This is a genomic window from Pseudoalteromonas sp. G5_S1_14_S5, assembly GCF_054968605.1.
Genome location: NZ_JBQKUM010000044.1, coordinates 1 through 42934 on the forward strand (window position 1 = coordinate 1; position 42934 = coordinate 42934).

At 45.4% G+C, this 42934-nt stretch carries 41 protein-coding genes and 1 other RNA gene; 31 read left to right on the forward strand and 11 right to left on the reverse strand.

From position 1 onward, the window contains the following. Positions 1 to 19: 19 nt before the first annotated feature. The 5 genes from serA to zapA form a co-directional block, all read right to left on the reverse strand. Positions 20 to 1249, reverse strand: coding sequence for a phosphoglycerate dehydrogenase (serA, locus tag ACTRWI_RS13910; RefSeq protein ID WP_499132197.1), 1230 nt, complete (start codon positions 1247 to 1249; stop codon positions 20 to 22). 260 nt (positions 1250 to 1509) lie between these two features. Then, complete coding sequence (gene rpiA, locus ACTRWI_RS13915; RefSeq protein WP_499132199.1) at positions 1510 to 2166, reverse strand: ribose-5-phosphate isomerase RpiA; 657 nt, start codon at positions 2164 to 2166, stop codon at positions 1510 to 1512. Positions 2167 to 2267: 101 nt separating this feature from the next. After that, a complete protein-coding gene (locus ACTRWI_RS13920; RefSeq protein WP_499132201.1) occupies positions 2268 to 2867 on the reverse strand; it encodes a 5-formyltetrahydrofolate cyclo-ligase in 600 nt (199 codons plus the stop codon). A gap of 6 nt (positions 2868 to 2873) precedes the next feature. Next, positions 2874 to 3057: non-coding RNA, 6S RNA (gene ssrS, locus ACTRWI_RS13925), on the reverse strand. 11 nt (positions 3058 to 3068) lie between these two features. Beyond that, positions 3069 to 3377: a cell division protein ZapA gene (zapA, locus tag ACTRWI_RS13930; RefSeq protein ID WP_004739010.1), complete on the reverse strand. Its 309-nt coding sequence runs from the start codon at positions 3375 to 3377 to the stop codon at positions 3069 to 3071. Between the two features lie 307 nt (positions 3378 to 3684). Between zapA and ACTRWI_RS13935 the strand changes: the two genes are divergently transcribed. Genes ACTRWI_RS13935 through ACTRWI_RS13945 form a run of 3 tightly spaced genes read left to right on the forward strand, consistent with a single transcriptional unit; the run spans position 3685 to position 6698 of the window. Beyond that, positions 3685 to 4260 (forward strand): YecA/YgfB family protein, encoded by a 576-nt coding sequence (locus tag ACTRWI_RS13935; RefSeq protein WP_499132203.1) that lies wholly within the window; start codon positions 3685 to 3687, stop codon positions 4258 to 4260. Positions 4261 to 4280: 20 nt separating this feature from the next. Continuing rightward, positions 4281 to 5462 carry a 2-octaprenyl-6-methoxyphenyl hydroxylase gene (gene ubiH / locus ACTRWI_RS13940; RefSeq protein WP_499132204.1) on the forward strand — a complete coding sequence of 394 codons (1182 nt, stop codon included), beginning with the start codon at positions 4281 to 4283 and terminating at the stop codon, positions 5460 to 5462. 12 nt (positions 5463 to 5474) lie between these two features. Beyond that, positions 5475 to 6698 (forward strand): FAD-dependent 2-octaprenylphenol hydroxylase, encoded by a 1224-nt coding sequence (locus ACTRWI_RS13945; protein ID WP_499132205.1) that lies wholly within the window; start codon positions 5475 to 5477, stop codon positions 6696 to 6698. A 108-nt stretch (positions 6699 to 6806) separates the two neighbouring features. Here ACTRWI_RS13945 and ACTRWI_RS13950 read toward each other — a convergent pair whose 3' ends face one another. From ACTRWI_RS13950 to ygfZ, 3 genes are all read right to left on the reverse strand, one after another. Continuing rightward, positions 6807 to 7013, reverse strand: a complete 207-nt coding sequence (locus tag ACTRWI_RS13950) for a DUF1107 domain-containing protein (protein ID WP_004739018.1) — start codon at positions 7011 to 7013, stop codon at positions 6807 to 6809. Between the two features lie 541 nt (positions 7014 to 7554). Next, on the reverse strand, positions 7555 to 8055 hold the full coding sequence (locus ACTRWI_RS13955) for an aminoacyl-tRNA deacylase (protein ID WP_499132207.1): 501 nt from the start codon (positions 8053 to 8055) through the stop codon (positions 7555 to 7557). After that, entirely contained in the window at positions 8042 to 9013 is a 972-nt protein-coding gene (gene ygfZ / locus ACTRWI_RS13960) for a tRNA-modifying protein YgfZ (RefSeq protein ID WP_499132209.1), read from the reverse strand. The genes ACTRWI_RS13955 and ygfZ overlap by 14 nt, the downstream gene beginning before the upstream one ends. Before the next feature lie 167 nt (positions 9014 to 9180). On the opposite strand from ygfZ, the gene ACTRWI_RS13965 reads away from it, so the two are divergent. Next, positions 9181 to 9441: an FAD assembly factor SdhE gene (locus ACTRWI_RS13965; RefSeq protein ID WP_004735374.1), complete on the forward strand. Its 261-nt coding sequence runs from the start codon at positions 9181 to 9183 to the stop codon at positions 9439 to 9441. Beyond that, positions 9374 to 9817, forward strand: coding sequence for a protein YgfX (locus tag ACTRWI_RS13970; protein ID WP_499132212.1), 444 nt, complete (start codon positions 9374 to 9376; stop codon positions 9815 to 9817). The genes ACTRWI_RS13965 and ACTRWI_RS13970 overlap by 68 nt, the downstream gene beginning before the upstream one ends. A gap of 88 nt (positions 9818 to 9905) precedes the next feature. Here the strand turns inward: ACTRWI_RS13970 and nadB are convergent, their stop codons facing one another. Continuing rightward, positions 9906 to 11522 carry an L-aspartate oxidase gene (gene nadB / locus ACTRWI_RS13975; RefSeq protein WP_499132213.1) on the reverse strand — a complete coding sequence of 539 codons (1617 nt, stop codon included), beginning with the start codon at positions 11520 to 11522 and terminating at the stop codon, positions 9906 to 9908. Positions 11523 to 11910: 388 nt separating this feature from the next. Here nadB and rpoE point away from each other — a divergent pair, with 388 nt between their 5' ends. The 11 genes from rpoE (at position 11911) to acpS (ending at position 21158) form a co-directional block, all read left to right on the forward strand. Next, positions 11911 to 12489, forward strand: a complete 579-nt coding sequence (gene rpoE / locus ACTRWI_RS13980; protein ID WP_004739025.1) for an RNA polymerase sigma factor RpoE — start codon at positions 11911 to 11913, stop codon at positions 12487 to 12489. 26 nt (positions 12490 to 12515) lie between these two features. After that, entirely contained in the window at positions 12516 to 13139 is a 624-nt protein-coding gene (locus ACTRWI_RS13985) for an RseA family anti-sigma factor (protein WP_004739026.1), read from the forward strand. Further along, positions 13136 to 14098, forward strand: coding sequence for a sigma-E factor regulatory protein RseB (rseB, locus tag ACTRWI_RS13990; protein WP_499132215.1), 963 nt, complete (start codon positions 13136 to 13138; stop codon positions 14096 to 14098). Before ACTRWI_RS13985 ends, rseB begins: the two co-directional genes overlap by 4 nt. Next, positions 14095 to 14565, forward strand: a complete 471-nt coding sequence (locus tag ACTRWI_RS13995; RefSeq protein WP_499132217.1) for a SoxR reducing system RseC family protein — start codon at positions 14095 to 14097, stop codon at positions 14563 to 14565. Before rseB ends, ACTRWI_RS13995 begins: the two co-directional genes overlap by 4 nt. 132 nt (positions 14566 to 14697) lie before the next feature. Beyond that, on the forward strand, positions 14698 to 16491 hold the full coding sequence (gene lepA, locus ACTRWI_RS14000; protein WP_004739031.1) for a translation elongation factor 4: 1794 nt from the start codon (positions 14698 to 14700) through the stop codon (positions 16489 to 16491). Positions 16492 to 16588: 97 nt separating this feature from the next. Next, positions 16589 to 17485 (forward strand): signal peptidase I, encoded by an 897-nt coding sequence (gene lepB, locus ACTRWI_RS14005; protein WP_499132219.1) that lies wholly within the window; start codon positions 16589 to 16591, stop codon positions 17483 to 17485. 26 nt (positions 17486 to 17511) lie between these two features. Then, positions 17512 to 18189 carry a ribonuclease III gene (rnc, locus tag ACTRWI_RS14010; protein ID WP_004739034.1) on the forward strand — a complete coding sequence of 226 codons (678 nt, stop codon included), beginning with the start codon at positions 17512 to 17514 and terminating at the stop codon, positions 18187 to 18189. After that, entirely contained in the window at positions 18182 to 19153 is a 972-nt protein-coding gene (era, locus tag ACTRWI_RS14015; RefSeq protein ID WP_499132221.1) for a GTPase Era, read from the forward strand. Before rnc ends, era begins: the two co-directional genes overlap by 8 nt. 104 nt (positions 19154 to 19257) lie before the next feature. After that, the gene (recO, locus tag ACTRWI_RS14020; protein WP_032498827.1) at positions 19258 to 19986 is read left to right on the forward strand and encodes a DNA repair protein RecO; all 729 of its coding nucleotides are present in this window, start codon (positions 19258 to 19260) and stop codon (positions 19984 to 19986) included. Beyond that, positions 19983 to 20720, forward strand: a complete 738-nt coding sequence (gene pdxJ, locus ACTRWI_RS14025; protein ID WP_004739038.1) for a pyridoxine 5'-phosphate synthase — start codon at positions 19983 to 19985, stop codon at positions 20718 to 20720. Before recO ends, pdxJ begins: the two co-directional genes overlap by 4 nt. 57 nt (positions 20721 to 20777) lie before the next feature. After that, entirely contained in the window at positions 20778 to 21158 is a 381-nt protein-coding gene (acpS, locus tag ACTRWI_RS14030) for a holo-ACP synthase (protein WP_499132223.1), read from the forward strand. A 110-nt stretch (positions 21159 to 21268) separates the two neighbouring features. On the opposite strand, the gene barA is transcribed toward acpS, so the two are convergent. Next, positions 21269 to 24082, reverse strand: coding sequence for a two-component sensor histidine kinase BarA (gene barA, locus ACTRWI_RS14035; RefSeq protein WP_499132224.1), 2814 nt, complete (start codon positions 24080 to 24082; stop codon positions 21269 to 21271). Between the two features lie 165 nt (positions 24083 to 24247). On the opposite strand from barA, the gene rlmD reads away from it, so the two are divergent. The 13 genes from rlmD to rpoS all read left to right on the forward strand — a co-directional run bounded on the left by rlmD (position 24248) and on the right by rpoS (position 38420). Then, on the forward strand, positions 24248 to 25567 hold the full coding sequence (gene rlmD / locus ACTRWI_RS14040; protein ID WP_499132226.1) for a 23S rRNA (uracil(1939)-C(5))-methyltransferase RlmD: 1320 nt from the start codon (positions 24248 to 24250) through the stop codon (positions 25565 to 25567). 135 nt (positions 25568 to 25702) lie between these two features. Continuing rightward, a complete protein-coding gene (gene relA, locus ACTRWI_RS14045) occupies positions 25703 to 27925 on the forward strand; it encodes a GTP diphosphokinase (protein ID WP_499132227.1) in 2223 nt (740 codons plus the stop codon). Positions 27926 to 28130: 205 nt separating this feature from the next. Beyond that, positions 28131 to 28931 (forward strand): nucleoside triphosphate pyrophosphohydrolase, encoded by an 801-nt coding sequence (mazG, locus tag ACTRWI_RS14050; RefSeq protein ID WP_499132228.1) that lies wholly within the window; start codon positions 28131 to 28133, stop codon positions 28929 to 28931. Between the two features lie 150 nt (positions 28932 to 29081). After that, positions 29082 to 30722 (forward strand): CTP synthase, encoded by a 1641-nt coding sequence (gene pyrG / locus ACTRWI_RS14055; RefSeq protein WP_063524391.1) that lies wholly within the window; start codon positions 29082 to 29084, stop codon positions 30720 to 30722. An 80-nt stretch (positions 30723 to 30802) separates the two neighbouring features. Continuing rightward, positions 30803 to 32101 (forward strand): phosphopyruvate hydratase, encoded by a 1299-nt coding sequence (gene eno / locus ACTRWI_RS14060; RefSeq protein WP_499132230.1) that lies wholly within the window; start codon positions 30803 to 30805, stop codon positions 32099 to 32101. A gap of 310 nt (positions 32102 to 32411) precedes the next feature. Continuing rightward, complete coding sequence (ftsB, locus tag ACTRWI_RS14065; protein ID WP_499132232.1) at positions 32412 to 32693, forward strand: cell division protein FtsB; 282 nt, start codon at positions 32412 to 32414, stop codon at positions 32691 to 32693. Then, the gene (ispD, locus tag ACTRWI_RS14070) at positions 32693 to 33394 is read left to right on the forward strand and encodes a 2-C-methyl-D-erythritol 4-phosphate cytidylyltransferase (protein ID WP_499132234.1); all 702 of its coding nucleotides are present in this window, start codon (positions 32693 to 32695) and stop codon (positions 33392 to 33394) included. The genes ftsB and ispD overlap by 1 nt, the downstream gene beginning before the upstream one ends. Next, positions 33394 to 33876, forward strand: a complete 483-nt coding sequence (ispF, locus tag ACTRWI_RS14075) for a 2-C-methyl-D-erythritol 2,4-cyclodiphosphate synthase (protein ID WP_499132236.1) — start codon at positions 33394 to 33396, stop codon at positions 33874 to 33876. Before ispD ends, ispF begins: the two co-directional genes overlap by 1 nt. A gap of 22 nt (positions 33877 to 33898) precedes the next feature. Next, complete coding sequence (gene truD, locus ACTRWI_RS14080) at positions 33899 to 34945, forward strand: tRNA pseudouridine(13) synthase TruD (protein WP_499132238.1); 1047 nt, start codon at positions 33899 to 33901, stop codon at positions 34943 to 34945. Positions 34946 to 35022: 77 nt separating this feature from the next. Continuing rightward, positions 35023 to 35766 carry a 5'/3'-nucleotidase SurE gene (gene surE / locus ACTRWI_RS14085; protein ID WP_499132240.1) on the forward strand — a complete coding sequence of 248 codons (744 nt, stop codon included), beginning with the start codon at positions 35023 to 35025 and terminating at the stop codon, positions 35764 to 35766. Beyond that, entirely contained in the window at positions 35767 to 36393 is a 627-nt protein-coding gene (locus ACTRWI_RS14090) for a protein-L-isoaspartate(D-aspartate) O-methyltransferase (protein WP_499132242.1), read from the forward strand. A gap of 33 nt (positions 36394 to 36426) precedes the next feature. Beyond that, on the forward strand, positions 36427 to 37341 hold the full coding sequence (nlpD, locus tag ACTRWI_RS14095; RefSeq protein WP_499132244.1) for a murein hydrolase activator NlpD: 915 nt from the start codon (positions 36427 to 36429) through the stop codon (positions 37339 to 37341). Between the two features lie 98 nt (positions 37342 to 37439). Then, positions 37440 to 38420, forward strand: coding sequence for an RNA polymerase sigma factor RpoS (gene rpoS / locus ACTRWI_RS14100; RefSeq protein ID WP_434566244.1), 981 nt, complete (start codon positions 37440 to 37442; stop codon positions 38418 to 38420). A gap of 83 nt (positions 38421 to 38503) precedes the next feature. On the opposite strand, the gene mutS is transcribed toward rpoS, so the two are convergent. Beyond that, positions 38504 to 41038 carry a DNA mismatch repair protein MutS gene (mutS, locus tag ACTRWI_RS14105; RefSeq protein WP_499132247.1) on the reverse strand — a complete coding sequence of 845 codons (2535 nt, stop codon included), beginning with the start codon at positions 41036 to 41038 and terminating at the stop codon, positions 38504 to 38506. Between the two features lie 157 nt (positions 41039 to 41195). Here mutS and pncC point away from each other — a divergent pair, with 157 nt between their 5' ends. Both pncC and recA read left to right on the forward strand, forming a co-directional pair. Further along, positions 41196 to 41684 (forward strand): nicotinamide-nucleotide amidase, encoded by a 489-nt coding sequence (pncC, locus tag ACTRWI_RS14110; protein WP_499132245.1) that lies wholly within the window; start codon positions 41196 to 41198, stop codon positions 41682 to 41684. Positions 41685 to 41819: 135 nt separating this feature from the next. Next, a complete protein-coding gene (gene recA, locus ACTRWI_RS14115; RefSeq protein WP_499132248.1) occupies positions 41820 to 42866 on the forward strand; it encodes a recombinase RecA in 1047 nt (348 codons plus the stop codon). The last annotated feature ends 68 nt before the right edge of the window (positions 42867 to 42934 follow it).

Genomic DNA, 42934 nt, shown 5'->3' on the forward strand with positions numbered 1-42934 from the left:
CTAATATCAAATTCGGTGATCAGTGAAGTAGACGAGCACGGATAGTGCCTTCGATCTCTTTCAGTTTCGATAAGGCTTCTTCAGAGCGGTCTGCCTCAACATCGATCACTACGTAACCCATATCAGCGGCAGTCTGTAGGTACTGACCTGCGATGTTGATGCCTTCTTCAGCGAATATGGTGTTGATCTGAGTTAGGATGCCTGGACGATTCTTGTGAATGTGCAATAGGCGAGATGTGCCTGTATGCAATGGTAGTGATACCTCTGGGAAGTTAACACTCGATAGCGTTGAACCGTTATCAGAGTATTTCGCCAGTTTACCTGCCACTTCTACACCGATGTTCTCTTGAGCTTCTTGAGTAGAACCACCTACGTGCGGAGTTAGAATCACGTTATCGAACTGCATCAATGGTGACTCAAATGGGTCAGCATTGGTTTTTGGTTCAGTTGGGAATACGTCAATCGCCGCACCACCTAAGTGACCTGAATCAAGCGCACCGCACAGTGCAGGGATATCTACCACAGTACCACGCGCAGCGTTGATAAAGATTGCGCCCGGCTTCATACGATCGAACTCTTCTTTACCCATCATGTTCTTGGTTTCGTTTGTCTCTGGAACATGCAGTGAGATCACGTCACACTTGTTCAATAGTTCAGTCATGGTGTGAACTTGCGTTGCGTTACCCAGTGAAAGCTTGTTTTCAATATCGTAAAAGTAAACACGCATACCTAGGTTTTCAGCAATAATACCCAGCTGAGTACCAATGTGACCGTAACCGATAATACCTAAACGTTTACCACGAGCTTCGTAAGAGTTGTCTGCACTCTTTTTCCAGATGCCACGGTGAGCAAGAGCGTTCTTTTCTGGGATGCCACGTAGCAGCAATAGAACCTGACCAAGTACCAGCTCAGCAACGCTTCGCGTGTTTGAGAATGGTGCGTTGAAGACAGGTACACCACGTTTTGCAGCCGCTTCGAGGTTTACTTGGTTAGTACCGATACAGAAACAGCCGATAGCAACCAATTTTTCAGCAGTATCTATCACTTCTTGGGAAAGGTTTGTGCGAGAACGAATTCCGATGAAGTGAGCATCTTTAACTGCTTCAAGTAGTTCATCTTCAGGTAATGAGCCTTTATGATACTCAATATTTGTGTAACCAGCGGCTTGAAGTACTTCTATTGAAGAAGGGTGAAGACCTTCTAGAAGTAGAATTTTTATTTTTTCTTTTTCCAGTGAAACTTTGGCCATTGTTCTCGTCCTTAAAATGGAAAGGTTGGGCAAATGCGGCGCACGTGCTACAAAATGGCTGAAAGGGGAGCAAATTCACCACTTTGTTAGGAGACAAACGTTTTCCCTGTGCGTCTTCTGAACAATAAAGTAACAAAAAAAAAATGTTTTGGGTAAGAAAATTACGGAATAAGACATAATTTTACAGGTACAAAGCAAAAAAACGGCGCCCTTGGGCACCGTATGTAATGAAGTAACAGAAAAACTCAATCTTCTATTATTTATTCTTCGATTTTTGCACCTTCAGGTGTACCTGTAATAACCACATCTGCGCCACGGTGTGCGAATAGGCCAACCGTTACCACACCAGCGATACCATTGATGATATCTTCTAGTTGTTTCGGAATTTCAATCGACATGCCGTAAACATCTAGGATCACGTTACCGTTATCCGTTGTACAACCTTCACGGTAAACCGGGTCACCACCAAGCTTAACGAGCTCACGCGCAACGTATGAACGTGCCATTGGGATAACTTCTACCGGGAGAGGGAATTTACCGAGTACATCAACAGCTTTCGTGCCATCAACAATACATACAAATTTATCAGAGATAGCCGCTACGATTTTTTCACGAGTTAGAGCTGCACCGCCGCCCTTGATCATATCGCGAGTTGGGTTGATCTCGTCTGCGCCATCAACATAGATGTCTAACTTAGCAACATCATTACACTCATACACTTTGATCTCTAGCTCTTCTAGGCGTTGCGTTGAAGCAACAGAGCTTGAAACTGCACCTTTGATTTTGTCTTTCATTGTGCCCAGTGCGTCGATGAAGTGATTTACTGTAGAGCCAGTACCAACACCTACAATGCTGCCTTCTTCAACATATTCAAGTGCTGCCCAACCAGCTGCTTTTTTCATTTCATCTTGAGTCATGCCATTCTCCTGAATAAGATCTTGCGCTTTGAATTAGTCTTTCGCGTATTAAGTTAACGTTTGAGTATCGAGGTTAACGTTTGCGGCGCGATTATAGCGCTTTAACGGTTGTTTTCCCATTGCCAAGTTTTACTTGGAGTCACGATTTTAGGTAAAGGAACATCCCACTCTTCAATTGGTAGAGTATCGACTTGTTGGCAATCGTGAGCCAGACCAATTGGGGTCGCTCCTTGTCCTGTCTCGAACCATTTCGCCAGAGTACGATCGTAATAGCCACCGCCCATACCTAACCGATGACCATGAGAGTCAAAACCAACCAGCGGGGTAAGAATCAGGTCGAGTTGATGACAAGGCTTTACCAAAATTTGATTAAGCTTTGGTTCAACGATACCGTATTTATTTAATACCGTTGGGGTCGTCGGAGAGTAGTGCAAAAACAGTAGGTGCCCGTCAGAAAAAGGGTGCAATACAGGTAAATAGGTCTGCTTACCTTGTGCCCACAACCACTCGATTAAAGGTTGGGTATCAAGTTCACCGTCGATAGAGATATAAAGTGCGATATGTTGGGCTGATTGAATGTCATCAAGTTGAGCGCACTGCTTAACTAGGTCTATGCCGGATTGAGTTTGTTGTCCACTAGATAGGGAGTTGCGTTTGATGCGGATCTGTTTGCGAAATTCGCTGCGTGTTAGCGTCTTCATAAGAAGGGATACCCCAAAGTGCCGTTGAGAATAGATGGCCCTTGAACCAGCGAGTTCAAGGCGGATCAGCAATGATTACCGTAGGCTTCTCGGTCGGGCCGAGCATGCTCAATAGCACTCAAGTACTAATCCTTAGGGATTGCTTATCGGCTCGGGGACGTGAATCCTCTGACAAACACTCCAGGGTAAATTTTGTGTACGCTATTGCTGTCCGTGTTTAACCTTACTGAGAACATCTGAAAGCGATGTTGTGAGCTGTTCCATTCGCTCGGTCAGTGCGTTTTGTTCGTCATTTGCTTCAAACTTCTTAGTTTGTAATTCATAGCAAATGTTCAGAGCTGCGATAGTTAGCAGCTTCACTTCATTGGTTACCTTAGTACGTTCAGCCATCTCTTTCAATCGATTATCAAGATCGGCCGCCGCTGCAATCAATGACTCCTCTTGCCCTGCTGGACAATTTACTCGAGTCAGCTTTCCTAATATTTCAACGTCTACCGCTTGATTACTCATGATGGATGAACTCTTTAACGCGCTATTTTAAGGCTGTTGCTCTTTGTTATTTTCTCTAAACAAAAAGTGCAAGTACCGATGAGGAAGCAATCTCCTCTGAGGGAGAAACTATAGGTAAACCGCTATTAAGATTCAAGCTTTTCAGAGTGACTGTTTGTAAATGAGAGCTTGAGCACACAGTAATTCAGCAAATTGAACAATTGGTAGTCAGTCACCCTTCAATTGCTTGGGATCGATGCTTACCAGAATTGAGGTGAAGTGGTACGATTATACTATCGATATAAAGAATAACTGAGCGAGCTATCTGATGAGCGAAACAACTTTACCTGACTACCTAGCGGTTGCGACTGAACTTCAATCGGCAAGCCTAGCCGTAACCCCTGCTGAGATGCATGGCTTATTAACGGGTATGTTAAGCGGAGGCTTAAGCCTAGCAGATAAGAGCTGGCAACCTCTTATCTTCGATTACACCAACGAAGGTATGGGTTGGCCGGATCGCGCATTAACGTTAGCGGAAGCGACATTGAAAGTAACCACTAGTGAGATCACTGGTTCAGGTATGGAATTGTCTATGCTACTGCCTGATGAAGACGCAAGTGCGAGCCTATTTGATTTAGCTGACGGTGTGTCTGATTGGATCAACCACTTTATCTCTGGTTTAGGACTCGTTGGCGCTCAGTTAAATAAGGCGTCGGAAGGCACTAAAGAAGCGCTGGCTGATCTTGAAGAGATGGCAAAGTTAGGCATTGATGAAGATGATGATCTGGAAGAGCAAGCGCAACTTCTAGAGCACGTTATTGAGCACGTAAAAGCTTGTGCATTAACCATTCATGCTGAATTTGGTGCACGCCCATCTGAAGATGTAGCTCCAACTATTCACTAATCGTTTGCCAGTTTGAGGTTATGATGGCTCAGTATGATGTTGTAATTGCTGGTGGTGCGATGGCAGGGGCGACTTTGGCGCTTGCCTTGAATCACCTAAGCCAAAGTTCGCTATCTATTGCGGTAGTGGAACCTTATCAGGTTGATCATCAAGCTCATCCTGGGTTTGATTCTCGTTCTATTGCTTTGTCTTATGGCACAGTGCAGATCCTTGATTCATTGCAGTTATGGCAATTGATCGCTCCAGTAGCAACCCCGATTAAAGATATTCATGTCTCGGATCGTGGGCATACAGGAATGACTGATATCTACAGCGAAGATCTTGCGGTTGATGCGCTGGGTTATGTGGTCGAGTTGGCGGATGTCGGTCGAATCTATCAGCAAAAGCTGGAGTCTGAATCGAGCATCACGATGTTGTGCCCTGACTCAGTAGCGAAAATTGAGCGTAGTGATTTACTGACGACCATTGACCTTAATAGCGGGCAAACCATTACGACTAAGTTATTGGTTGCTGCTGACGGAGCGATTTCTACCTGCTGCCAACAACTGAATATTTCGTTGAGCGAGCATGACTTTGAGCAAGTGGCTGTTATTGCCAACATTGTTGCGATCGAGCCGCATCAAGGTCGTGCCTTTGAGCGTTTTACCCATCATGGGCCAGTTGCTTTATTGCCGATGACGGGCAACCGCCTATCGTTGGTGTGGTGCTTGCCGCCAGAGCAAGCTGATAAAGTGATGGCTTTAAACGACAACCAGTTCCTTGAACAGCTGCAGAATGATTTTGGTTGGCGACTAGGTCGTTTAGAGAAGGTGGGTAAGCGTGCGAGCTACCCTCTGATTCTTCGTCATCGTCAACAAAATATTTCTCATCGATTTGCGATTGTCGGTAACGCCGCTCAAACACTTCATCCGATCGCGGGTCAAGGCTTTAACCTTGGTATTCGTGATGTGGCTTCTTTAGCCGAAGAGTTGTGTACTCAGTTGGATGATGTTGGTCGATACACTGGTCTTGTTAACTTTAAAAAACGTAGAGAACAGGACAGAAGGGCGACGATTACACTGACATCGAGCCTTGTACATCTATTCTCAAATGACTTTTTAACTGCTCGTATCGGGCGCAACCTTGGGTTAGCTGTTATGGATAACCTTCCACCACTTAAAGGTCCACTTTTGCGTCATACGCTTGGCCTAGTAGAAAGATAAGGTAGATAAATAATGATGCAAAGTGTTGATATCGCAATTGTTGGTGGAGGCATGGTTGGCTTAGTCCTTGCCGCGGCTTTGAAAGACAGTGATATGAGAGTAGCTGTAATTGAAAGCAAGGTACCAAGCGAAGGGCTTAATGAACTGCCTGACGAGCGTGTTTCTGCATTGAGCCGTTCCAGTGAAGTGATTTTGCGTAATCTAGGTGCGTGGCAGGGAATTGAGCAAAGACGTGCTGCCCCTTATCAAGCGATGGAAGTGTGGGAACAAGATAGCTTCGCTCGTATTGAATTTGACTCAACGCGTTTAGCGCAGCCTAATTTAGGCCATATAGTTGAGAACCGTGTGATTCAATTGGCGTTGCTTGAGCAGGTTAAAAAGCAAGAAAACGTCAGTCTATACATGCCAGCAACGTGCAAAACAATGGCAATTGGTGAAAGTGAAGCATGGCTGACTTTAGACAATGGTCAAGCGCTAACGGCTAAGCTTGTCGTTGGCGCAGATGGTGCTAATTCTTGGGTTCGCAAGCAGCAAGATATCCCTCTAACACATTGGGACTACGGACATAGTGCAATTGTTGCGAACGTTAAAACGGCAGAACCGCACCATAGTGTGGCTCGTCAAATATTTACGCCACAGGGGCCGTTGGCATTCTTACCAATGCAGCCGAGCAATATGAGTTCTATCGTCTGGTCTACTGAGCCAAATCGTGCTGAGAAGCTCGTATCTATGTCGAATACGGAGTTTAATAAACAGCTAACGGCTGAGTTCGACTCTAAACTAGGCTTGTGTGAAGTGGTTGGCGAGCGTTTTGCATTCCCGCTGCGCATGCGATATGCGAGAGACTTCGCAGTAGAGCGTGTGGTTTTGGTAGGGGATGCCGCGCATACCATTCACCCTCTTGCAGGGCAGGGCGTTAACCTTGGCTTGTTAGATGGTGCCAGCCTAGCACAAGAGCTGTTAAAGCTCTGGGCTGCGGGTGAGGACATCGGCACCAAACGTAACTTACGTGGTTATGAGCGCTGGAGAAAAGCAGAAGCCGCGAAGATGATTGCATCGATGCAGGGCTTTAAAGATCTGTTTGAAGGCGATAACCCAGCGAAGAAGCTGATTCGTGGCATCGGTATGAAACTCGCAGGCTATATACCTGGTGCGAAAGATGAAATCATGAAACGAGCTTTAGGTCTTGCGGGTAACCTTCCTGATTTAGCGAAGCCCCCTGTGATTCAGCGATAGTGACTTTGTTTTTAATGTTTCGTACCAGTGTTTCGTTCGAATCATTGGTACGAAAAAAGGGCTGGCGTTAGCCAACCCTTTTTGTTTTGAATTCTCTAGATAATTTGATTATGCGTAAGCACAGCGTAGCTTCATAATTTCACTATTTATTTCTTTTACTGTTTCAAAGTGGCGTTTCTCGGCTCGGTCTGGCAGCACTAACTTGCCGTTATCGAACTCAAATTTCCCTACGCCGTAAATGTAGATTCGTCCTTTGAAAAGTCGACTTACATGTTTAGCAATCATACTCGGTGTATAGCGCTTAAACAGTCTCATTTTAAATTATCCTTATATTTACCTAGCCTGCATATTATAGAAAAACTCCGAGATAATAATTGTGATAAGCATGGAGTAATATGCAGTAGAGTTGACGTTAATTAGATATTTGTGCTGTTCTAAGCACTTTCTACAGTAAATATCTATTTTTACGTGAGCTCCTCCCCAAAATAATACTGAGTAAAGAACTGCCGTGAACTTTCCTGTTCGGTATTAAGCAGCTTAAATGTGACAAATATAAGAATAGGCGGAATTTTTTTGTTTGTGTAATCAAATTGTAAAATTAAGACAAAAAAAAGCCCGTCTAAAACGGGCGAATAGTCACAGATGCATTACACAAAAGTGGATACTGATGTTACTCAGTGGATTCACTTGTACTGATTTGCCTGAGGGCTAGTCAGTAAATTCACAATAACGCAGATTTTTACCCTTGACTACTTATGCTTTAATTTTGATTAAATATTTAACTTTAATCTAGTTATCTTATGACGAGCTTCACACTAAATATGTATCCGGTGAAAACTAGAAAAAGAGTTTGCGATCAATCACTGTGTTGATCCGAGCATCGACTGATCTCAGCGATGATCGGCGCACATAGCGTCATGAGATCATTGGGATCCAGAGCGATACCTGCCATTCGATCTCCAGAGCTGATGGTCACCGTTGAATTGTTCTGGATCGAAGGATCAAAGATGATCGGCATGTGCCTCTTTAATGCAAGCGGGCCAACACAACCGGCCTTAAAGCCAGTAATAGACTCTACATCGCTTAACGAGACACAGGTCATGCGGCGGCAATTTAGAATTGAACGCACTTTCTTCGGATCGACTGAGCGATCACCCGCCGTGCAGGCTAGCGCGTATTGATTGCCCATGTCTTTGAGCAGAATACATTTCACCATTTGAGATGGGGCGATGCCTCGTTCTTGCGCGGTTTCTTCGATGCTGGTAGTTGGCTTGCTTTGCAGCAGCAGGCGATAGTTTACCTGCTGCTGATCGAGCCATTGTGTAATTACTGTTTCCACGTAATTACTCGTCGTCAAGGCTGTAAGGAAGTGGCAGGATATTCCAGATTTGATCAGGTTGTGCTGTCAAACGCAGCTGAACATCGTTATCTAAGTTGTTCGGTAGTACCATTAGGCCAATCGCTTGGTTGTCAGCAAATTGATATACGTTGATCAGTTGACCCGCTCCACGCCAGTTTTCACCAACGCTGCGCTCTAGCTCAATAGGGCTTTCTAGTGTTAGCACTTCCGCTGTTGGGCCTGAAACAATGCGCATTTCACGTTTGTTCATGCCACGGTATTTAGCGCGAGCCACTGTTTCTTGACCTGTGTAACAACCCTTGGTAAAGCTGATTCCACCTATCGCTTGTAGGTTTAGTGCCTGAGGGATGTGCTCATTTTGCTCTGCTTTACTCAGGTTAGGCTGAGCATCGATAATTTCATGATACTGCCATAGCGCCTCTGAAACTTTCTCCGCAGAGCTTTCAGTCACCAACGCTTCTGCAGCTTGTTCTGTAACAAGCAGGGCCCAGCGGTTGTCTGCAACTTGAACGGCTGTACCGCCTGAAATCGCACGAACTTTACCTTGGCTCTCTGCGATAGAGTCGATGTACTGATCCGCAGCAGCGCCCATGACACCGATAACCACATCGCTGGTTTGCACAATATCGACTTTAGAGAATACTGCGTATTTTTTGATTTCTACGAGCTCAACTTCAATCGCAGACTTAGGCTGCATAAGTGCGTAACCACCGTTGTGGTGGAATAGACGGAAGATACTCCATACCTTTCCTTTTGCATCGCAGTGGGCGCCTAATGTGGATTCATCATTAGGAAGAGTTACAACGTTGCACGTTACTTGGCCTTGTAAGTACGATTTTTTGTCATCGCCTACCATGGTAATTGCACTCCAGTCGGAAACATGTGTCATCATCAGTTCTGGAAGCGAATCGCTTTGCGTATGGGCATGCGGCTGAAAGGTGTTTTTCCAATCCATTTTATCTTTCCTAAGAATTTTATTTGGCTCTATGTTAATCCTGTTCTGTTTCTTTGTCAGCTTAGGTTTTTTTGTGAGCGGAGATAGGGACTGTGACCCATATAGTAGTTGCAGAGCGTATGACTTGTTACACTCCAAGAAAGAAAAATTATAGGTGAGGATAGCCAATGTACACTGCAGAGCAGAAAGCACGAATTAAATGGGGTTGCCGTCGCGGCATGTTAGAACTTGATGTAGTCATCATGCCATTTTTCGAAGAGTGTTTTGATTCATTGCAAGAGCAGGAACAGCGCGAGTTTGTTTCTTTACTAGAGTGTGATGATCCAGATCTGTTTACGTGGGTGATGGGCCACGGCCGTAGTGAAAACCTGGGTCACGCATCAATGGTTGATAAAATTGTCGCACACAACCTCAGCAAGGTTCGTTAAGCTCCAGCTTAACCCTTCGTATTTCGCATTATTAACAAAAGGCACTGTTTTCGGGTGCCTTTTGTTTTTTATCGTTGTCTCTTCTATTCCGCTGGCAGTCAGCCTTTATTGTCTGTATTTAACCTTCTATCTGTTTAGTACTAATCACATGCTTATCACCAGCGCTCAAGGGTGTCTTGATTATAAGGATGATGGTGAAGTGCGTTTGAATGGCAATACATACAGTTTAAAGTCGGTCGATCAGGTTTGGGCACAATTCTTCGTAAAATTACAATTTGAATGTGGTCACTCGGTACTGCTATGGCGAGACAGTTGCCAAGAGCAAGAATATCGGCACTTTTTGGCGAATTTACAACGAATGCGTTCGCTAAGCTAAAGTAATCGACAAGTCGTGAGTTAAAAGAAAAGGGAGCACTAGGCTCCCTTTCGTTTGATTACTTTTCGTGAGTGACGAATGCGCCAAGTTACGATTGACGTTTCTCTGGTGTCAGAATCGTTGGGCCACTGTCTTCAGCCAGCTCTGGGTAATCCAATGTGTAGTGGAGGCCGCGGCTCTCTTTGCGTTGCATTGCACAGCGAACCATTAGCTCTGCGACTTGAAGTAGGTTACGCAGCTCTAAAAGGTTGTTCGACACCTTAAAGTTGCTGTAATACTCGTGAGTTTCTTGCTGCAACATCTGAATACGACGCATTGCACGCTCAAGACGCTTGTCTGTGCGTACGATACCCATGTAATCCCACATGAATAGACGAAGTTCATGCCAGTTGTGCTGGATAATAACTTCTTCATCACTGTTTGTTACTTGGCTTTCATCCCATGCTGGAAGCTCCGCACACAATTGAGATTGTTCAATGTTCTCAACGATGTGTTTTGCTGCCGACCACGCGTAAACCACACATTCTAGTAGTGAGTTTGATGCCATACGGTTCGCACCGTGAAGACCGGTATAGCTCACTTCACCAATCGCGTAGAGGTTTTGAAGATCCGTTTGGCCATCTTTATTGACCATCACACCACCACAGGTGTAGTGCGCAGCTGGTACAATCGGGATCGGCTCTTTGGTCATATCGATACCCAAGTCCATCAAACGTGTGTGGATCATTGGGAAGTGTGCAGTGATGAACTCTTCAGGCTTGTGGCTGATGTCGACGTACATGCAGTCTGCACCTAATCGCTTCATTTCGAAGTCGATTGCGCGAGCAACCACATCACGAGGTGCTAATTCACCACGCTCATCGAAGTCTTTCATGAAGCGTGTACCATCCGGGCGACGCAGATAAGCGCCTTCGCCACGAAGTGCTTCCGTTAGTAGGAAGTTGCGTGCTTCTGGGTGAAATAAGCAAGTCGGGTGGAATTGGTTGAACTCTAGGTTTGCTACACGACAACCTGCACGCCAAGCGATAGCAATGCCATCACCAGAAGAGACATCTGGGTTAGAAGTGTATTGGTACACTTTTGATGCGCCGCCAGTAGCAAGCACAACAAATTTAGCACGTACGGTTTCTACGTGTTCTTGGTTGCGGTTCCAGATGTAGGCACCGATTACCTTGTCTTTCGAGCCACCAACTTTATCTTCAGTGATCAAGTCCAGCGCATTGTGACGCTCGAAGATCTCGATATTCGGGTGATTCTTGACGTTATCTTGCAGTGAGGTTTGCATCGCCATGCCAGTTGCATCGGCAGCGTGCAGGATTCTGCGGTGGCTGTGTCCACCTTCACGAGTTAGGTGATACTTAGGTTGGCCATCAGTGCTGTTCTTATCTTTATCAAATGGAACACCGCCATCAATCAGCCATTGCACACACTCTTTCGCATTTTCAGCAATGAATTGAACTGTATCTTCTTCACATAACCCAGCCCCGGCAATTTGAGTATCTTCAACGTGAGACTCAATACTGTCCGACTCATCGAACACCGCAGCGATACCGCCTTGTGCGTAATACGTCGATCCTTCGCTGCGTGGTCCTTTGCTTAATACAATTACTTTTGCATGTTCTGCTACGCGTAAGGCTAATGACAAACCTGCCGCACCACTTCCTACCACTAATACATCACATTGATGTTCACGGTTTGCGTTCATAAACTTATTAAATCCCGGGCTATAGTCGAGTTGTCTACTCTCAATTGACTTTGTCTTGTTTTAGGAGTTGCGGTAAGACTGTTATAATCTCCTACAAGTCGTCCTAAAACGCCATGCAAAATCAAGATATAGACAGCTATCTAGAAATATTTAATTGCTCAATACCATTGCTTTTGCTCTAGTTTCCCCAATTTGATAGGGATAGCTATTTTTATTACATCACATTGTGAAACAATAATGGCAAATAATTTTAAGAAAGTTGGAACTTTCGGTATTTGGCTTAGTCACAATAGTGCTCTTGTAGACGGTGGTGTCAATACTACATTTCGCATAATTAATACCCATATCTGCGAAGGTGAGGGTTATAACAATAGGAGTACCCGCTCGAATGAACGAGCAGCTAACCGATCAAGTGTTGATTGAGCGAGTTCAGAGTGGAGATAAGCAAGCATTTAACTTACTAGTGGTTAAGTATCAAAACAAAGTTTGTAACCTTATCTCTCGATACGTGAATAATTCCGGTGATGTACCTGATGTAGCACAAGAAGCTTTTATCAAAGCTTATCGCGCGATACCTAATTTTCGTGGCGAGAGTGCCTTCTATACATGGTTGTACCGAATTGCCGTGAACACTGCAAAGAATCATATCGTTGCCCAGGGACGTAGACCGCCCGCAACGGATGTAGATGCAGAAGATGCTGAATATTACGAAACAGGCAGCGCGTTAAAAGAAATATCGAACCCTGAGAACTTAACGCTGTCAAAAGAATTGAAACAAGTCGTTTTTGGAGCGATTGAAGCGCTGCCAGAAGACTTAAAAACTGCAATGACGCTGCGTGAGCTTGAAGGTTTGAGCTACGAAGAGATTGCAGAAGTAATGGATTGCCCTGTAGGAACCGTACGTTCGCGTATCTTCCGAGCTCGTGAAGCGGTGGAAAAGAAAATTAAACCTCTTTTGCAACGCTAGAACTTGTAATAATTATGGTGAAAATAATGGCTGATAAAGAAAAGCTTTCGGCACTCATGGATGGTGAAACGATCGATAAAGCTCTCATTGTAGATCTAGAATCTGATCAAGAAAGCATGAATACCTGGCAGAGTTACCACTTAATTGGTGACGTTATGCGTGGGGATGCGCCAGAAACTAAAAATTGGAACATTGCGGATAGTGTGGCTGCAGCGCTTGAAGATGAGCCTGCACACAGTGCAATGCCAAACCTGCACCAAGTTAATGTTGAACCTACTGTTGCTCCAATTGAAGAGCAACCAAAACCTCAACAAGCGAAGCGACAGCTTCCTGCGTGGTTACAACAGTTTGGACAAGTTGCTGTAGCAGCGTGTGTTTCTTTAGCGGTTGTATTAGGTGTTCAACAATATGGTGGCAGCGACCCTGCGGCACCAGAACAGCTACCTGTACTACAGACGATTCCATTTGCGGGATCCGCTGAGCCAGTAAGCTTAACCCGCGAGTCGGTAGAGAGACCTGCATCTGAAGCAAACTTGCAAGAGCAGCGTAAACGCGTTCATGCAATGCTAGAAGATTATGAGCTACAACTAAGATTAAACAGTGATGCGTCGCCTATGGAAGATGCACATCTAGAATCGGACATTGAATGAAGAAAATCCTGGTCAGTGCACTGACACTGTTCAGCTTGATGTCTCCAACAGCCTTTGCAGAGGTAACAACTGCAAAGGCCTTGTTGCATCAAATGAACGAGGCCAGTCAGCATCTAAATTACGAACTCTCTTACATACTGATCAAGAAGAGCAGTATAGAACCTCTTGTTTATCGCCATGCGGTTAACGACGACCAACAACTCGCACACCTTGTTTACCTGAGTGGCCCCGTTCGTGAAGTGATTCGTCGCGGTAACGAAGTGAGCTATATCGAGCCGGGCACAGAGCCTTTCACTATCCAGTCAGGCAGCATGGTTGCGCCTGTTATTCCGATGATTAATCGAGATATCGAATCCCTGAATCAGTACTACGACTTTGTAAAAGTTGGGCGCTCTCGTGAAGCGGGCAGCACTACTCAAGTGTTACGCGTAGTGCCAAAAGATGGCCTTCGTTATTCTTACGTGGTTTGGGTAGACGAGAAAACCAGTCTTCCTTTACGTGCCGACCTATTAGACCGTGATGGTGAAATACTGGAACAGTACCGAACTGTCTCTTATGTCGTGAACGATAAAATAGCTGAAGCTATGGGTGGCTTAAACCAAGCGCAACTGCCTAAGGTTTTATCATTACCTGAAGGTTTGGTGAGTGAGACCGACTGGCAAGCTTCATGGGTGCCAGAAGGGTTTAAGTCAAAAGAATTGAGCCGTTACCAGATGGCTGCGACCGATAAAATGGTTGAGAGTCAGCTTTTCAGCGATGGATTATTTAGCTTTTCTGTATATATCGCGGACAAAGACGAACACTCATTGAAAGGCCAGTTGGTCCGTCAAGGGCGCAGAACCTTGCACAGCTTAGTGATTGGTGACAGAGAAGTGTCTGTCGTAGGGGATATCCCGCCAGCCACTGCCAAGCGTATCGCTCAATCTGTTACTTTCAATAATCAGGTGTCAGCGCAATGATGACCGCGCTGGCTACCGTTAGCTCAGTTGAACAAAAAGGTAAGCAATACTTTGTTCAACTGAGCTGCGAACAACAAACCAGTTGCAGCAGCTGCTCTTCACAAAAAAGCTGCGGTACTGGTATTGTCACCAAAGCGGTTGGCAACAAATCCGTGTTTTGGCAATTAAAAACCAAAAGCCTTGTGAAAGCGGGTCAGATTGTAGAAATCGGCTTTCCTGAAAAAAGCTTACTTCAGTCTGCGGCTATTGTTTACCTCATCCCACTTTTCATGTTGATGATTGGTGCTGGCATTGGACAACTCTTGTTACAACCCTTACGTCAAGGGGGCGAGGGGATTGTTATACTGAGCGCAGCCCTATTTACAGCTGGTGGTATTGCTTTAGCGAAGCGACTCGCTAAACCGATGGAAGACAAATCCAAGCAAGAAGTCGTATTGATTCGAATCCTCGGTGAGCCGCTCGTCTAATTTATGATGCGTCTTGCTGTTAAATTGGGTAGAATCTGCCAACTTGATTGAAATGCCGCCACCGTTAGCTATTTTTAAATAGTTTTGCGGCTTTCTTACCGTCCTAATTTAAAGAGTTTGTCACAGCAAATTATGAAGCACATTCGTAACTTTTCGATTATCGCCCACATCGACCATGGTAAGTCGACCCTATCTGACCGTCTAATCCAAGTTTGTGGAGGATTAAGCGATCGTGAAATGGCTGCACAAGTCCTTGATTCGATGGATCTTGAGCGTGAACGTGGCATCACCATCAAATCTCAGAGTGTGACACTAAACTACACCGCAAAAGATGGTGAAACTTACCAACTTAACTTCATCGATACTCCGGGACACGTTGACTTCGCATACGAAGTATCACGTTCTCTTGCGGCTTGTGAAGGCGCACTATTGGTTGTCGATGCTGGTCAAGGTGTAGAAGCTCAGACTCTAGCAAACTGTTATACAGCGATCGAAATGGATCTGGAAGTTGTGCCAATCCTAAACAAGATTGACCTTCCAGCTGCTGATCCAGAGCGCGTATCTGAAGAGATCGAAGAGATCGTAGGTATCGACGCGATGGAAGCAACGCGTTGTTCTGCAAAAACAGGTATCGGTGTAGACGATGTTCTAGAAAACATTGTTTCAGCAATTCCTGCTCCAGAAGGCGATCCTGAAGCGCCACTACAAGCGCTAATCATCGACTCTTGGTTCGATAACTACCTTGGTGTTGTTTCTCTTGTTCGTATCAAGAACGGTTCTCTGAAGAAGAACGACAAGATCAAAGTAATGAGCACCGGCCAAGTTTGGGGTGTAGACCGTTTAGGTATCTTCACGCCTAAGCAAATCGATACTACTGAGCTAAACACTGGTGAAGTAGGTTGGGTTGTTTGTGGTATCAAAGACATCCTAGGTGCACCGGTTGGTGATACGCTAACACTGGCTAAAAACGGCTGTGAAAAAGCGCTACCTGGCTTTAAGAAAGTAAAACCACAGGTATACGCGGGTCTGTTCCCAGTATCATCTGATGATTACGAAAACTTCCGTGATGCACTAGGTAAACTAAGCCTGAACGATGCTTCTCTTTTCTACGAACCAGAGAACTCTGCAGCACTTGGTTTCGGTTTCCGTTGTGGTTTCTTGGGTATGCTTCACATGGAGATCATCCAAGAACGTCTAGAGCGTGAATACGACCTAGACCTAATCACAACTGCACCAACCGTAGTATACGAAGTTGAAAAAACAGACGGCACTCAACTGTATGTTGATAGCCCAGCTAAGCTGCCTGCTATCAATGATATCAACGAGATTCGTGAGCCGATTGCACGCTGTAATATCTTAGTACCTTCTGACTACTTAGGTAACGTAATCACACTGTGTGTTGAGAAGCGTGGTGTTCAGGTTGATATGATTTATCACGGTAACCAAGTAGCGGTTGTATACGATATTCCAATGGCTGAAGTAGTACTGGACTTCTTCGACCGTCTGAAATCAACGTCTCGTGGTTACGCATCACTGGATTACAACTTCCAACGTTTTGAAGCATCAAACATGGTTCGTGTAGACGTACTTCTAAACGGTGACACGGTTGATGCACTTGCGATGATTACACACAAAGATCAATCGCAAACTCGTGGTCGTCAGCTGGTAGAGAAGATGAAAGAGTTCATTCCTCGTCAAATGTTTGATATCGCGATTCAAGCGGCTATCGGTAACCACATCATCGCTCGTTCTACAGTTAAGCAACTGCGTAAGAACGTAATCGCGAAATGTTACGGTGGTGACGTGAGTCGTAAGAAGAAGCTTCTGAAGAAACAGAAAGAAGGTAAGAAGCGTATGAAGCAGATCGGTAACGTAGAGCTGCCTCAAGAAGCATTCTTAGCAATTCTTCACGTTGGCAAAGACTAGGCTTATCCAACGATAAACGAATAATTGAAAGTGAAAGGGTAGCTCGCTATTCTTTCACTTTCGTTATTTTTAAAGAAATGAAATTTAAGGGATATCAATGGCTAACAAATTTTCGCTCTTTTTAGTGCTCTTAACTCTAGTGACCGGCATTGTATGGGCATTGGAAAAGTTTGTGTGGGCGAAGAAACGCCAGCAGAAGCTTGCTGATGTGGAAGCACAAACCAATGGCCTAGACGCTGAAACCAGCGCAAAAGTTACGGCTCAGCCTTGGTGGGTTGAGAACAGTGTGTCCATTTTCCCGGTAATTGCATTTGTTTTGATCTTGCGTTCATTTATTTATGAACCGTTTCAAATCCCATCTGGTTCGATGATGCCTACGCTTTTGGTTGGTGATTTCATCTTGGTAGAGAAGTACGCTTACGGTCTTAAAGACCCAGTATGGCGCGCTCAATTAGTTGAAACTGGCAAGCCAGAACGTGGTGACGTTATGGTATTCAAGTATCCACCAACCCCAAGCATCGATTACATCAAGCGTGTTGTCGGTTTGCCAGGTGATACTATTCGTTACAGCAGTCGTAAAGAAATCTGTATCCAAGCGAAAGGTACAAGTAGCTGTAAACCTGTGAAACTAAGTCACGTAGAAGAGAGCCAATTTATTCAAGACGGTGTGCCTCTGATTCAGCTGAATGAACAGCTTGGAGACGTAGAGCACCAAATCTTAGTTAACCCACTGCGTCGTGATCGTGTGCATGCATATCAACCTCGCAACGGTGTTAACGAATGGGTTGTTCCAGCAGGCCATTACTTTGTGATGGGGGATAACCGTGACAATAGTTCTGATAGCCGTTACTGGGGCTTCGTCCCTGAAGCAAACCTTGTTGGTAAGGCCGTTGCTATTTGGATCAGTTTCGAATTCGAACGTGGTTCCGACAGTGTACTTCCAACATGGATTCCTACTGGTGTGCGTTTTAATCGCATCGGTGGGATTCATTAATCGATCAATTAACACATCGAGAGAGCATGAATTCTCCAATTGATAAACTAGAAAGAAAGATTGGCTATCAGTTTAATGATGCCGATCTTATCCACTTGGCGCTGACTCACCGCAGCGCCGCTGGTAAACATAACGAACGTCTTGAGTTTCTGGGCGATTCAATTTTAAGTTTTGTTATCGCTGATGATCTATATCATCGTTTTCCTAAGGTAAACGAAGGTGATATGAGCCGCATGCGCGCAACATTAGTACGTGGTCATACATTAGCAGAACTAGGTCGTGAATTTGAACTAGGAGATTACTTAAAATTAGGTCCAGGTGAGTTGAAGAGTGGCGGTTTCCGTCGTGATTCTATTCTAGCGGATGCTGTTGAAGCGATCATCGGTGCTATCTATTTAGATAGTGATACCGAGACGGTTCGCGGCATTATTTTAAGCTGGTACCAATCTCGCCTAGAAGCTATTCAGCCAGGAGTATCTCAAAAAGACCCGAAAACTCGTCTTCAAGAGTTCTTACAAGGTCGAAGAAATCCTCTACCTGTCTACACAGTGACTAATATTAAAGGTGAAGCACACAACCAAGAGTTTACGGTTGAGTGTGAAGTGGCAGGTGTGGATAAACCTGTTATCGGTAAAGGCACTAGCCGCCGCAAGGCAGAACAAGCGGCTGCTGAAACAGCATTAGAGCAACTAAGCAATGTCTGATAACAACCAAGAATTCGATATCGATGCATTCTTTTCATCTGATAGCAAACAACCGAGCCTACCGGAAAACCAACACTGTGGCTTCATCGCTATTGTGGGGCGCCCAAACGTAGGTAAGTCGACGCTTCTGAACCATATTCTGGGACAGAAGATTTCTATTACATCACGTAAACCACAGACGACACGTCACCGTATTATGGGCGTGGAAACTGAAGGTGATTACCAAGCGATCTTCGTAGATACTCCTGGACTTCATATTGAAGAAAAGCGTGCTATCAACCGCTTGATGAACCGTGCAGCAAACAGCTCGCTGAGTGACGTGAACCTAGTATTCTTCCTTGTTGACGGTACTCACTGGACTGAAGACGATGAAATGGTTCTGAATAAGCTGAAGAAGACTGACTTCCCAGTTGTACTTTGTATTAACAAAGTAGATAACGTTCAAGACCGTACTAACGTGATGCAGCACATGATGGAAGTCTCGAAGAAGATGGACTTCATTGATGTTGTGCCAATCTCGGCGAAGCAAGGTAAGAACATTGATGTGCTGCGCAAGCACGTACGTGAACACTTACCTAAAGCGACGCACCACTTCCCAGAAGAGTATGTGACGGATCGCTCGCAGCGTTTTATGGCGTCTGAAATTATCCGCGAAAAGCTGATGCGCTTTACGGGTGATGAACTACCTTACTCGGTAACGGTTGAGATCGAACGTTTCGACTACAACCCAGATAACGATGGTTTCCACATCAACGCACTGATTCTTGTTGAACGTACCGGTCAGAAGAAAATGGTGATAGGTAAAGCAGGCGAGAAGATCAAAACGATTGGTCGCGAAGCACGTATCGATATGGAAGAGCTATTCGTCCGTAAGGTTTACCTAGAAACTTGGGTTAAAGTTAAATCTGGTTGGGCTGATGATGAGCGTGCACTTCGTTCACTAGGCTACATCGACGATCTATAATCTATATTGAACTTCACCTTCCTTACCGGGATGTGGAATCAAAATAGTGAGTTGAAGAGAGAGTGCGAACTCTCTCTTTTTGTATCTGCAAGAAGGATGAATCATTGAGCGAAGGGTTACAGCGATGCTTTGTATTGCACCGTAGGCCATATAGCGAGTCGAGCTTGATACTGGATATTTTCAGTGAAGAGTTTGGCCGTGTAACGTTGATGTCGAAAGGTGCTCGTAGTAAACGTTCCAACTTAAAAGGAGCGTTGCAGCCTTTTACGCCTCTATTGCTCAAGTGGTCGGGGAACAGCTCAATGAAAACACTGCGCCAAGCTGAGCCTATCAGTTTAGGTTTGCCTCTCACTGGTATTAACCTCTACTCCGCAATGTATGTGAATGAGCTGATTGGAAGAGTCCTGATGGCTGAAGTGCCAATGCCTGCTCTTTTTCACGACTATCTTCATGCTTTAACAGAGCTGGCGCATAATGAAAATCCAGAGCCAGCACTACGTCGCTTTGAGTTGGCACTGCTATCCGCTATGGGTTATGGCGTCGACTTTTTACACTGCGCAGGTACCGGCGAACCGATTGATCCAACAATGACTTATCGCTATCGGGAGCAGAAAGGTTTCATTGCTTCAGTGCGACGAGACAACCTGACTTTTATGGGCGATGAACTTATTGCGATCAGCGAACGTAGGTTTATCACTAAAGAGCAGTTAAAAGCGGCAAAACGCTTTACACGCATAGCCTTAAAGCCGTATCTTGGCGGCAAACCATTAAAAAGTAGAGAACTGTTTTTGCCAAGAGCAGGTCTTTCTAGAGCACGGAGTATTGGAAAATGAGCTCAATCCTTTTAGGCGTTAATATCGACCATATTGCAACACTACGTAATGCACGTGGTACTAAATACCCAGATCCAGTACACGCAGCTGAAATTGCTGAGCGCGCTGGCGCTGACGGAATCACTATTCACCTGCGTGAAGACCGCCGTCACATCGTAGATCGCGATGTACGTATTCTGGCAGAAACTATCCAAACTCGCATGAACTTAGAAATGGCAGTGACGGATGAGATGGTTCAGATTGCACTTGATACAAAGCCTGAGTTTGTTTGTCTTGTTCCTGAAAAGCGTGAAGAGTTAACTACTGAAGGTGGCTTGGACGTGGTTGGTCAGCTTGAGAAAGTAAAAGCGGCTACGCAAAAGTTGTCTGCAGCAGGCATTAAAGTGTCGTTGTTTATTGATGCTGACCGCGAACAGATTGATGCAGCAAAAGCGTGTGGCGCACCCTTCATTGAACTTCACACGGGTCACTACGCTGACGCGAAAACAGAAGAAGACCAACAAGACGAGCTGAAAAAGATCGCGGCTGGCGCAAGCTACGCAGACGATTTAGGTATTACGGTGAATGCTGGTCACGGTCTGACGTACCACAATGTGGCGCCAATTGCGGCACTGCCAGAAATCTACGAGCTAAACATCGGTCACTCAATTATGGGACGTGCTGTCTTTGATGGTTTGAACAAAGCCGTAGCTGACATGAAAGCTGTAATGGAAAACGCTCGTAACAACATTTAGTTTGTTAAATATCTAGTTTGTTAAGTGGCATCATCAAAAAGTAGTTAAAGGGTATTCATGGCTGTTGTAGGGCTTGGGACAGATATTGCGGAAATTGAACGTGTTGAAAAAGCATTGTCACGCAGTGGTGAGGCATTTGCTCAGCGTATTCTGACGGATTCTGAATTTGGAGTGTTTCAACAGCTAAAGCAAAAAGGTCGTTATCTCGCTAAGCGCTTTGCAGCTAAAGAAGCTGCATCAAAAGCGCTGGGTACAGGCATCGCACTGGGTGTTACTTTTCATGACTTCGAAATCTCGAACGATGAGCATGGCAAGCCAGTGCTGAACTTGCACAATAAAGCTCGAGAAATCGCACAAGCGAGAGGCACAACTTCGATTCACCTGACTATTTCAGATGAGCGTCATTATGCGGTAGCGACAGTACTCTTTGAGTCGTAATTGGCTAGCTAACCCTGATGTTCGCCTGCTGCTAAGCAAATAGAACCAATAAAAAAGCAGAGCTTTTAAGCTCTGCTTTTTTATTGCCTTGAATTGGAGGCTAAGTCGACTTAATCACTGGTTGGTTTTAAGTAGTGAATAGCGGTCGCTTGTACCTTATCGAGTTCGTCTTGAAGCTCAAAGAGTTCTGGCTCGATATCTTCAATTGAAGTACCTGATCGCAGCTCTTTCTCTATCGTGGCACAGACTGATTTAAGCCTTGGTACGCCACTGTATGAGCTGCTGCCATGCATCTTGTGGATGATGTGTATCAGCTGATCCACAGGGTAGTCCGTGTCTTCGATCGCTTTCTCGGCAGCGTCATACACCTCAGGGATAAAGTCGACCAGCATTTGCAGCATATCTCGTGCGAGGTCTTCTTTGTTAGCGGCCTGCTTCATCGCAGCTTGCCAATCAATGATGATGTTCTTGTGCACGCTCACGTTACTCTCAGACACCTGGCTGTTGTCGACCTCGGCTGAGACTGCGGGGTGATCTGGATTTATCTTTTCGATGTGCTCAACCTCAGAGGTTGGGCTCCAATGAATCAATACTTGCTGTAACACATGCTCTTCAATTGGTTTGGTCAGGTAGTCATCCATGCCAGCTTCTAGCAGCCTATCGCGCTCGCCTGTCATGGCGTGTGCGGTAACAGCAATCACAGGTGTGTTGGCGTTGTTGGTGAGCTTCTTGATGTTCTGACAAGCGGTGACACCATCCATTTGTGGCATCTGTATATCCATGAAGATGATATCAAACTGAGTCTCAGTAGCTTTGTCGATAGCCTGCTGACCACTGGTACAGCTAATGACGGTTTCCACGCGTTCTTTGAGTAGCGCGGTGATAAGTTTCAGGTTAGCTGGGTTATCATCTACAGCCATTACAGTCAGTGGCAGCTTCTCTTCGGAATGGGTTTCAATTGCTGGTGCAATCAAGGTTGGCGCTTGATTGGACACCAGAGTTTGCAGAAGCTTCTTACGAGAAAGAGGTTTGGTGATGCATTGAACATCGACTTCTTTCATCAATTGTTCACCAAGTGCGAGCTCAGTACTCGGTGTACCAATGATCACGTTCTGAGCAATCTTCTTCGCGCCAATTGCCCAACCGCTGACTGTATCAAACTGATAGTCTTGGTTGGCTGCGAGGTTTAGCAGTACGTAGTCGTACGAAGTCGACTCGTCAGGCATCACCGAACGATAGGTAACGACTAAGCCTTCTTGGGTCAGGATTTGTTGAGTAATCGAAGCCGCTTGCATGTTTGGCTCGATAAGCAGTAGTTGCTTGTCTTGCAGACATTGAGTCTCAATTAGCTCTGTCATCGGTATATCAGTGGTTGATAGCCTTAGCGTAAACCAGAAAGTGGAACCTTGGTGTAGGCGGCTGGTTAGGCTGATCTCACCGCCCATTTGGCTCACAAGTTTCTGAGTGATAACCAGACCTAGGCCTGTACCACCGTAGCGACGAGAGATACTTGCATCTGCTTGACTGAAGGCTTGGAATAGTTGTGCTTGCTGACGCTCAGAGATACCAATACCCGTATCACGAACCATGAACTGTAGTTCGATGTTGTCTTCGCTTTGTGAACGTAATTCGACGCTAATATCGATGTTACCACGTTCGGTAAACTTGATTGAGTTACCCACTAGGTTAGTCAGGATTTGTTGGATACGCAGTGGATCGCCAACAACGCCTGCTGGTACTTTCGGATCAATCTTAAGCGTAAGCTCTAGACCTTTCTCATGAGCGTTGGTCGCTTGAAGGTTCACCACCTCTTCTAAGCTTGCTTGGAATTCAAATGGTATGTTTTCTAGCGCCAGTTTGCCGGCTTCAAGTTTCGAGAAGTCCAAGATATCGTTGATGATGCTGAGCAGGTTGTTCGCAGAGCGTTCAATGGTCTGTAGGTAATCCGTTTGACTGTTCGATAAATGTGTTTTAAGCATCTGGCGAGTAAAGCCAATCACACCGTTGAGCGGTGTTCTTAGTTCGTGAGACATGTTTGCCAAGAACTCAGACTTAACACGTGCCGCTTCTTGTGCACGTTTTTTCGCGATGTCTAACTCAACGTTTTGAATCTCTAGCTGCTCAAGAGTTTCACGCAGATCCGAAGTAGCTTGGTCGATACTGTGCTGCATCTCGACGTGATATTCCGACAGCGATACCGCCATCGCGTTGATACCGTTTTTCAGCGAGTCCAACTCACCGTGCATTTTGCCTTCGATACGGACGTCTAAGTGACCACGACGAATTCGGTCCACCATATTCTTCATGTGCGTGATCGGTTGAGTTACATCGTGCATCAAGCGGAAAGCAAAAACACCAGAAAGCCCCAGTCCAAGTATCAACACCAAGAAGGCAGAGAAGACTTCTTGGTATTGCTGCAAACGAAGTGAAGAAAGGTCCAACTCAATCGCAATATAACCAATCGCTTGGTTGGCTTGAGACTGGCCGTTAGCCGAGCTGATGTACTGGCCTTCTGCAATGATTGGGGTTCGAAGAATCAGCGTGTTATCGAGTAGGTCAGAAGAGCTCAAATGCGGAATCGGTTTATCTTTTGGGTAAGTTAGGCTTTCGAAATCAGGGTGAAAGTTTGAGGTTACAAACAATTCATGACGATCATCGAACACCGCGATACTACGTACCAGCTTAGAGTTCTTTCGATGTGCATAGCTGATTAGCTGACGAACAGACTCTCGACTTTCGAGTTGCATTCCAGATTCACTCGCAATTGCCAGTGGCTCAATGATGCTAGTACCTGTGTTGACCACCTGACCTTCAAGGTCTTGATAGCGGTTAAATGAGAAAAATGCACTCAATAGCAGCCCAATAATCAGGGTTGGAGCTAGAGTTAAGGTAATTACACGGGCTCTTAAGCCATATCTGGTCATGTTCTTTAATTACATCGAGGTCTGGATATGGGAAAATAACGCACACAATGGCGGTTAAGTGAACGGTAAGCTTAATCAAAGCCGTGACGTTCGACAATGATTCCAAGACAGAATAGTGAGTCCTGGATACCAATTACTTATTAAAAGATACATTAGGCACAAGCAATGGCACGTTTTTTCCAACCCAAAAAGAAAACTCAACTCGAGACCAAGCATCAATCGGTTTTGGTTGAACGAATGGATCACAATGGCGCTGGCATCGCTTATCAGAAAAACAAACCGGTTTTCATTGATGGCGCATTGCCCGGTGAACAGGTGGTTATTCAGCTTACTGAGAGTAAAAGTAAGTTTGCACGCGCGAAACTCATCAAATTGCTGAAGCCAAGCGAGCAACGTCTAAAGCCTTTTTGTAAACACTTTAATCAGTGTGGCGGTTGTCATCTTCAGCACCTTGGTTATCAGTCTCAGGTAGAGCACAAGACACAATCTCTTACGCACTTGATGAACCCATATAAGACAGATGAGACAGAGATGGCTCAACCGATTGTTGGTGATGAAATGGGTTATCGTCGTCGTGCGCGTATCAGCTTGTTTGTTGATAAGAAAACGCACAAGCTTCAGTTCGGTTTTCGTAAGAAGCAGAGCAAGCAGATAGAAAACATTACAGATTGTGCCGTGCTTGATCCTCGCCTAAATGTATTGCTGCCAAAGGTGAAAAATTTACTCAATACTTTCAGCAACCTTACGTCTTTAGGACACGTTGAATTGGTATTGGGTGATACTGGCCCGGTAATGGTGCTACGCCACCTAAAGCCTTTGATTGAAAAAGATGAGCAAGCATTGATTGCGTTGGCGAAAGAAGAAGGTGCGATACTGTACTCAATGCCAGAGACAGACAAGTTGGTCCGCCTGATTGGTGATGCGCCTAGCTACAGCGAAACGGGCGTTACCTTACCTTTTGAGCCAAACCACTTCATTCAAGTGAACCAGAAGGTCAACCAGCAGATGGTGGCTCAAGCTATTGAATGGTTAGAACCTAAAGCGGATGAGCGAGTACTGGACCTGTTTTGTGGCTTAGGTAACTTCAGTCTACCTATCGCTCAACAGTCGGCGTTTGTGGTTGGGGTTGAAGGTGTCGATGAGATGGTTCAGCAAGCCACATCGAATGCCAAATTGAATCAGTTGAGTAACACCGAATTTTACCAAGCGAACCTTGAAGAAGACCTATTTGTACAAGCTTGGGCGAAAGAGAAATTTGATAAAATCTTACTGGACCCAGCTCGTGCTGGAGCGAGTGGTGTTGTTGATCAAATTTCAGCATTAGGAGCGAAGCGTGTGGTTTATGTTTCGTGTAATCCTGCTACTCTAGCTAGAGATTCAGAGAGCTTAGAAAGGCAAGGCTACCAATTAGCCAAACTTGGTATGTTGGATATGTTCCCACACACCAGCCATCTCGAATCGATGGCTCTCTTTATTAAGGCTTAAAGGCCCGTAAATAAGGCTGAAAAATGAATGACAAAGGCGCAGAGATACTTGCGCTGATATCAATATGGTCGAACTAACTTGGAACCAGTTAGTCATATTGAATTGGGTATAAAACAGAATAACTAGGAAGGCACGATGGTTGCGGTACGAAGCGCACATTTAAACCCAAGCGAACAGTTTGAGCTAGAAAGTTGGATTGCGTCATTAAAGCAAGATGTAAAAACCTCGAATAAACTGAACAAAGTTTATCGTCACTGTGAAGAGCTATTAAAAGATCACGAGCAAGCATCACTCTTGCTATGGCGTGGACGTGAGATGATTGAAATCTTGGTCACGCTGTCGATGGATCGTGCAACATTAGTCGCTGCACAACTCTTCCCAGTGGTATCAAGTGGCGTGTTTGAGCGCGAAGCCTTCGAAGAAAGCTACGGCAAAGAAATTGTTAAGCTGATTGATGGCGTTGAAGAAATGGCGGCCTTGGGCCAGCTAAACGTAACCCTTGAAGGCAGTGCTGCCTCGGGTCAAGTCGATAACGTTCGACGCATGCTATTGGCCATGGTTGACGACTTCCGCTGCGTAGTTATCAAACTTGCAGAGCGAATTTGTAACCTCATCGAGGTGAAAAAGGCCCCTGATGCAGTGCGCCGATCGGCAGCAAAAGAGTGTTCTAACATCTACGCACCACTGGCCAACCGTTTAGGTATCGGTCAACTTAAGTGGGAAATCGAAGATTACGCCTTCCGCTACCAACAGCCAGACACTTATAAGCAAATTGCCAAACAGTTGTCTGAGCGCCGTATCGTTCGCGAACAATACATCACAGACTTCGTTGATGACTTAACTGCAGAAATGCAGCGTTCAAATATCAATGCTGAAGTGAGTGGTCGACCAAAACACATCTACAGTATCTGGCGCAAAATGCAGAAGAAAGGCTTGGCCTTTGATGAGCTTTTTGACGTGCGAGCGGTACGTATCATCGCTGACCAGCTACAAGACTGCTACGCTGGTCTTGGGGTAGTACACACCAAATACAAACACCTACCGAGCGAATTTGATGACTACGTGGCGAACCCTAAGCCAAATGGTTACCAGTCGATTCATACCGTAGTCCTTGGTCCTGAAGGCAAGACTATTGAGATTCAGATCCGTACTAAGCAGATGCACGAAGACTCAGAGCTCGGCGTTGCGGCGCACTGGAAGTATAAAGAAGGCTCTTCTGGTGGTCGTAGTGGCTACGATGAGAAAATCACTTGGCTGCGTAAACTTATCGACTGGCAAGAAGAGATGTCGGACTCTGGCGAGATGCTGGATGAAGTGCGTAGCCAAGTCTTCGATGACCGTGTATACGCATTTACTCCACGGGGTGATGTGGTCGACTTACCGATGGGCGCAACCCCGTTGGATTTCGCTTACCACATCCACTCGATGGTCGGACACCGCTGTATCGGTGCCAAAGTAGCTGGCCGTATCGTACCGTTCACTCATAAACTATCGATGGGCGACCAAGTTGAGATCATCACGCAGAAAGAGCCGAACCCATCTCGTGACTGGCTAAACCCAACTACAGGTTTTGTTCACTCTGGTCGTGCTCGAGCAAAGATTAACGCTTGGTTCCGCGCGCAGAGCCGTGAGAAAAACCTAGAAGCGGGTCGTGACATCCTGGAAGTTGAGCTAGCGAAAGTAGGCGCAACCCTAAAAGATGCTGATCAATACGCACTAAGACGCTTTAACGTGAATACGCCAGATGAGCTTTATGCAGGCATTGGTAGTGGCGACTTACGTATTAACCAAGTGGTTAATCACATCAATGCTTTAGTCAACAAGCCAACGGCGGAAGAAGAAGACAAGAAAGCGCTAGAGAAGCTGCTTGAGTCGGAAAGTAAGCCAGCACAGCAGAGCCGTCCTAAGAAAGACGCAGTGGTAGTAGAAGGCGTTGATAATCTAATGACGCACCTTGCTCGCTGTTGTCAGCCGATTCCTGGTGATGTGATTAAAGGTTACATCACTCAAGGTCGTGGTATCTCGGTTCACCGTGCTGACTGTGAACAGTTGAGTGAACTAAGCCTGCACGCACCAGAACGTATCATTGATACAGTTTGGGGTAATGGCTTTGTCGGTTCTTACATCCTAACGCTGCGTGTTGAAGCACTAGAGCGTAATGGCTTGCTAAAAGACATCACCTCACTGTTCTCGAACGAGAAGATCAGCGTGACGACAATGAAGAGCCGTATCGACTACAAACGTCAGCTATCGGTAATGGACTTCGACTTGGAAGTGACTAATATTGAGATTCTGAGTCGAGTGACGAGCCGAGTCGAACAAATTAAAGATGTAATGAGCGTCAAGAGACTGGGATGATACTTAGTATCATTCTCGTCATTCCTTACAGTGCGGGACGAACGTGATAGGGAATCTCGCCAAGCGGTTTGAGATCACCAACTCACTCATTCTTCACTCTTGGGGATGACGAATAAAGATAAAGGTGAGTGGTTTTGGCTGCTCACCTTTTTTAGTTTTAGAAGACGTTATAAATTTAAAAATCAAAGACAGTAATAGGAAGACAATGATGAATCACCCGATTGAACAACTTGAACAGATCATGACTAAGCTGCGCGATCCTGAAGGTGGCTGTCCTTGGGATTTAAAACAAAATTTTGAAACAATTGTTCCGTATACCATTGAAGAAACCTATGAGGTCGTGGATGCGATCCACAACAAAGACTGGTCGAATCTGCAAGAAGAGCTTGGCGATTTATTGTTTCAGGTGATTTTTTACAGCCAGTTGGCGAAAGAGCAGGGGCTGTTTGAGTTTTCTGATGTGGTTGATGGCATCAATGAGAAGCTAACACGCCGTCACCCTCATGTGTTTTCGGATGCCGAGTTTGCTAGCGACGAAGAAATCAATGCGAACTGGGAAGCGGAAAAAGCGAAAGAAAAGGCACAAGCAGGCAAAACTCAAGAAAGTATTCTAGACTCAATACCAAACTCTCTACCTGCGCTTTCACGTGCTACAAAGATTCAAAAGCAGGTAGCGAAATATGGCTTCGATTGGGACTCAATTGGCCCAGTTGCCAACAAGGTAATAGAGGAAGTGGATGAGGTACTGGAAGAGGCGCTTCAAGTGACACCAAACGAAGATTTAGTTGAAGAAGAGTTGGGTGATTTGCTGTTCGCAACGGTCAATTTGGTGCGGCATTTAGGCAAAAACCCAGAATCGGCGCTCAATAAGGCCAACTTGAAGTTTTCACGTCGCTTTAAAGGGGTGGAAGAAAAAGTGCGTCAACAAGATAAAAGTTTGACCGATTTTTCACTACAACAGCTTGATTCCATGTGGGATGAGGTAAAAGTAGCGGAGAAAAGATAACCAAAGCTTTTATCATGAATTGATTTGAAGCAAAAAATAAAAAATAGCAGTGTGATAGATTTCACGTTGTGGCGATAAGGGGCTTCTGGTATATTTTCATCCCGTCCAGAAGTAGTCCATTTCCCTCATTCAACCAATTTCAGGTTAAACATGACGACAAATTACATTTTTGTTACTGGCGGGGTTGTATCCTCTCTAGGTAAAGGTATTGCTGCAGCATCTCTTGCGGCTATTTTAGAAGCTCGTGGTCTTAAAGTGACTATGATGAAGCTTGACCCTTACATCAACGTTGATCCAGGCACTATGAGCCCGACTCAGCATGGTGAAGTGTTCGTTACGGAAGATGGCGCTGAAACAGACCTTGACCTTGGTCACTACGAGCGATTCATTCGCACCAAAATGACTAAGCGTAACAATTTCACTGCAGGTCGTGTTTACTCAGACGTACTAGCAAAAGAGCGTCGCGGTGATTACCTAGGTGCAACTATTCAGGTTATCCCACACATCACTAATTCTATCAAAGAGCGTGTTATTTCTGGCGCTGAAGGCCACGATATCGCGATCGTTGAAGTTGGTGGTACGGTTGGTGATATCGAATCTCTACCATTCATGGAAGCGATTCGTCAGCTAGCAGTAGAACTAGGCCGTGAGCGTGCAATGTTCATGCACCTAACGCTAGTACCTTACCTAGCAGCGGCGGGCGAAGTGAAAACTAAGCCGACTCAGCACTCTGTAAAAGAGCTACTGTCTATTGGTATTCAGCCTGACATCCTAGTTTGTCGTTCTGACCGCAACATTCCTTCGAATGAGCGTAAGAAAATTGCTCTGTTCTGTAATGTGCAAGAAAATGCAGTTATTTCTATGCGCGATGTTGACTCTATCTACAAGATCCCTCAGCTTATTAAAGCTCAAGGCACTGATGATCTTGTATGTAAGCGTTTCGGCATTACAGCCCCAGAAGCAGATCTGTCTGAGTGGGAACAAGTAATTTACGAAGAAGCTAACCCAACGGGTGAAGTGACGATTGGTATGGTTGGTAAGTACATTGAACTACCTGACGCATACAAATCAGTAAATGAAGCGCTAAAACACGCAGGCTTGAAAAACCGCCTAAGCGTTAATATTAAATACGTAGATTCACAAGATGTTGAGTCTCGTGGCGTAGAAATTCTAGAAGGCTTAGACGCAATTCTAGTACCAGGTGGCTTCGGTGACCGTGGTGTTGAAGGCAAGATTCTTGCTGCTCAATACGCACGTGAAAACAAAGTACCGTACCTAGGTATCTGTCTAGGCATGCAAGTAGCACTTATCGAGTACGCTCGAAATGTTGCGAAAATGGAAGGCGCACACTCTTCTGAGTTCTGTTCTGAAACTAAATACCCAGTTGTTGGCCTAATTACTGAGTGGGTAGACGGCGAAGGTAAAGTTGAAGAACGTACAGAGACATCGGATCTAGGCGGCACAATGCGTCTAGGTTCACAGCTTTGTCATCTAGCGAAAGGTACGAAAGCTTACGAACTATACGGTAGCGCGACGATCCATGAACGTCACCGTCACCGTTACGAAGTGAACAACAATCTTCGTCCGCAAATTGAAAAAGCGGGCCTAAAAGTATCGGGTCTATCTGCGGATAAGAAACTGGTTGAGGTTATTGAGAACCCGAACCACCCATGGTTCGTTGCAGCTCAATTCCACCCAGAGTTCACTTCAACACCTCGCGATGGTCACCCATTGTTTGCAGGCTTCGTTAAAGCAGCTGGTGAGTTCCAGCGCGGCGAGTTAGAGAAGTAAAAGGAATACAGGTAGCAGCGTAAGTTGTGCTGCTACCTTTAAATTTGACATTTATATATTCAACGAGAAGGAAACATTCAATGTCTAAGATCGTTAAAGTTCTAGGTCGTGAAATCATCGATTCACGTGGTAACCCAACTGTAGAAGCTGAAGTACACCTAGAAGGCGGTTTCGTAGGTATGGCTGCTGCTCCATCTGGAGCATCTACTGGTTCTCGCGAAGCTCTTGAGCTACGTGACGGCGACAAATCCCGTTTCCTAGGTAAAGGTGTTCTTAAAGCAATTGAAGCTGTAAACGGTCCAATCTCTGAAGCTCTAGTTGGTAAAGACGCTAAAGCTCAAGCTGACGTTGACCAAATCATGATCGACCTTGACGGTACTGAGAACAAATCTCAGTTCGGCGCGAACGCTATCCTAGCTGTTTCTCTAGCGAACGCTAAAGCTGCTGCTGCAGCTAAAGGCATGCCTCTATACGAGCACATTGCTGAGCTAAACGGTACTGCTGGTCAGTTCTCTATGCCTCTACCAATGATGAACATCATCAACGGTGGTGAGCACGCTGATAACAACGTTGACATCCAAGAGTTCATGATCCAACCAGTTGGTGCTAAGACTCTTAAAGAAGGTCTACGTATCGGTGCTGAAGTATTCCACAACCTAGCTAAAGTTCTTAAGTCTAAAGGCTACAGCACTGCAGTTGGTGATGAAGGTGGTTTCGCTCCTAACCTTAAGTCTAACGCTGAAGCTCTAGAAGTTATCGCAGAAGCTGTTGCAGCTGCTGGTTACGAACTAGGCAAAGATGTTACTCTAGCTATGGACTGTGCTGCATCTGAGTTCTTCGACAAAGAAGCTGGCATCTACAACATGAAAGGCGAAGGTAAGACTTTCTCTTCTGAAGAGTTCAACCACTACCTAGCTGAGCTAGCTAACCAATTCCCAATCGTATCTATCGAAGATGGTCTAGACGAGTCAGATTGGGCTGGCTTCAAGCACCAAACTGAACTGCTAGGTGACAAGCTTCAACTAGTAGGTGACGATCTATTCGTTACTAATACTAAGATTCTTGCTGAAGGTATCGAGAAAGGCGTAGCCAACTCTATCCTTATCAAGTTCAACCAAATCGGTTCTCTAACTGAGACTCTAGCTGCAATCAAGATGGCTAAAGACGCAGGTTACACAGCTGTAATTTCTCACCGTTCTGGCGAAACTGAAGACGCAACTATCGCTGACCTAGCGGTAGGTACTGCTGCAGGTCAAATCAAGACTGGTTCTATGAGCCGTTCTGACCGTGTTGCTAAGTACAACCAACTAATCCGTATCGAAGAAGCTCTAGGTTCTAAAGCTCCTTACAACGGTCTTAAAGAAGTTAAAGGTCAATAATCTCTCTGGTTTTTAAACCAAAGGAATTGTTAATCTAAGCTTTGTATGCCTCGCTAATGCGGGGCATTTTTTTGTTTGTAGAAAGTGGCGGGAAAAAGCTCCAGGCTCTAGAGTTCCTCCTGTTACATATCAAGTTCGTCATTCCCGAGACCAACGGAGGAGGGAGTCGGGAATCTCATCACTGGTTCCTAACGACAATAATTCCTCGACTTATTGATTCCCTGACACCACATATCTCGCACCAATAAGCTCATTATGGTATATATGTGCCTTATTCTAGTTCCTTCTTTTTCAACCGACGAAAGGTGTTATGCGAATTTTTGCTTTAGTACTGCTCATAGTGTTTGGCTGGCTACAACACACACTGTGGCTCGGTAAAAATGGTATCTCTGATTACTACGGTGTGAACAATGAAATCCAAGTTCAGCAGCAAGTTAACGAAAAATTAAAAGTTCGAAACGCTGAGATGTTTGCGGAAATCGAAGACCTACGCCAAGGCTTAGACGCGATAGAAGAACGCGCACGTCATGAGCTTGGCATGGTTAAAGAAGGCGAAACGTTTTATCGCATCATTGGTGAGGAATACCATTAATGTTGACTCAATCTCAAAGCGTGATTGCCGTTGTCCCAGCCGCGGGTGTGGGAAGCCGAATGAAGGCTGACCGTCCGAAGCAATATCTTAAGATCAATGGTAAAACGATTTTAGAGCATACCGTTGAGAAGCTACTCGCTCACCAACAAGTCTCTCAAATTGTCGTCGCAATCAGTGATGATGATCCATTCTACCCAGAGCTACCCCTGACTAAGAATCCGCAAGTGACTCGAGTTGCAGGTGGAAGTGAAAGGGCGGATTCCGTTCTTTCTGCTTTAGATTATATCGAGAAGCAACAGCTCGGTGATTGGGTGATGGTGCATGACGCAGCAAGACCTTGTGTTCAGCCAAGTGATATCGACAAGTTAATCTTGACGGCGATGAGCCATGATGTTGGGGCAATCTTAGCGGCCCCAGTGCGAGATACGATGAAGCGAGGCGCCCAAGGGCAAATTGATCATACTGTCGAGCGAGCCGATTTGTGGCACGCCCTCACACCACAAATGTTCAGAGCTGAACCTCTGTGGAATGTATTGAGCGAAGCGCTGCAACAAGGCGTTTCGATTACCGATGAAGCCTCTGCTTTTGAATGGAAAGGCTTCTCGCCCGCTTTAGTCGCCGGGCGTTCAGATAATTTTAAGATTACTCAGCCTGAAGATTTAGCGCTCGCTGAGTTCTATTTAAGTCAGAATAAGGAATAATGATGATTCGTATTGGCCATGGCTTTGATGTACATAAGTTTGGTGGTGAAGGCCCGGTAATTATCGGTGGTGTGAGCATTCCCTATGAACAAGGTCTTATCGCACACTCAGACGGTGATGTTGCCCTTCATGCCTTGTGTGACGCGCTATTAGGTGCGATCGCCGCAGGTGATATCGGTCGTCATTTCCCTGATACTGACGATGAGTGGAAAGGCGCGGATAGCCGTGAGCTATTGAAAGACGTGTACCGCCGAGTAAAAGAGCAAGGCTATGTGATTGGCAATGCCGATATTACTATCATGGCGCAAGCGCCTAAAATGGCGCCTCATATAAACTCTATGTGCCAAGCCATTGCACAAGATTTAGAAACCAGCATCAGCAATGTGAACGTAAAAGCAACGACAACAGAGCGTTTAGGCTTTACGGGTCGCAAAGAGGGCATCGCATGTGAAGCGGTGGTCCTAATTACCAAAAGTGCATAAGCACCAACACGAAAAGAACAGCATGTCAGATATTTTATCTTCATTGGCTTATCTAAACGGTAAACCAACTACGAAAGCAAAACTAAAAGCGAAAGCTGAACACTTTGTCGTTATCGAAGAGTTGGGTTTTGAGTTTACGGGTGAAGGCGAACACTTAATGGTGCGCATTCGTAAAACAGGTGAAAACACGAGTTTCGTAGCCAATGAGTTGGCTAAAGCCTGTGGCGTTAAGTCGAAAGACGTAAGTTGGGCTGGCTTGAAAGACCGTCACGCAGTGACCGAGCAGTGGTTGAGTGTACACCTACCTAAAGGTGAGCCTGACTTTTCAGCGTTCTTAGCACAGTACCCAAGCATCGAAATTCTTGCGACAGCGCGACACAACAAAAAGTTGCGTCCGGGTGATTTAATTGGCAACCAATTCGAGTTGACCTTGTCTGAAGTAACAGACTGCGATGATGTCGTAAAACGTTTAGAAAAAGTCGCTCAAGTGGGTGTACCAAACTACTTTGGTGCTCAGCGTTTTGGTAACGAAGGTAATAACTTGTCTGAAGCTCGTCGTTGGGGCCGTGATAATGTTCGTACTCGTAATCAGAACAAACGTAGCTTGTACCTCTCGGCTGCTCGTTCATGGATTTACAACCTAATCCTTTCTGACCGTATTGAACAAGATGTGTTTGCATCGGTATTGGTTGGCGATATCGTTGTTAAAGATGGCGCTCAACTAACGGTGACGGCTGACAACCTTGAAGCTGTAAGCCAAGATATTGCGAATGGTACTGCATTGGTGACGGTTGCTTTGGCCGGTGATAACGCTTTGCCAACGACTGATGAGTCTCAAGCTTTAGAGCAGAAACACCTTGATGCTGAACCGGATCTGATGGCTCTGATTCGTGGTAACCGTATGCGCCATGACCGCCGTGAAGCGTCTCTGAAACCTACTGATCTAACGTGGGAAGTGAGTGAAGATAATGTCACTCTGAAGTTCTCTCTTGATGCTGGCTGCTTTGCAACAGCTATCGTTCGTGAATTAGTCGAAGAAGTACACGTAGAGAGAAGCTACGAGCAGTAATGACTCTGCTTGGCACTAAGTGACTTAGTATCGTTATTTAAGTCACTTAGCACTGGAATATGAAGAAAGGATACAGAATGAAGATTTTACTCAGCAACGATGATGGTGTGCATGCTCAAGGTGTTCATGAGCTAGCAGATGAACTACGTGATCTTGCTGAAGTTATCATTGTAGCCCCTGACCGTAATCGTTCAGGCGCTTCAAATTCATTAACTTTAGAACAGCCTTTACGTGTTCAAGAGATTGCTGAAAATACCTATTCGGTACAGGGAACACCGACCGATTGTGTGCACTTCGCATTAAATGAACTGTTAAAGGACGATATGCCTGACCTAGTATTAACGGGCATTAACCATGGTGCAAATCTGGGTGATGACGTATTGTACTCAGGTACAGTCGCAGCAGCAATGGAAGGACACTTTATAGGTGTTCAATCGGTGGCATTTTCTCTGGTTGGTAAAAAACATTTTAAGACAGCGGCAGTGATTGCTCGTCGTATTGTCGAACACCATTTAGCAAAACCACTCCCAACCAACCGCCTGTTAAACGTCAATGTGCCGGATCTTCCTTTAGAAGATCTATCAGGGACTCAGGTTACTCGACTTGGCGCACGTCATCATGCCGAAGATATGATCAAGCAAAAAGACCCTCGTGGTCATGATATTTATTGGCTTGGTCCTCCAGGTAAAGAGCAAGATGCAGGCGAAGGTACCGATTTCTATGCGATTGAGCATGGCTTTGTATCGGTAACGCCATTGCAGGTCGATCTGACAGCACATGAATCTTTAGGCGCTATGACAACATGGTTAGGGGAGAAGTAAGTGAGTAACCCACAAGCAGAACGCTTAATTACTTTTCTGATTGAAAATGGCATCCGAGACCAAAAAGTACTGGATGCGATTTACCAACTTCCAAGAGAGAGTTTTTTGTCTCAGGCTATGTATCATCAGGCTTATGACAATAATGCACTGCCTATCGGGCAAGGGCAGACCATCTCACAGCCGTATATTGTTGCTAAAATGACAGAGTTACTTGAGCTACAACAAGATAGCCGAGTTTTGGAAATCGGAACTGGTTCTGGCTACCAAACTGCTGTTTTAGCTCAACTTGTTGATCATGTTTATTCGGTTGAAAGGATAAAGTCGCTACAATGGGACGCTAAGCGTCGGCTAAAGCAGCTCGATTTTTATAATATTTCAACCAAACATGGTGATGGTTGGCAAGGTTGGTCTTCTAAAGGGCCTTTTGATGCGATCATCGTAACCGCTGCTGCAGAGTCGATTCCTCAAGCACTTTTGAAACAGCTGAAAGATGGCGGTCGTCTATTGATTCCGGTTGGTGATGACGAACAACAGTTATTGAAGATCGTGCGTCATGGTGATGAGTTTTTATCAAGAGTCATCGAGATGGTGCGATTTGTACCTCTGGTTCCTGGTGAGCTAGCTTAATATAAGACTTTGGTGTAGGTGGATAGAGAGTCGATGCGTTCGAAGTTGTTAAAAGGAAGCTCCTTACTGCTTAGCTGTGCACTTGTTGGGTGTGCAGCGAATTCCCCTGCGCCAGTTTCAAGCCTAAGTAAAAACTACTCATCGATTGATCGCGGTAGCTATCGTGGCAGTTACTACGAAGTGAAAAAAGGCGATACGCTTTATTTCATCGCGTATGTCACCAATAAAGATGTGCAAGACCTGATTAGCTATAACAAACTTGCGGCTCCTTATACCATCCACCCAGGGCAGAAGCTTAAGTTGTGGCGTCCTAGCTATAACGCGCCAGCCTATGGTAAATCAACGGTTGTAGCCGCAGCAGTTGCAGCTCCTGTTGCCGCGTCCATAGCATCATCGACGGCAAGTAAACCTAAAGCTACCCCGCAACAGAGCAAAAACTCTAAACCTGCGCCAGCTCAAACTACAGCCAAAGTGGCGAAAAAAGATCCACCAAAGAAGGTTGAACAATCTAAATCAAAGGAGTATGTTGGGTCTAAAGGTAAACAGAATGTTACAGCATCCACCAAACCAACAAGTGATAAAGTATCCAAGTGGTTATGGCCAACAAAGGGGAGAGTAATTAAGAATTTCTCTGTAGGCGAACAAGGAAATAAAGGCATAGACATAGCAGGACAGCGAGGTCAGCCAATAGTATCTACTGCAGGGGGAACGGTTGTTTATTCGGGGAATGCATTACGAGGCTACGGCAATCTAGTGATTGTGAAGCACAATGATAATTACTTAAGTGCATACGCGCACAACGACCGACTATTAGTATCTGAAGGGCAAAGTGTGAAACCAGGGCAGAAGATTGCAACAATGGGAAGCTCCGGAGCCAGCAGTGTTAGGCTGCACTTTGAGATTCGTTACCAAGGTAAATCCGTCAATCCAAAACGATATTTACCTTAAATACAATACCCACTAATCACGTATTGTATTGAGTGACATAGTCATTTAGCGACATATGAAGTTGTAATGTCATGCTAATTTCGCCAGGGGGAGGCGTTATGAGTATAAGCAATGCAGTAATCAAAGAAGAGTTCGATCTTGACCAGGTAACCACGGAACCGGAAACACTTGAACAAGAGAAGCGAACTGCCACTAAGAAAGCCGAAGTTAAAGAAGAAACAGAAGTTACTTCCAAGAGTTTAGATGCGACGCAACTGTATCTAGGCGAAATCGGTTTCTCACCATTACTAACCGCAGAAGAAGAGGTGCTCTACGCACGTCGAGCTCTACGCGGTGATGAAGCAGCAAGAAAACGCATGATCGAAAGTAACCTGCGTTTGGTAGTTAAAATTTCTCGCCGTTATAGCAACCGTGGTCTAGCACTTCTTGATCTAATCGAAGAAGGCAACCTAGGTTTGATTCGCGCTGTAGAGAAATTTGACCCAGAGCGTGGCTTCCGTTTTTCTACCTACGCAACATGGTGGATTCGTCAGACCATCGAGCGTGCTTTGATGAATCAGACTCGCACTATACGTTTGCCAATTCATGTTGTGAAAGAGCTGAACATCTACCTGCGTACTGCAAGAGAACTATCACAGAAACTTGACCATGAACCAACAGCGGAAGAGATTGCTTCTAAGCTTGATAAACCTGTTGGTGACGTAAGTAAGATGCTTCGTCTAAACGAAAGGGTGAGTTCGGTCGATACGCCAATTGGTGGTGATGGTGAGAAAGCACTACTGGACATTATTCCAGATGTGAACAACTCAGATCCTGAGGTTTCGACTCAAGATAGCGATATCAAAAACTCACTGATCTTCTGGCTTGATGAGCTGAATCCTAAGCAGAAAGAGGTGCTTGCACGTCGATTTGGCCTACTAGGCTATGAACCGTCTACGCTAGAAGAAGTTGGTCGTGAAATCAGCCTAACTCGTGAACGCGTTCGTCAAATCCAAGTTGAAGGTCTTCGTCGTCTACGTGAGATCCTTATCAAGCAAGGTTTGAACATGGAAAACCTGTTCAACGTTGAAAACGACTAAACGATATCCATTGATATCGCATCAAAAAAAACGCTGACTCAATGTCAGCGTTTTTTATCGAGGTTAAAGATACTTGCCTTTGATTAGAGTAGTTTCTTCAAGCGGTACAACTCTTCCAGTGCTTGGCGTGGCGTCAGATCATCAGGATTCACGTTCGCTAATGCTTGCTCTACTTCGCTTGGTTCCGGGATAAGGCTCAGTTGGTTCGCAATATCAACGCCGCTCGGCTTCGATGTAGGAGACTCAATGCTCAACGCTTCAAGTTGTGTCAGTTTCGCACGAGCGTTCTTGATCACGGCTTTTGGTACACCAGCTAATCCTGCAACCGCTAGGCCGTAAGACTTACTTGCAGCACCTTCTTGAACTGCATGCATGAAGGCGATGCTGTCACCGTGCTCTACTGCGTCTAAGTGAACGTTGGCCAGTGTTGGAATCTGGTTTGGTAGTTCGGTTAGCTCAAAGTAGTGCGTCGCAAACAGTGTCATCGCATTGATTTGATTCGCTAGCCATTCTGCACTTGCCCAAGCTAGAGATAGACCATCGTAAGTACTGGTACCACGACCGATTTCATCCATCAGCACCAAGCTGTTTGGTGTTGCGTTATGCAGGATGTTAGCAGTCTCTGTCATCTCAACCATGAAGGTTGAGCGACCAGACGCTAGATCGTCCGATGCGCCAATTCGAGTAAAGATGCGGTCGATAGAGCCAATAGTTGCACTTTCTGCTGGAACATAACAACCGATATGTGCCATTAGCGCGATAAGTGCTGTCTGGCGCATGTAAGTCGATTTACCACCCATGTTTGGACCTGTAATGATCAGCATTTTCCGCTTGTCGTTAAGGTCAATTGGGTTAGCAATGAATGGTTCATCCATCACTTGCTCAACCACAGGGTGACGGCCTGCTTGGATTTGGACGCCAGCAGATTCAGTCATGGTCGGACGACAATAATCGAGTGTGTCTGCACGCTCGGCTAAGTTCTGTAAGACATCAAGCTGAGATACAGAAGAGGCGATGTTTTGTAGTCGCTCTAAATGTGGCAGTAGCAAATCAAACAGCTCTTCCCATAATTGCTTCTCGATAGCCAGAGCCTTCGACTTAGAGTTTAGAACTTTGTCTTCGTGCTCTTTTAGCTCAGGAATAATGTAGCGCTCAGCGTTCTTAAGTGTTTGACGACGTACATAGTGTGGCGGCACAAGGTGGCTTTGCCCGCGGCTTACCTGAATAAAGAAACCGTGTACGTTGTTGTAGCCAACCTTAAGTGTGTCGATACCATGGCGCTCACGCTCTTCTTGCTCTAATTGATCAAGGAATTCAGTTGCACCAGCAGCTAGGTTACGCCATTCGTCTAATTCGGCATTGTAGCCTTCAGCGATTACACCACCGTCGCGGATAACCACAGGTGGGTTCTCTTTGATGGCGCGCTCTAGTAGCTCTGATACTTCATCCAAAGGAGAAGCATATTGAGCAAGTTGAGTTAGGTATGGATGCTTAAGTTGGGTTAGCGTTTCTGCAAGTTCTGGTAGGTAGTCCATCGCTTGACGAAGTCGCGCCATGTCGCGTGGGCGAGCAGAACGAAGTGCTAATCGAGCTAAGATACGCTCAATATCACCAATCTGTTTTAGTGTTGGCTGCAGCTCAGTGAATAGCGCCAAATCTTTCATTTCACCAATCGCGTCTAGGCGTTGGTTAAGAGCCGAGATATTGCGCATTGGTTGATGTAACCAACGCTTGAGCATACGGCTACCCATAGCGGTTGCAGTGTGATCCAACACTTCAGCAAGAGTGTTGTCGGTGCCACCGCCAAGACTTTGCGTGATCTCCAGGTTGCGGCGAGTCGCAGCATCAAGGATCACCGAGTGATCTTGCTTGTCCATTGTCAGTGAACGAATATGCGGTAGCGCAGTACGTTGGGTATCTTTTACATATTGAATAAGGCAGCCGGCTGCACACAAGCCAAGTTTCACGCCTTCAACGCCAAAACCAACAAGGTCACGAGTGCCAAACTGTTGGTTCAACTGCTGCTTAGCGGTATCTAATTCAAATTCCCATATTGGACGACGACGATTGCCTGTGCGGCTTGCCATTAATTCAACGGGTTCGAAATCTTCAGGGAACAACAACTCTCGCGGAGAGGTTCTCTGCAGTTCTGCTGCCATTGCTTCTTCGGTTTCTGGTTCACACAGTTGGAATCGGCCAGAGGTAATGTCTAACGTCGCGTAACCAAACTTGCCGTTGTGATGGTAAATAGCGGCGATTAAGTTGTCGACGCGTTCAGAAAGCAGTGCTTCATCGGTTACGGTACCCGGTGTCACGATACGTACTACCGCTCGTTCGACAGGACCTTTTGAAAGTGCTGGATTACCAATCTGTTCACAAATTGCTACGGATTCACCAAGTTGCACTAACTTTGCTAGGTACCCCTCAACGGCATGGTATGGGACGCCGGCCATTGGGATTGGCTCGCCATTTGAAGAGCCGCGTTTAGTCAGTGAAATATCGAGGAGTTGAGACGCTTTTTTTGCGTCATCGTAGAAAAGCTCGTAGAAATCGCCCATGCGGTAGAACAGCAGAATTTCTGGGTTTTCTGCCTTCAGTTTTAGGTACTGCTGCATCATGGGAGTATGTTTTTGATCGGCTTTCACAGTTAACTTCTTTCGTTTATTTCTATTGCGGCTTAGGATACGTGAAAGCGTTTCGTGCGAAAAGCGGCTGAAGCGAAAAGATGCGCATCCAAATGTTCTAATGGTAAATAAAGGGAAGCTGACAATACAGATGACTCAAGATCTTAGTGAAAAACTCGGACTGTTGCTTGTAGAGCACAATCAGGTGTTGGTGACCGCCGAATCTTGTACTGGTGGAGGTGTAGCTAGTGCGGTAACGGATATCGCTGGCAGCTCTGCTTGGTTTGACCGAGCTTTTGTCACATATAGTAATGAAGCAAAGCAAGAGATGATTGGCGTGCAGCTAACAACCTTAGTGGAATTTGGTGCGGTCAGTGAACCTGTCGTTATAGAAATGGCTGAAGGTGCGCTAGAGCATTCGAACGGAACCATTGCGGTGTCAATTAGTGGTATTGCAGGTCCTGGCGGCGGTACTGAAGAGAAGCCCGTTGGTACGGTATGCTTTGCTTGGAAGGCGCTAAACGGTTGGAATAAAGTGGAAACGCATGTATTTGCCGGTGACAGATCACAAGTACGCCAACAAGCCACCCACCATGCTCTGCAAGTTATTTATGATTACCTATCAATGGAAGACAAGTAACATTCGTACAAATTATTTTCATACAGGTGTGGACGCTGTATGAATAAACAGTATAATAAAGGCCAATTAGTCACCCCTATGTGGGTTAGAAATAGATTCTAAATCGCTTGTTTCACGACAACCGATTACCTGGAGATAGTAATGGACGAGAATAAACAAAAAGCGTTAGCCGCAGCCCTTGGTCAGATTGAAAAACAATTTGGTAAAGGTTCTATCATGCGTCTTGGTGATAACCGTACAATGGATGTAGAAACAATTTCTACTGGTTCTCTATCTCTAGATATCGCACTAGGTGCTGGTGGTCTACCGATGGGTCGTATCGTTGAAATCTACGGTCCAGAATCTTCAGGTAAAACAACGCTAACACTTGAGCTGATTGCTGCAGCACAAAAAGTAGGTAAAACCTGTGCTTTCGTTGATGCTGAGCACGCACTAGACCCTATTTACGCTCAAAAGCTTGGTGTTGATATCGATGCACTTCTTGTTTCTCAACCGGATACTGGTGAACAAGCTCTAGAAATTTGTGATGCTCTAGCGCGTTCTGGTGCTATCGACGTATTGGTTGTCGATTCAGTAGCAGCACTAACACCAAAAGCTGAAATCGAAGGCGAAATGGGCGACAGCCACATGGGTCTTCAAGCTCGTATGCTTTCTCAGGCAATGCGTAAGCTGACTGGTAACCTTAAGCAGTCTAACTGTATGTGTATCTTCATTAACCAAATCCGTATGAAGATTGGTGTAATGTTTGGTAACCCAGAAACAACAACGGGTGGTAACGCACTTAAGTTCTACGCATCGGTTCGTCTTGATATTCGTCGTACTGGTTCTATCAAAGAAGGTGACGAGATCGTTGGTAACGAAACGCGCATTAAGGTTGTTAAGAACAAGATTGCAGCACCGTTTAAACAAGCTGAAACTCAAATCCTATACGGCCAGGGCTTTAACCGCGAAGGTGAGCTGATTGATCTAGGTGTTAAGAACAAGCTAGTTGATAAAGCAGGCGCTTGGTACAGCTACAAAGGCGATAAGATCGGTCAAGGTAAATCGAACTCTTGTAAGTTCCTACGTGAAAACCCAGAGATCGCTCTAGAGCTAGATACTAAACTTCGTGAACTACTACTGACTCCTGCTGTTCTTGATGAGAAAGAAGTCGAAAATGAAGAAGAGAACGAAGAGTTTTAATCTAAATCGTTACTCTTAGCTAAGAACTTGAAGCCTCGCATTGTATGCGGGGCTTTTTTATGGTTCAT

Bases quoted from the DNA above. Each gene is read 5' to 3' on its own strand.
- serA (WP_499132197.1), bottom strand. From the start codon at position 1,249: ATGGCCAAAGTTTCACTGGAAAAAGAAAAAATAAAAATTCTACTTCTA.
- rpiA (WP_499132199.1), bottom strand. From the start codon at position 2,166: ATGACTCAAGATGAAATGAAAAAAGCAGCTGGTTGGGCAGCACTTGAA.
- ACTRWI_RS13920 (WP_499132201.1), bottom strand. From the start codon at position 2,867: ATGAAGACGCTAACACGCAGCGAATTTCGCAAACAGATCCGCATCAAA.
- zapA (WP_004739010.1), bottom strand. From the start codon at position 3,377: ATGAGTAATCAAGCGGTAGACGTTGAAATATTAGGAAAGCTGACTCGA.
- ACTRWI_RS13935 (WP_499132203.1), top strand. From the start codon at position 3,685: ATGAGCGAAACAACTTTACCTGACTACCTAGCGGTTGCGACTGAACTT.
- ubiH (WP_499132204.1), top strand. From the start codon at position 4,281: ATGATGGCTCAGTATGATGTTGTAATTGCTGGTGGTGCGATGGCAGGG.
- ACTRWI_RS13945 (WP_499132205.1), top strand. From the start codon at position 5,475: ATGATGCAAAGTGTTGATATCGCAATTGTTGGTGGAGGCATGGTTGGC.
- ACTRWI_RS13950 (WP_004739018.1), bottom strand. From the start codon at position 7,013: ATGAGACTGTTTAAGCGCTATACACCGAGTATGATTGCTAAACATGTA.
- ygfZ (WP_499132209.1), bottom strand. From the start codon at position 9,013: ATGGATTGGAAAAACACCTTTCAGCCGCATGCCCATACGCAAAGCGAT.
- ACTRWI_RS13965 (WP_004735374.1), top strand. From the start codon at position 9,181: ATGTACACTGCAGAGCAGAAAGCACGAATTAAATGGGGTTGCCGTCGC.
- nadB (WP_499132213.1), bottom strand. From the start codon at position 11,522: ATGAACGCAAACCGTGAACATCAATGTGATGTATTAGTGGTAGGAAGT.
- rpoE (WP_004739025.1), top strand. From the start codon at position 11,911: ATGAACGAGCAGCTAACCGATCAAGTGTTGATTGAGCGAGTTCAGAGT.
- ACTRWI_RS13985 (WP_004739026.1), top strand. From the start codon at position 12,516: ATGGCTGATAAAGAAAAGCTTTCGGCACTCATGGATGGTGAAACGATC.
- rseB (WP_499132215.1), top strand. From the start codon at position 13,136: ATGAAGAAAATCCTGGTCAGTGCACTGACACTGTTCAGCTTGATGTCT.
- ACTRWI_RS13995 (WP_499132217.1), top strand. From the start codon at position 14,095: ATGATGACCGCGCTGGCTACCGTTAGCTCAGTTGAACAAAAAGGTAAG.
- lepA (WP_004739031.1), top strand. From the start codon at position 14,698: ATGAAGCACATTCGTAACTTTTCGATTATCGCCCACATCGACCATGGT.
- lepB (WP_499132219.1), top strand. From the start codon at position 16,589: ATGGCTAACAAATTTTCGCTCTTTTTAGTGCTCTTAACTCTAGTGACC.
- rnc (WP_004739034.1), top strand. From the start codon at position 17,512: ATGAATTCTCCAATTGATAAACTAGAAAGAAAGATTGGCTATCAGTTT.
- era (WP_499132221.1), top strand. From the start codon at position 18,182: ATGTCTGATAACAACCAAGAATTCGATATCGATGCATTCTTTTCATCT.
- pdxJ (WP_004739038.1), top strand. From the start codon at position 19,983: ATGAGCTCAATCCTTTTAGGCGTTAATATCGACCATATTGCAACACTA.
- acpS (WP_499132223.1), top strand. From the start codon at position 20,778: ATGGCTGTTGTAGGGCTTGGGACAGATATTGCGGAAATTGAACGTGTT.
- barA (WP_499132224.1), bottom strand. From the start codon at position 24,082: ATGACCAGATATGGCTTAAGAGCCCGTGTAATTACCTTAACTCTAGCT.
- rlmD (WP_499132226.1), top strand. From the start codon at position 24,248: ATGGCACGTTTTTTCCAACCCAAAAAGAAAACTCAACTCGAGACCAAG.
- relA (WP_499132227.1), top strand. From the start codon at position 25,703: ATGGTTGCGGTACGAAGCGCACATTTAAACCCAAGCGAACAGTTTGAG.
- mazG (WP_499132228.1), top strand. From the start codon at position 28,131: ATGATGAATCACCCGATTGAACAACTTGAACAGATCATGACTAAGCTG.
- pyrG (WP_063524391.1), top strand. From the start codon at position 29,082: ATGACGACAAATTACATTTTTGTTACTGGCGGGGTTGTATCCTCTCTA.
- eno (WP_499132230.1), top strand. From the start codon at position 30,803: ATGTCTAAGATCGTTAAAGTTCTAGGTCGTGAAATCATCGATTCACGT.
- ftsB (WP_499132232.1), top strand. From the start codon at position 32,412: ATGCGAATTTTTGCTTTAGTACTGCTCATAGTGTTTGGCTGGCTACAA.
- ispD (WP_499132234.1), top strand. From the start codon at position 32,693: ATGTTGACTCAATCTCAAAGCGTGATTGCCGTTGTCCCAGCCGCGGGT.
- ispF (WP_499132236.1), top strand. From the start codon at position 33,394: ATGATGATTCGTATTGGCCATGGCTTTGATGTACATAAGTTTGGTGGT.
- truD (WP_499132238.1), top strand. From the start codon at position 33,899: ATGTCAGATATTTTATCTTCATTGGCTTATCTAAACGGTAAACCAACT.
- surE (WP_499132240.1), top strand. From the start codon at position 35,023: ATGAAGATTTTACTCAGCAACGATGATGGTGTGCATGCTCAAGGTGTT.
- nlpD (WP_499132244.1), top strand. From the start codon at position 36,427: ATGCGTTCGAAGTTGTTAAAAGGAAGCTCCTTACTGCTTAGCTGTGCA.
- rpoS (WP_434566244.1), top strand. From the start codon at position 37,440: ATGAGTATAAGCAATGCAGTAATCAAAGAAGAGTTCGATCTTGACCAG.
- mutS (WP_499132247.1), bottom strand. From the start codon at position 41,038: ATGATGCAGCAGTACCTAAAACTGAAGGCAGAAAACCCAGAAATTCTG.
- pncC (WP_499132245.1), top strand. From the start codon at position 41,196: ATGACTCAAGATCTTAGTGAAAAACTCGGACTGTTGCTTGTAGAGCAC.